At 45.8% G+C, this 56,570-nt stretch carries 43 protein-coding genes; 21 read left to right on the forward strand and 22 right to left on the reverse strand.

The window, feature by feature from the left end; translation table 11 throughout:
- The first annotated feature begins 145 nt into the window (after positions 1–145).
- Positions 146–907, forward strand: a complete 762-nt coding sequence (locus QUB37_RS20000) for a nitrate ABC transporter ATP-binding protein (protein WP_445300044.1) — start codon at positions 146–148, stop codon at positions 905–907.
- A 46-nt stretch (positions 908–953) separates the two neighbouring features.
- Positions 954–1,739 (forward strand): universal stress protein, encoded by a 786-nt coding sequence (locus QUB37_RS20005; protein ID WP_333165320.1) that lies wholly within the window; start codon positions 954–956, stop codon positions 1,737–1,739.
- Between the two features lie 211 nt (positions 1,740–1,950).
- Here the strand turns inward: QUB37_RS20005 and QUB37_RS20010 are convergent, their stop codons facing one another.
- Positions 1,951–2,169 (reverse strand): hypothetical protein, encoded by a 219-nt coding sequence (locus QUB37_RS20010; protein WP_333154753.1) that lies wholly within the window; start codon positions 2,167–2,169, stop codon positions 1,951–1,953.
- Positions 2,170–2,380: 211 nt separating this feature from the next.
- A complete protein-coding gene (locus QUB37_RS20015; RefSeq protein WP_333165321.1) occupies positions 2,381–4,324 on the reverse strand; it encodes a S9 family peptidase in 1,944 nt (647 codons plus the stop codon).
- Positions 4,325–4,403: 79 nt separating this feature from the next.
- Here QUB37_RS20015 and QUB37_RS20020 point away from each other — a divergent pair, with 79 nt between their 5' ends.
- Both QUB37_RS20020 and QUB37_RS20025 read left to right on the forward strand, forming a co-directional pair.
- Positions 4,404–5,327: a nucleoside hydrolase gene (locus QUB37_RS20020; RefSeq protein WP_333165322.1), complete on the forward strand. Its 924-nt coding sequence runs from the start codon at positions 4,404–4,406 to the stop codon at positions 5,325–5,327.
- A gap of 136 nt (positions 5,328–5,463) precedes the next feature.
- Positions 5,464–6,810: a DUF3370 domain-containing protein gene (locus tag QUB37_RS20025; protein WP_333165324.1), complete on the forward strand. Its 1,347-nt coding sequence runs from the start codon at positions 5,464–5,466 to the stop codon at positions 6,808–6,810.
- A gap of 76 nt (positions 6,811–6,886) precedes the next feature.
- On the opposite strand, the gene QUB37_RS20030 is transcribed toward QUB37_RS20025, so the two are convergent.
- From QUB37_RS20030 to QUB37_RS20045, 4 genes are all read right to left on the reverse strand, one after another.
- Positions 6,887–8,461, reverse strand: a complete 1,575-nt coding sequence (locus QUB37_RS20030; protein ID WP_333165326.1) for a DUF4335 domain-containing protein — start codon at positions 8,459–8,461, stop codon at positions 6,887–6,889.
- A 66-nt stretch (positions 8,462–8,527) separates the two neighbouring features.
- A complete protein-coding gene (locus tag QUB37_RS20035) occupies positions 8,528–9,133 on the reverse strand; it encodes a DUF3038 domain-containing protein (protein ID WP_333165329.1) in 606 nt (201 codons plus the stop codon).
- A gap of 17 nt (positions 9,134–9,150) precedes the next feature.
- Positions 9,151–9,381 (reverse strand): hypothetical protein, encoded by a 231-nt coding sequence (locus QUB37_RS20040; RefSeq protein WP_333165331.1) that lies wholly within the window; start codon positions 9,379–9,381, stop codon positions 9,151–9,153.
- 3 nt (positions 9,382–9,384) lie between these two features.
- Positions 9,385–12,087 (reverse strand): endonuclease MutS2, encoded by a 2,703-nt coding sequence (locus tag QUB37_RS20045; RefSeq protein WP_333165410.1) that lies wholly within the window; start codon positions 12,085–12,087, stop codon positions 9,385–9,387.
- Positions 12,088–12,553: 466 nt separating this feature from the next.
- On the opposite strand from QUB37_RS20045, the gene QUB37_RS20050 reads away from it, so the two are divergent.
- On the forward strand, positions 12,554–13,825 hold the full coding sequence (locus QUB37_RS20050) for an ATP-binding protein (protein WP_333165334.1): 1,272 nt from the start codon (positions 12,554–12,556) through the stop codon (positions 13,823–13,825).
- 282 nt (positions 13,826–14,107) lie between these two features.
- On the opposite strand, the gene thrB is transcribed toward QUB37_RS20050, so the two are convergent.
- The 4 genes from thrB to QUB37_RS20070 all read right to left on the reverse strand — a co-directional run bounded on the left by thrB (position 14,108) and on the right by QUB37_RS20070 (position 17,649).
- A complete protein-coding gene (gene thrB, locus QUB37_RS20055) occupies positions 14,108–15,040 on the reverse strand; it encodes a homoserine kinase (RefSeq protein WP_333165336.1) in 933 nt (310 codons plus the stop codon).
- Positions 15,041–15,129: 89 nt separating this feature from the next.
- Entirely contained in the window at positions 15,130–15,621 is a 492-nt protein-coding gene (locus QUB37_RS20060; protein ID WP_333165339.1) for a tetratricopeptide repeat protein, read from the reverse strand.
- Between the two features lie 3 nt (positions 15,622–15,624).
- Positions 15,625–16,191, reverse strand: coding sequence for a Uma2 family endonuclease (locus QUB37_RS20065; RefSeq protein WP_333165341.1), 567 nt, complete (start codon positions 16,189–16,191; stop codon positions 15,625–15,627).
- A 222-nt stretch (positions 16,192–16,413) separates the two neighbouring features.
- The gene (locus tag QUB37_RS20070; RefSeq protein ID WP_333165343.1) at positions 16,414–17,649 is read right to left on the reverse strand and encodes a VWA domain-containing protein; all 1,236 of its coding nucleotides are present in this window, start codon (positions 17,647–17,649) and stop codon (positions 16,414–16,416) included.
- A gap of 405 nt (positions 17,650–18,054) precedes the next feature.
- Between QUB37_RS20070 and QUB37_RS20075 the strand changes: the two genes are divergently transcribed.
- From QUB37_RS20075 to QUB37_RS20085, 3 genes are all read left to right on the forward strand, one after another.
- Complete coding sequence (locus QUB37_RS20075) at positions 18,055–18,714, forward strand: ATP-dependent Clp protease proteolytic subunit (RefSeq protein ID WP_333038231.1); 660 nt, start codon at positions 18,055–18,057, stop codon at positions 18,712–18,714.
- A 262-nt stretch (positions 18,715–18,976) separates the two neighbouring features.
- Positions 18,977–19,570 carry an ATP-dependent Clp protease proteolytic subunit gene (locus tag QUB37_RS20080; RefSeq protein WP_190741966.1) on the forward strand — a complete coding sequence of 198 codons (594 nt, stop codon included), beginning with the start codon at positions 18,977–18,979 and terminating at the stop codon, positions 19,568–19,570.
- A 130-nt stretch (positions 19,571–19,700) separates the two neighbouring features.
- On the forward strand, positions 19,701–20,327 hold the full coding sequence (locus tag QUB37_RS20085; protein ID WP_333165348.1) for a J domain-containing protein: 627 nt from the start codon (positions 19,701–19,703) through the stop codon (positions 20,325–20,327).
- On the opposite strand, the gene QUB37_RS20090 is transcribed toward QUB37_RS20085, so the two are convergent.
- Both QUB37_RS20090 and QUB37_RS20095 read right to left on the reverse strand, forming a co-directional pair.
- Entirely contained in the window at positions 20,321–21,250 is a 930-nt protein-coding gene (locus QUB37_RS20090) for a serine/threonine-protein kinase (protein WP_333165350.1), read from the reverse strand. The genes QUB37_RS20085 and QUB37_RS20090 overlap by 7 nt on opposite strands.
- Before the next feature lie 461 nt (positions 21,251–21,711).
- Positions 21,712–22,443, reverse strand: coding sequence for a DUF7873 family protein (locus tag QUB37_RS20095; protein ID WP_333165352.1), 732 nt, complete (start codon positions 22,441–22,443; stop codon positions 21,712–21,714).
- Positions 22,444–22,917: 474 nt separating this feature from the next.
- Here QUB37_RS20095 and QUB37_RS20100 point away from each other — a divergent pair, with 474 nt between their 5' ends.
- Entirely contained in the window at positions 22,918–23,172 is a 255-nt protein-coding gene (locus tag QUB37_RS20100; protein WP_333165355.1) for a hypothetical protein, read from the forward strand.
- 3 nt (positions 23,173–23,175) lie between these two features.
- Here QUB37_RS20100 and QUB37_RS20105 read toward each other — a convergent pair whose 3' ends face one another.
- Positions 23,176–24,069 carry an EI24 domain-containing protein gene (locus QUB37_RS20105; RefSeq protein WP_333454158.1) on the reverse strand — a complete coding sequence of 298 codons (894 nt, stop codon included), beginning with the start codon at positions 24,067–24,069 and terminating at the stop codon, positions 23,176–23,178.
- Positions 24,070–24,179: 110 nt separating this feature from the next.
- Here QUB37_RS20105 and QUB37_RS20110 point away from each other — a divergent pair, with 110 nt between their 5' ends.
- The gene (locus QUB37_RS20110) at positions 24,180–24,971 is read left to right on the forward strand and encodes a 2-phosphosulfolactate phosphatase family protein (RefSeq protein WP_333165359.1); all 792 of its coding nucleotides are present in this window, start codon (positions 24,180–24,182) and stop codon (positions 24,969–24,971) included.
- 223 nt (positions 24,972–25,194) lie between these two features.
- Here the strand turns inward: QUB37_RS20110 and QUB37_RS20115 are convergent, their stop codons facing one another.
- The gene (locus QUB37_RS20115; protein ID WP_333165361.1) at positions 25,195–26,580 is read right to left on the reverse strand and encodes a lipid-A-disaccharide synthase-related protein; all 1,386 of its coding nucleotides are present in this window, start codon (positions 26,578–26,580) and stop codon (positions 25,195–25,197) included.
- 263 nt (positions 26,581–26,843) lie between these two features.
- On the opposite strand from QUB37_RS20115, the gene QUB37_RS20120 reads away from it, so the two are divergent.
- The gene (locus tag QUB37_RS20120) at positions 26,844–27,407 is read left to right on the forward strand and encodes a Uma2 family endonuclease (protein ID WP_333165364.1); all 564 of its coding nucleotides are present in this window, start codon (positions 26,844–26,846) and stop codon (positions 27,405–27,407) included.
- 152 nt (positions 27,408–27,559) lie between these two features.
- On the opposite strand, the gene QUB37_RS20125 is transcribed toward QUB37_RS20120, so the two are convergent.
- From QUB37_RS20125 to QUB37_RS20135, 3 genes are all read right to left on the reverse strand, one after another.
- Complete coding sequence (locus tag QUB37_RS20125) at positions 27,560–32,755, reverse strand: PAS domain S-box protein (RefSeq protein WP_333165366.1); 5,196 nt, start codon at positions 32,753–32,755, stop codon at positions 27,560–27,562.
- A 402-nt stretch (positions 32,756–33,157) separates the two neighbouring features.
- Positions 33,158–34,450, reverse strand: coding sequence for an ATP-binding protein (locus QUB37_RS20130; RefSeq protein WP_333165368.1), 1,293 nt, complete (start codon positions 34,448–34,450; stop codon positions 33,158–33,160).
- Between the two features lie 180 nt (positions 34,451–34,630).
- The gene (locus tag QUB37_RS20135; protein WP_333165370.1) at positions 34,631–36,949 is read right to left on the reverse strand and encodes a tetratricopeptide repeat protein; all 2,319 of its coding nucleotides are present in this window, start codon (positions 36,947–36,949) and stop codon (positions 34,631–34,633) included.
- Between the two features lie 160 nt (positions 36,950–37,109).
- On the opposite strand from QUB37_RS20135, the gene QUB37_RS20140 reads away from it, so the two are divergent.
- The 3 genes from QUB37_RS20140 to QUB37_RS20150 all read left to right on the forward strand — a co-directional run bounded on the left by QUB37_RS20140 (position 37,110) and on the right by QUB37_RS20150 (position 44,692).
- On the forward strand, positions 37,110–39,656 hold the full coding sequence (locus tag QUB37_RS20140) for a glycosyltransferase (RefSeq protein ID WP_333165372.1): 2,547 nt from the start codon (positions 37,110–37,112) through the stop codon (positions 39,654–39,656).
- A 127-nt stretch (positions 39,657–39,783) separates the two neighbouring features.
- Positions 39,784–43,290, forward strand: a complete 3,507-nt coding sequence (locus tag QUB37_RS20145) for a glycosyltransferase (RefSeq protein WP_333165374.1) — start codon at positions 39,784–39,786, stop codon at positions 43,288–43,290.
- A 112-nt stretch (positions 43,291–43,402) separates the two neighbouring features.
- Positions 43,403–44,692 carry a GH39 family glycosyl hydrolase gene (locus tag QUB37_RS20150; protein WP_333165376.1) on the forward strand — a complete coding sequence of 430 codons (1,290 nt, stop codon included), beginning with the start codon at positions 43,403–43,405 and terminating at the stop codon, positions 44,690–44,692.
- A gap of 95 nt (positions 44,693–44,787) precedes the next feature.
- Here the strand turns inward: QUB37_RS20150 and QUB37_RS20155 are convergent, their stop codons facing one another.
- Both QUB37_RS20155 and QUB37_RS20160 read right to left on the reverse strand, forming a co-directional pair.
- Positions 44,788–45,087: a contact-dependent growth inhibition system immunity protein gene (locus tag QUB37_RS20155; protein WP_333165379.1), complete on the reverse strand. Its 300-nt coding sequence runs from the start codon at positions 45,085–45,087 to the stop codon at positions 44,788–44,790.
- Entirely contained in the window at positions 45,084–45,623 is a 540-nt protein-coding gene (locus tag QUB37_RS20160) for an RNase A-like domain-containing protein (protein ID WP_333165382.1), read from the reverse strand. The genes QUB37_RS20155 and QUB37_RS20160 overlap by 4 nt, the downstream gene beginning before the upstream one ends.
- Before the next feature lie 366 nt (positions 45,624–45,989).
- Here QUB37_RS20160 and rfbF point away from each other — a divergent pair, with 366 nt between their 5' ends.
- From rfbF to QUB37_RS20185, 5 genes are all read left to right on the forward strand, one after another.
- Positions 45,990–46,766: a glucose-1-phosphate cytidylyltransferase gene (gene rfbF, locus QUB37_RS20165; RefSeq protein ID WP_333165384.1), complete on the forward strand. Its 777-nt coding sequence runs from the start codon at positions 45,990–45,992 to the stop codon at positions 46,764–46,766.
- Between the two features lie 202 nt (positions 46,767–46,968).
- Positions 46,969–48,033: an acyl-CoA dehydrogenase family protein gene (locus tag QUB37_RS20170; RefSeq protein ID WP_333165386.1), complete on the forward strand. Its 1,065-nt coding sequence runs from the start codon at positions 46,969–46,971 to the stop codon at positions 48,031–48,033.
- 84 nt (positions 48,034–48,117) lie between these two features.
- Entirely contained in the window at positions 48,118–48,849 is a 732-nt protein-coding gene (locus tag QUB37_RS20175) for a cyclase family protein (protein WP_333165388.1), read from the forward strand.
- A gap of 109 nt (positions 48,850–48,958) precedes the next feature.
- Positions 48,959–49,705: a DUF1995 family protein gene (locus QUB37_RS20180; protein ID WP_333165390.1), complete on the forward strand. Its 747-nt coding sequence runs from the start codon at positions 48,959–48,961 to the stop codon at positions 49,703–49,705.
- Positions 49,706–50,031: 326 nt separating this feature from the next.
- Complete coding sequence (locus QUB37_RS20185; RefSeq protein ID WP_333165392.1) at positions 50,032–50,802, forward strand: metallophosphoesterase family protein; 771 nt, start codon at positions 50,032–50,034, stop codon at positions 50,800–50,802.
- A 316-nt stretch (positions 50,803–51,118) separates the two neighbouring features.
- Here QUB37_RS20185 and QUB37_RS20190 read toward each other — a convergent pair whose 3' ends face one another.
- Positions 51,119–51,970, reverse strand: coding sequence for a M48 family metallopeptidase (locus tag QUB37_RS20190; protein WP_333165395.1), 852 nt, complete (start codon positions 51,968–51,970; stop codon positions 51,119–51,121).
- 372 nt (positions 51,971–52,342) lie between these two features.
- Between QUB37_RS20190 and QUB37_RS20195 the strand changes: the two genes are divergently transcribed.
- Positions 52,343–52,867, forward strand: a complete 525-nt coding sequence (locus tag QUB37_RS20195; RefSeq protein ID WP_333165398.1) for a DUF4330 domain-containing protein — start codon at positions 52,343–52,345, stop codon at positions 52,865–52,867.
- A 160-nt stretch (positions 52,868–53,027) separates the two neighbouring features.
- On the opposite strand, the gene QUB37_RS20200 is transcribed toward QUB37_RS20195, so the two are convergent.
- On the reverse strand, positions 53,028–53,933 hold the full coding sequence (locus QUB37_RS20200; RefSeq protein ID WP_333165400.1) for an alpha/beta hydrolase: 906 nt from the start codon (positions 53,931–53,933) through the stop codon (positions 53,028–53,030).
- A gap of 565 nt (positions 53,934–54,498) precedes the next feature.
- Between QUB37_RS20200 and QUB37_RS20205 the strand changes: the two genes are divergently transcribed.
- Positions 54,499–55,080, forward strand: a complete 582-nt coding sequence (locus tag QUB37_RS20205; RefSeq protein WP_333165402.1) for a hypothetical protein — start codon at positions 54,499–54,501, stop codon at positions 55,078–55,080.
- Here the strand turns inward: QUB37_RS20205 and QUB37_RS20210 are convergent.
- Complete coding sequence (locus QUB37_RS20210) at positions 55,048–56,001, reverse strand: hypothetical protein (RefSeq protein WP_333165405.1); 954 nt, start codon at positions 55,999–56,001, stop codon at positions 55,048–55,050. The genes QUB37_RS20205 and QUB37_RS20210 overlap by 33 nt on opposite strands.
- Positions 56,002–56,570 lie beyond the last annotated feature (569 nt).

Consider the following 56,570-nt stretch of genomic DNA (forward strand, 5'->3'; position numbering starts at 1 on the left):
CAATTATGAGTTAGCTTTAGGGGATTAAATTTAAAACCTCTAATTATAACATATATCTTTTTTGCAAGAGGTCTAATATACTGCTGCTTCAATCAACACCAATAGCCAAAACCCCAACTCCTCTGAATTTCTGGAAATAGACAATTTGTTCAAGTCGTATAAAAATGCTGACGGTACAGAATTTAGCGTCTTGGAAAATATCAATTTAAGTATTGGAGAAAACGAATTTATTTCGGTTATCGGTCACTCTGGATGTGGTAAATCTACGCTGCTAAAAATAGTGGCAGGTTTGGAAAAACAGAGCGGGGGAATGGTGACACTGGAAGGAAAAGAAATTCGCAAACCGGGAGCCGATCGCATGATGGTATTTCAGCACTACGGATTGCTGCCTTGGCTGACGGTGCGGGAAAATATTCGGCTGGCAGTTGATGAAGTTTTGCAAAGTCTTAGCCGTCCTGAGAAGATTAGCCTTGTCAACGAACACCTAGCAATGGTAAACTTAACGGCAGCAGCCGATAAATATCCAGACGAAATTTCAGGAGGCATGAAACAGCGGGTTGGGATTGCACGAGCTTTGGCGATTCGACCGAAAATGTTATTAATGGACGAACCGTTTGGAGCGCTGGATGCTCTGACTCGCGGCAAGTTGCAGAAACAGGTGCTGGATATCTGGGAAAATCATAGACAAGCTGCAATGATGATTACTCACGATGTGGATGAAGCTATCTATATGTCCGATCGCATTGTGCTGATGACAAACGGCCCGGCTGCGACGATAGGTGAAATTTTGTCAGTGCCGTTTGCGCGCCCGCGCGATCGCCAAGAGTTGCGGGAATCCCAGGAGTATTACGAACTCCGCAACTATGCTTTGAATTTTCTCGATCGCTACTTTACCCAAGACGAATAACGCCCGACGGACAGACCAAACAATTCACTTAAGAGAGGTCAAGCCTGTGAATCTCAAAACAATGTTAGCGCGTTTTGAAAGTGCATTGGGATGCCAAAATTTAGCAGAAGAAATGGTGTTGCTGCCGGAGCCACAAGTGCAAGGTTCTAAGAAATCAAAAGTTACAAAACAGGCAAAAAGTATCAATTTTATTGTCGGTTACAACAGTTCTCCCAAAAGTCAAACAGCTCTGGACATTACCCTTTGGATGGCGCATCAAACTCGTTTAGTAACAACTAAAGAAGTCACTGTTCAAGTTGTCTACGTAATCGACGAATCGCAAAAAAGTTATCGCGAAGATACTTGCAAAGTTGCTGTGGGAAATGCCTTGGCTGCACAGCAGAAAGTGTCGGATTTAGAGGAAACATTCGCCCTTAATTGTACAGTACCTGCGCCCGCTTTACCAACCGAAATTCCATCGGTATCCCAGCCAAAAAATTGGATAGAGCCGGATTATTTCCCAGCAATTTATGGTCAAAATAATGAGTACGAGGTAGCAGATAAGTTGCTGTGGCAAGCGCGCTGTTTGGCTGAGGAATGGCGCGGTTTATTCAAAGCTCATTTACGCATCGGGCGGGTTGCTACAGAACTGAGAAATGTGGTTGAATTAGAATCAGCAAATTTACTGTTTTTGGGCTGTTGTTCTGGCAACCATCGGCTGGTTAGGGAACTAGGCAATAATTTTCCGTGCTGCGTACTTGGGATTCCTTCGGCACTCAGCTATCACATGGATGTTCAGCCTGAAGAAAGTTTGAGCAAGTTACAGTTGGCGACAACTATACCTGCCCGTTAAACTTGTTCACTCGTTGGGCCAGAATCTAATTATGTAAGGTGCAGCGCACCCTACGACTATAATTCGCGCGCCCAACTTTTTTTTGCGTAAGTTCTGTATCGATCAAAAATTAAAAATAGTTTCCTCGCTCGAAGTCCTAATGATGAGACAATTAGGACTTTTTTTGATTGTTGATATTTTTAAAATGGTCGTAAAATAAAATTATCGGCACTTACCTGATCATAGACAATTCGTTAACTAATTTAATCTTTCCCCGGCACACAGAGCGCAGCAGGCGATCGATGGAGCGTTTGTCTTCCTCAGTCAAAGTTTCGTCAAAAATAGCAGCCATCAAACCGTACCTATCGGCTAGAGTAATGTAGCCATTTTGATTCACTTCGGCAAACAGCTCGCCCAAAGCAGATGGAATCAGGTGGACAGGAGTTTGCATAGTAATTGACTCTCTACTCGACGATCGCGCGATCGGGCGTTTCTGCATTAAAAAAGGCGATCGCACTATAAAATTTTAAGCTGTATTGCCTTTCAAGATGTGATAGTAAACAGCAAAATTTGTGAACAAAATCACAGTAAAATTTTGTGAATTATGATATAGCTTGCAGGTGCGTTTTAGGGAAAACCGAGCAACTGCAAACTAATGTTTTCTAAAGATTGAAAATCACCACTTCCTCCACAGGTTCAGCTAACTCAAACTTAAACACCCGCGAATAGAAATAGAATTCGCCGTCAAGAGTTCTTTTGATATTTTCAGCGCGGCGAAAACCGTGCTGTTCCCCTTCATAAGCAACATAAGCAACCGGCAAACCTTTAGCTTTCAATATCTCTACCATCATTTCCGCTTGATTAGGCGGAACCACTTTATCTTCTAATCCTTGAAAGAAGATAACGGGACAAGATAAACGTTCGGCGGAATGAATCGGCGAACGAGCTACATACAAATCTTTTCTTTCAGGATAAGGCCCGATTAATCCATCCAGATAGCGCGCTTCAAACTTGTGAGTATCCGTTGCCAAAGCTTCCAAATCGCTAACTCCATAATAGCTCGCACCGGCCTTAAATACATCGCGGAAAGTAAGAGCGCACAGAGTGGTGTACCCCCCTGCACTGCCTCCGGCGATCGCCATTCTTTCGCCATCAACTAAACCTTTTTGAGCTAAATATTTAGCACCGTTAGCGCAGTCATCAACATCGACAATTCCCCAACTATCTTGCAGTCTTTTTCTGTATTCTCGGCCGTAACCAGTGCTCCCGCCGTAATTAACATCGAGCACGGCAAAACCGCGACTCGTCCAATATTGAATTTTCAAATTCATGCTGCTAGAAGTAGCAGCAGTTGGGCCACCGTGACTTTTCACGACAAGCGGCGGTTTTTCACCCGCAGGTGCTGCGAAATCTTGATTTTTCGGGGGATAGAAGAAACCGAAAGCAGTCAAATTGTTTTCCGTGGGAAATTCGATAGGTTCCGGTACAGAAAGATAACCCGGATTGATGCTTAAATTGCTCGATTGACGCAAGATTGAGCGTTGATTTGTTGCTAAATTTAGTTGTACAATAGCAGTAGATTCAGTCGGCGAACCTGCCAGAAAAACAACTGTTTCTCCCCGCGCTTTGACCGACGAAATATCAGTGTAAGGCGTGTCTATTGTTGTCAAATGCTTTGTCGTTAAATCAAGACTCGCTAAATACCACAGGCCTTGCTGAGTGTAGGTGCAAATAATTTTGCTTGCTGAGACAACAGCATAAGTAGACATTCCAAAAACCCACTGGGGAAGCCCGAATTCAGCCGCCATTTCGCACAGAGGTTCAACCTCTTGCTGTTCCCTCGGCAAGCGGGGATTGACGGTTCTATAGAAATTCCACCAGTTCGACTTGTCAGAAACAAAATACAAAACTCCATCGGGCGACCATTCCGGTTGAAAAATCGACTCATCAACCCCGCCAGCAACTAAATATTTTTCACCTAAAGAACCGTCAGAATTAATTTCTGCTACCCACAATTCTGTGCCATCCCACGGCATATTTGGATGGTTCCAACAAATCCAGGAAAGTAGAGAAGCATCAGGACTCAAACGAGGGGAAGCATAAAAATCATTGCCCTGACTTAAGATTTGAATATCTTCGCCGTTATCTAAATTAATGCTAACAATAGTATTGACAGGTTCGCCCTCGCCTGCATAGTCTTCGCGCACGCAAATCAGGCGATTTCTCTGATTGTCAACTATCACATCTGCATAGCGACAATTAGCAGCAGGAGTCAGAGGTTCGGGTTGAGAATCTAATGTTTGAGAATAAATACGTTGGTCGGCAAAATGAGAAAAATAGACAACACCGCCAGCAACTGCAAAAGCAGCGCCGCCGTATTCGTGAACGCGAGTGCGAACATTAAAAGGATGCGGTGTCACGTCGTTGATTGTACCGTCAGGAGTGCGCCGCACGAGGACGCTTCTTCCCGCTTCCGAAGGCCTTCCCTCAACCCAGTAAATATCATCGCCGTCAATAGCAATTTGTCCGAGCCCGACAGTTCCAGAAACAATTAAATCGGAAGAAATAGGTGATTTCCAAGAGCCGTAAGGTGATACTGTATTCATATAGTTGAGGCAGTTGTGTTTCTGGCACAAAAAAATTAATATTTGTACTTTACACTAATTCAGTCACCGGGGAAGCAAAATGTCCAAAAAACTCGTACTAATGGATCACGACGGTGCAGTTGACGACTATCTCTCCGTCGTGTTGCTGATGACAATGGAGGAAGTCGAAACTCTGGGAGTAATTGTAACTCCTGCGGACTGCTACATTCAACCGGCGGTGAGTGCAACGCGCAAAATTCTCGATTTAATGGGGCGTTCAGAAGTTCCGGTAGCGGCGAGTACGGTGCGGGGACTAAATCCATTTCCGGTGTTATTTAGGCGAGATTCCTTTGCAGTCGATCGACTTCCCATTCTAAATGAAAAAGGAACCATTGACACGCCGTTAATATCAGAACCCGGACAAAACTTTATGGTGCGAGTTTTGCAAGACGCAGCCGTACCAGTCACATTAATAGTAACTGGGCCGTTAACAACAGTAGCGCAAGCTTTAGATATCGCGCCAGAAATTGAAAGCAAAATTCAAGAAATTGTGTGGATGGGAGGCGCCCTCAATGTTATCGGCAATGTTAGCAAAGATATGGAACCCGGACAAGATATGTCGGCGGAATGGAATGCTTACTGGGACCCGATAGCAATCGAGAGAATTTGGCAAACCCAAATTCCCGTTGTCATGTGTCCTTTAGACATCACGAATAATGTACCGCTGACTGTAGAATTTTCCAATCTCTTAGCAAGACAGCGCAAATATCCAATTTCCGACTTAGCAGGACAGTGTTATGCCCTAGCAATATCTCAAGATTACTATTTTTGGGACATTTTGGCAACCGCTTATTTAGCGCATCCAGACTTTTACCAACTGCGAGAATGGGAAACCGAAATTATTACCGAAGGCATCAGCCAAGGACGCACAAAAGTTAAAATAGGAGGGCGAAAAATTCAAGCAATGGATAAAGTAGACACCGCCAAATTTTACAATTACATATTAGAACAGTGGGCGAGGTAAAAATCACAATATCTGCTATAAGCGAGCAAAATCTCCGTACAAAACCCGCCCAGACGCCAAGATTTACGGGTTCTTATCTTCCCTCTCTTCCTCTGCGCCCTCTGCGCCCTCTGCGGTTAAAAAACTCCTCTAAAAAATGCTGCCAATTCTATCAATCATCCCCTTGGCCCAAACCCCTCCCGCACCTCAAGAAATCCTCCAAATCCAAGAAGTGCGACCACTCCCCGGACAGTTAGACAACATACCAGTATTTAACAGCAACAGTCCCGAATTAGTGCTGCAAGAAGGAATTTTGCTTTCGACATTTCCCCCAGATGGTAAAAGATTTTCGGCGGCACATTTAAACTTTCCGTTTCAAGGACGTTTCGACATATTTGCCCACCACATAGCCCGCGCATCTTCCCCGGAAGATTTGCGAACATTGTATCAAGGAGTAATTGTTTATAATCCTGGCAATAAACCTGTAACATTAGATATATTGCAAGCTGCGAGTTATCTCAGTCAACCCGATGCACCTTTTATTGAATTGCCGCCGCAAGTCGATAATTCAAATAGTAATATTTACGCAGGGCCGGGAAGTCGCGCTGTGAATGATATTCTCAGAGGAAGGAGACAGTCTGACTTTGAACCGCAGTTAATTATTCCACCGGGAAAAAGCCAACTGTTGATGAATCATGCGATACCGGTGCGGGGATTGGTACCGCCGCTAAACGGTCGATCGACCTTGATGCGGTTACGGAGCGATGGTATAGTCTATGTTGCCAGTCTGGCGATGTTTGCCAGAGTTGATGCACAGGGAAACGAGCGATCGCCCAATTTAGCAGAATGGCAAAACTTATTAGACAATAGTAATATAGCCGGGCCGCGCGATCGAACTCCCACACCGCCCGAAATCACCGAAGGTCAAATAATTTACGGCCGAGTTGCCGGTGTAGCATTAGGTTCAGAATGGCGAGCACTTATCTCAGACAACCCCGCCACATCAAGCCTAGCAATTCCCCAACCCGGAACAGCATTTTCCTACCCATTAAGCAGTCTCCCGCGCGGAATGCTGGGCACAAATCAAGTGCAAAGTGCAAAGATGCTAGTCCGCTACCCAGATACAGCATACCGCGCCCACGGCAATTACGGAATTCAATACAATCTCAGCTTGCCACTGTACAATTCTACCAGCAAAAATCAAACTGTAACTGTCGCAATTCAAACTCCAATTAAGACAGACCAATTAACTTCAGGAGGACTTAGTTTTTTAGTACCTCCGGCACCTCAAACTTTTTTTAGGGGGACTGTCAGAGTGCGCTATACTGACGACAATAAAGTGTCTCAAACTCGCTACGTGCATTTAGTCCAGCGACGGGGACAGCAGGGGGAACCGTTGGTAAAACTAGAGATGAAATCGGGAGAAAAGCGACTTGTAGAAGTGGATTTTATTTATCCGCCCGATGCGTCGCCGCCGCAAGTTTTGACAGTGAAAACAAATTAAATTTGATTTGATTTGAACTTGTTTGAGATTAGCAATTAACCGGGATTTCCCATCTCGACAATGTGTTTGAGAGCGTTTAATCACTCTCTTCCAAAAAGGTTTGCACTCGACCGTTCGGTCTCAAAACAACTCGAATTTTTGGGTTTTTCCCATTAGAAACGGCAGAAACAAACGGCTCGCCGGCTAATGGCATATTAGTTTGCTCGATATAATCTGCTGCTGCTTTTCCCATCGGCATAATACTTTGAACTGATCCAGTTTCATCGATCAGCACGCTGTATTCCAAAGTTTGTTCCATTCCTTCAGGAGGCTTCCAGCGTTCCTCAAAGTAAGTTCTAGCTTCTGAAACTTGAGGAATTGTATCAAATAAAGTGCGGTTTTTTTTGCTGGCCGCCACCTGGTTGTTATCCTCAGACTCCGCTGGCGGTTGAGCGTCCTCAAGAGCTGGGAGTTCGGTACTGGCGGGGGGGACAATCGGCTCGATGGGGCTGGGGAAGGGCTGCGGCGGGGGAACGGGAAATCGGGAAGCAGACAGGGAGGGCGGCAGGGGGGGCGGTACGGCGGGAGCTAGTCTCGGCGGTAGGGGGGGCAGCACGTAGGGTACTGGTGCGGGTGCTTGGGGGGCGGAAATGGGCGCTTCTTCGGGGGCGGGAATAGTGATTGTTGACCCTTGAGGGAATGCTGGGGCACTCTGTGGGGCGCTCTGTGGGGCGCTGGCTGCGCTGCCGTTGGGGGGAAATAGCAGGGGTGGCTGCTGGATAGGGCTGGGTCTGTTGGTGGCTGGAGTTGGGGCGAGGGCGATGGGAGGTAAGCTGGGGCTGGGGGAGGCCGCAGTGTTGATGGGCGGGGGCGGCAGGGGCGGTAAACCGGGTATGGCTGCGGGTGTTGGTGCTGGGGGTGTCGGTAGGGCGGGAACTGGACTGGGGGAGACGCCTGGAGCTAGCTGGGGCTGTCCTAGATCGGGGGCTGTGGCGGTTTGCGGGGAGGTGGCGGTTCGATCAAGCATTTTGATAGTTCCTGTCGTCAGGCCGGCGCTGGCGACCAGCAATGCTGCCACCTTGAGCCAGGGTGAGGACAGCGGTTGTCGGGACTCACGGTTGAGGTTGGGAAGCGCCATCACTTCGGCGGCGCAGTCATCTAGTGCTGTGGCCAAGTCAAACAGTTGCAGGGTGCTCAAGGGAACTACTGGCCCGGATTCTACAGCGCTCAAAGAGCCTAAAAACAAGTTGTGGGCAAGCAAGCCGCGGGGCTCTAAGCGGGGGGGAACCGGAAGGTAGGCTGTGTTCGGGGCGGATGTTGCTAGTTCGGAAGTGTTGACGGCTCGATCGAATATAACGGCATTACGCGCGACTTCTGGCGAGTCTGGGCCAGCAGCGATACTGCCGATTTGAGAGTTGAGGTTGCTTTCCCAATCGCGGGATTCGCCGAGCAAGTTTTGGACGTAATTGCTAACAGCTTCGTGGAGGGTTTCGAGTTGAATTCGATCGCCCCTGAGAGTAACGTGTTCGGTATCTGGCAGCCTGGGGTCATCGAGTCGCAGCTCGAAACTTAAAGATTTAAACACCGGTTGGCCCGCCCAGCGAGATAGAGGCGAACTTTTGGCTGTAATTTCCAGCGTGCAAGTGGGGGGCGTGTACCGTTTGAGAACCATAGCAGAAAGTCTGTTGACGGTTGACTGTTGACTGTTGGCTGTTGACTGTTGACTGTTGGCTGTTGTTTAATTTTTAGCGCGGTCTAGAAGAGCCAGCCAGAGGCGGCGGTGGCCGCCGGGACTGCTGTAAAATAGCAAATCGATCAGGAGTTTGAGGGCCAAATCAGTCAACTCTCGGGCCGATAAATTTTCTGCATCTTCCATGCGCGAGCCATAAGTGTTGCTGAACCTGTCAATATAATCTCCCAGCAAAGCGATTGTGTGAGGTTCGCGGTTTTGCTCTGCCATTTGTTCGAGCAAAGCAACAGCGCGGCGGATTAAAGCTTGGTGCTGTTTTGCCAAATGACAGCTTATCAAAACGAGCGATCGAGCTTCCTCCACATCTAGTTTTTTGCGCCCTCCGTGGCCTTTCCGCAGCGGGTTAGATTGGCGCAGCCGCCACAAAGCTACCCGATCGGCTACCATTGGCTCTAAATTCAGTTCGGCTGCTACCTTGAGCATCGCCTCTGAGCCAATTTCTGCCAGTGCTTCTAGGGCTAACAGGACTAAATCCAGTTGGGCTTTAATGTTGTCCAACTGGGTAGGTTCTGGTGCTTTTTGGGTCAATTCTTCCCAGTTGGGAGATTGGCCCGTTTCGTTTGTGGGAGCGGAGGGCTTTACGGTCGAGCGCATGGCTTCAGCACGGGAAATTAAGACTGGTTGAGGCAGGATATCAAACAGTATGCAGTGATTAAAGCTTTGCGGCCTGTGGGCAACAGCATATCTGTTAATTTGTCTCCATAGCTCGTTGCTTTGATTCCGGCAATCCTAACTGCTGGACGGATTTGCGGGTGAAAAGTTGCGGTTTCAAGTTCGATCGATCGCAATCCGCAAAACCCATATATTTTTACCCCTAACCATCCTACGCCACGGGATGCCACAAATCAATGTAAATAAACCACCGTCACACCTGCACCTCCTTCTTTTTGACTGGCGAGCTCAAAGCGGGAAACCTGCGGGTGAGAAGCGAGAAACTCGTGAACCCCGCGCCGCAACTGTCCCGTACCTTTGCCGTGAATTATCCACAGCACTCCGTATTCCACGGCTTTGGAAAGAGCTCTGTCTATTTCGATTTCCGCGTCTGAGACTCTCGCACCCCGTAGGTCGATCGAATTATTAGCAGTGCGAATGGCAATTTCGGGATTGGGTTTTGCAGGTTCCGACGCTGCTTGCTTAGCTTTAGCCGTAGCGAGTGCTTGTGCTTGGGCTGCTACCTTGGCTAATTGAGCTTTCGTTTCCGGTTTTTGACCGTCGAGGGATTCAATTTCTCCTAGTTTGACAGTCATTTTCATAATCCCAAACCGAACGCTCAACTCTTCGTTAGCGTCGGGGCCGCTAAGGACTTCGGCGGTTTGGCCCAAACTGGGAATGCGGATGCGATCGCCCACTTTCGGCATAAAACTCGGTTTGGGTTTAGCCGGTTGTTGCCGAGAAGGCAGGTGTTTTTGGGAAATTTGATTTAAGGTTTCTGTCGCTTGTTGGGCATTTTGAGCCGTCTGGTTGCCCGACTGCAAGCGACGAATGATTTGAGCAATTTCTGATTTTGCCGAGCCTATCGCCTCATTTACTGCCACTTCCTGAGCTATTTTTAGTTCTCGCTCCCGCTCTTGCAAAGCGGCTGCTTTTTGAGAAACTTCTCTGTGCAGTTTTTCGGTTTGGTGTAGCAGTTGAGTTGCTTCTCTGGCCTTGGTTTCCTGTTTTCGGCGCTGTGCTTCGAGTCCAGCAATCACTTGATTGACATCTTGAGACGCTCCCCCGACATAGGTTTGAGCTTCTTCGACAATTTCTGCTAGCAAACCGAGTCTTTTGGCAATGGTGAGGGCGTTGGAACGTCCGGGAATTCCCCACAGCAAGCGATAGGTTGGCTGCATGGAATTGTCGTCAAATTCTACTGAGGCATTTTCAAAGCGGGAGTCTTGATATTTAAGGGCTTTGAGTTCGCCAAAGTGGGTAGTTGCAACTGTTAATAGGGAATGTTGGGCGAGGTATTGCAACAGGGCGATCGCCAATGCACTGCCTTCTGAGGGGTCTGTACCGGCTCCTACTTCGTCTAACAAAACTAAAGATTTGGGAATTGGTAATTGGGAATTAGTATTTGGGATTTGGGGTTGGGGAATTTGTAATTTAGGTTTGAGAATTGGGAGAGCAGAAACTGTGCTCTGTGTATCTGTGACTTCTTCGTCTTGCTGTTGGGAATTAGTAATTGTTAGGTTTGAATTTTCTTCCCCTTCAGCCTGCGATTTATTGCCTAAAACTTCTAAAATGCGGCTGATGCGGCGGATATGGCCGGAGAAAGTAGACAAACTTTGCTGCAAAGATTGTTCGTCACCAATATCAGCCAAAATATTGTCGAACCAAGGCAATTCTACGGGTTCACGCGCGGCAACAAACATTCCTGCTTTCGCCATTAAAGCTGCCAATCCCAAGGTTTTGAGGGTGACAGTTTTGCCGCCAGTGTTGGGGCCGGTGATGGCGACGACGCGGATGTGCGGCCCGATCGTTAGATCGACCGGCACGACTGGAAAGCCTTGCTCGTGCTGTTGCTGCCAAACTAATAAAGGATGGCGCAACTGGCGCAAGGTAATTTGCGATCGCAGGTTACGAATTAATAATTGACTGTTTTCTGAGTTTTCCTCATCTTCTTTTTCCTCTTTTTCCTCATCTTCTTGTTCAGGATTTTTTGGTGCTAATTCTGGCTCTCCCAATTCGATAAATTTCGGCGGATTTGCTTGCAACCAATAACTATAACGCGCTTTAGCGGCGGCTAAATCTAAAGTTGTAACTACCACCACCAATCTGTCTAAATCGGGTTTTACTGCTGCGACTTGCTCCGTGAGGGCGCGGCGGACTGCTTCTTCTTCCGCTTGTTCTTGCCTGAGCAACTGCCGCATTTGGTTGTTAAGATTGACTGTGCTGTGGGGTTCTACGTAGAGTGTCGCGCCGCTGGCCGAGGAGTCATGAACGATGCCCGGTATGGCATCTTTTTGGGGAGCTTTGACGGGAATGACAAAGCGTCCGCTTCTTTGGGTAATTAGCTGTTCTTGTACGGCGTTGGATTGGCGCTGCAAAATTCCCTGCAATATTTGATAAATGCGATCGCGCAACTGTCGCATTTGAACTCTAATTCCTGCTAATTTAGGAGTGGCTCTGTCTGCTACTTGAGCGCGATCGTCTATACAGCGATGGATTTCTTGCTCTAGTTCGGGATAAGTCCGCAATTGAGCTGCCAGTTCTTTGAGCGTCGGCACATCAGCCTGAGAGTCAATTATCCGGCGCAATTGCCTTGCTCCGGCGAGAGTAGTAGCAATTGCCAGCAATTCTTCGCCGCTGAGCAAACCTTGGAGTTCGGCTCGCTGCAGGGAAGTGCCGATGTCTTGGATTCCTTCAAAACTCAAAGCACCGCCAGCGCGGCTCTCTAACTGATAAGTTTCCTGAGTTTGGGCTAGGAGTTCTGCTGTTTGAGCTTGAGTTGCCGGGATTGCGAGGTCAAGGGCGGCGGCGACGCCGAGTTTGGTGGCCGCGAAGGTAGCCAAGTGCTGACACAGGCGCGGCCATTCTAATAGTTCTAGTGTTTCGGCTTGAATCAAAGTTGAGGTGGTGTTGGTAATTGGCATTCTCAGGCGCTGACCGAGAAGGTGAATTTAACGATACTATTAATTGATTTTAAAGTTTTTTATTGTTTCCTGGCGCAATTTGAGAAAGTATCTGCGATCGCCCTCAGCAGTCTTTCGGCCGAAAGCTCTGATGTAACATTAATTACGAAGGAGAAAATTTGCATTTTTGCATTACCCGTCTAAAATTATACATTCTCGTGATACCAGTCCCCAAAAAATATGCAACTTTAGGTAAGCTCCCAACTATTATTATACAGTAAGTCATTCCCCATTTTTTACTCTAAAATATAAAATCTAAAATGGTATGAGCTATTTTTGGTTTTGAGGAAGCGGGCATCGGTTGTTTTTTGATGGAATTGAACTATTTTGGAATTTTAAATCTGTCAGCGCAATTCTGGCGGTTGTATCCTAAAAAGTAATTTGTAGAGTTGGTAGAAGTATGGCAAAGATTCTGGCGATCATCGGGGATACTGTGACTTTTCAAGTTGTCCAAGAGTTACTCAGCCAAGAGGGACATCAGGTGAGAGTCGTTCCCGACGACAAGGAGGGTTTAGACTTGGCGAGGGAATTTTCCCCCGATGCGATAATTTGCGACGGGACTTCCCCTCAAATCAACTTTTTGGAGGTGTGCCGGCTGGTGAAAGCCGATTCCCTACGGGATAGCTTCGCTTCACGAGAATTGGCGGCAGCCTATTTTATTCTGCTGACAACACCGGAGCAATTTGATGAAATTCAAGAATTGGATGCGCCCTTTGACGATTTTCTGTTTAAACCGATAGTTAAGCAGGAATTATTGGCGCGGGTGCGCGCCTCTAAGCGATCGCACGAGTTGAGGGCGCGGTTCGAGTTAACCCAGCAAGAATTGGATCTGTCGCGCGATCGAATGCTGCAAAATGAAAAAATGTCTAGTTTGGGCGAATTGGTGTCTGGGATAGCCCACGAAATTAACAACCCTATTACTTTTATTTACAGCAATCTAACTCACGTCCAAAGCTACGCGACCGATTTAATTGAACTGCTGCGACTGTATCAAAAAGAGCTAGTCAATCCCGGATCGGAAATTCTGCAAAAGCAGCAAGATATGGATGTGGAATTCGTACTCGACGATTTATTGAAAATTGTGAGTTCCATGCGTACTGGGAGCGATCGCATCCGCCAAATAACCTTGTCGCTACAGGATTTTTCCCGCAGCGATCGATCGGGCTGGCAGTTATTTGATGTTTCCGACGGTTTAGAAAATACTCTGTTGTTGTTGCAGCACCGCTTGCCGGCTCGCGAGGGAAGGCGAGACATCAAGGTGATGAAACAATTCGGCAATTTGCCACAGATTGAGTGCTATGCAGGTCTGCTCAATCAAGCTTTTCTGAATATCATCAATCACGCGATCGATGGTTTGGAAGAGTCGGCTCAAGACTTGGAAGAGTTGGAATCCATCAAATTTAAGCCTGTGATTTTGATTACCACTCAGGTGGTCGATGCTCAGCGAATTTCGATTGAGATTGCTGATAACGACATCGCACATAGCAAAGATATCACAGCCCAAATTTCTGATCCCTTTTTGGGAGCAAAGCCTGCGGAACCACCCATATCATCGGGACTTGCTCTCAGCTATCAGATAATTGTAGAACAGCACAAAGGAGAGTTTAAGTGTTTTTCCGAACCGGGTAAAGGCACTAAAATTCAGATAGAGATTCCGCTGCGTCACAGTTAATTAACAGTATTTACCGTTGGTGGGGGCGGGTTTTGAAATTGTTGGTTTTAGCCTGAGATGATGCTGAATCCGCCCCTACAATGACTGCATTTTTTTTAAGGTAAAATTTTGTAGAGGGAATGGCAGAAGTTATCGACAAGAGACTTGAGTTGATATTCAAGAGATTTGAAGGAGAGAGGAAGAGAATAGAAATATTAATATTTCCATGGAGAGGGGCAACCACGGGAGATTGCCCCTACAAAACATGGTTATGTAGATGTTGGGTATCCAGGAGTGGAATAACTAAAGGGAGACTTGCGCGCCTTGAGTATCAAGACCGATCGCCCTTACCTCAGCCTTTACCCCAAATTCCATCCAAGCAGCCGCCATCGCTTTCTCAACAGCAACGGCGTTAGCCACATCCGTTAAAGCTAAAAGCGTTGGCCCGGCACCGCTAATTACCATTTCATAGGCCCCTGCATTCAGGGCAGCTTGTTGCACCGCTTCATATCCCTTAATCAGAGATTGCCGATAAGGTTGGTGAATTTTGTCTTGGAGGGCACAGCGCAGCCAGTTTTCATTGCCCGTTTCCAAAGCCCGCACTAGCAAACCGAGGTGTGCAGCATTAAAAATCGCGTCAGCCTTACTGTAATCTGCTGGCAAAACTTTGCGGGCTTCGGCTGTAGACAGTTCAAAATCGGGGATGGCTACCACGGGCACAATATTTGGATGCCAGGGAATATCGCAAATTTCCCAGGAACCGCTTGGTGTATTGCTAGCAGCGAGGCGACATCCTCCCAGTAAAGCGGGGACAACGTTGTCGGGATGTCCTTCAAGTTCGATCGCCAATTGCATCACTTCCACCTGACTCAAAGGCTTTCCGGCTAATTCATTTGCACCGACTAACCCACCGATAATAGCTGTGGCGGAACTTCCTAAACCTCTAGCCAGCGGCACTTGCATATCTATATGTATGGCTACAGGTGGTGGCGATTGGTTCAGGCGATCGTATAACTTAAGAAAAGCTTGATAAGCGAGATTGCTGTCATCTGTCTTGACTTTGGCGGCTTCTTGGCCTGTAACAGTAATTTTTAGTTTCTCTGTTGCTGAGGGTTCGAGTCGGGAGAATTGGAAGCGGTTGTAGAGGCTTAAAGCTGCGCCGATGCAGTCGAATCCGGGGCCCAGGTTGGCGGTTGTGGCGGGTACGGTGACGGTGACGGTGGAAGTTTCGGGCATTTTTTGAATGGTGGATTTGGAATGTTTAACCGCAGATGAATGCGGATGAACGCCGATCGCAGGTATTATACTATGTTTTCAAAAGCCATTTATTCTTGCAGCATTTGAAGATGCTTGATGGCATCTTGATAATCGTTGGTATTGCCGTCTTTTTGATATAGTTCGGCTGCTTTTTGATAATCGGCGATCGCCCCCGCTTTGTCTTCTAAGAACTCGCGGACTCTGGCGCGGTTGTAGTAGGCGTCGCCGTAGTTGGGGTTAATTTCAATGGCGCGATCGAAATCTGCTCTAGCTGCTGGATAGTCTTTGAGATTGCGGCCGTGGATGATGCCGCGTTTGTTGTAGGCTTTGGCGTAGTTGGGGTTGAGGCGAATAGCTTCGGTGTAATCGGCGATCGCCCCTTGAATGTCTCCAGCCTCTGATTTGGCTAAAGCGCTATTAAATAAGTCTTCAGCGGTATTTTGAACAATAGTTCTTTGAACTATTAAAGCTGAAAATTCAGCAGAAACAGCAGGGGATACATTACCCAAAATAGTCAAGATTCCTATAGTAGCAATTAAATTGTAAAATGATGATTTCATAATTTAGGCAAAAATTTGAGCGACAGAACAACTAAAACCGGGTAACAAAGGGGAAGTTAGTTCATCATTGCTCAACAACGTAGCAATGAGCCTTAAACTTGCTTGTTCCCTGCGATAAACTTCTATTTGCTGCAACCGCCAATTCACAATCCAGTATTCCTGTACTCCTCGTACCGAATAGAGTCTGAGTTTCAAATCTCGATCGCGTGTCTGATTGTCTGCACCGGGGGATAACACTTCAACAATTAACTCTGGTGCGGCGGTTAAATGTCCCGCTTCGTCTAGCAAGATAGCCAAGCGTTCGTTGCTAATCCAAACCACATCAGGAATAACACAATCTACATCTGTAAAAATCACCCCTGGACTAATTACTGATTCTCCTAATCCTGTTTTTTGTGACCAATTATTTAACTCTATGCAAATGTTACCACAAACTTCTTGATGATTCCAGTGTGCTGCCCAGGTCACAAATAACTCTCCATCAATAATTTCGTAACGATCGCCGTTATCTGGCAATAGTTCTAAATCGGCGGTAGTCCAGCGTACTTTATCAGATATTGTCTGGCTCATACAAGCACTCTTGATAGGTGATACAAACATTCTAAACGATCGAGCTTCTACACGCTCCACGGCTTGACACAATCGGGCTACACTGACTCTCGCTTTTTGCAGGCGTAACTCAGAATATTGAAACCCGCCTGGGCGCGGGTTTCGTTTTTGTAGAGGCGATTTCGCATCACCAAATTGTCTGATCGCCAAATTTAAAATTATTTAAAATTTCAAATCGCGCGATTACTTCAAAATAGTTTTAGAAGCAATCCGAGTTTTCTTGCGATCGGCTTCACTCAATTGTTCACCAGACTGCAAACGAGTAGCAGAGGTTTGCAGCACAGTTGCGGCACTTTTATCGCCCATTTGCAGAGCAGTTTTAGCGGCAGTTTGCAGCATGGTTGCCGCGCCGGCTCGATCGCCCTGTTGCAATCTAGTTTCTGCGAGTTGAGTTTGGCGGTATTTAGCCAAAGCTAAAATGTGCTGCTGCACCATTGGGTTAAGTGCCGGCTGATAAACTTTCAAGACATTAGCAGAAACTGCAACGGGATCGGAAAGCAAACCTTGCCCGACAGTCGGATCGTCGTAGCGAATTTGCAATTGCCCGATCGCCTGTGTACCTTCTGGCAACTGTCCAATATAAATATTAGCCAAAACTACTCGCTCTATATCCTTCATTAAATCTCCCAAGCGCACCATAAAACGATCGCCCTCTTGCTGTACCGGCAATTCGATCGTATCCGGGGCAACTTGGGCGATCGGTTTGAGTTCGGCTAACCGCACTTTTGGCATTAGGGAAAATAGCAAATAAGCATTAGTCAAACCTACACCTTGGACGCGGCTAAACAGTTTACCAAACTCGTCAACCGCATCTTCAGGACGCTGAATATGAGCCAGAGCACCGCCGCCTGCATCAGCAATCTTTTCCAAAATATCCTGGTTCCAGTTATCGCCAAATCCCAGAGAATTTAAAGTCATATTATACTCGGCGGCCAGTTTCGCTAACTTCAAACAGCGGCTGTCGTCGCCATGTTCGTTTTCGCCGTCAGTCAGCAAAAACGCCTGAGATATAGCTTCTTTTTTGCCTTTGCCCAACTCTTCAATACCTAACTTAATGCCCTCATCAATTGCTGTGCCGCCGGCCGGGCGCAATTGCTCAATTTGCCGTTTAATGCTACTGGCGTCTCCCACAATTTGATTGGGGACGAGGACTTTGGCTTTGTGGTCGAAAGCCACCGCGCAAAAGCGATCCCCGGGCTTCAACCTGTCTAGCAACCGTCCGGCGGCTTGTTTGACGGTTTCCAAGGGGCGTCCGCCCATCGAACCGCTGTGGTCGAGAATCAGGCACAGGTTTAAGGGTACGCTGGAGTCGATCGAGCTTGCCATCGCAGACACCGAAATCGCTAGCTGGCGCTGCGTTGAGGGCGCAGCAGCGTCAAGGTTAGGGTCGTTTAAAACCGGGAGCAAACTAACTTTCATGCGGGATACCTAAAGATTGCGTTAGTATTTCTTTAAGAATAGCTCCATCAGTTCAGGCAACATTTCGGTTATGTCAGGAACCTCAGCCTAAGTGCATGAGGCTTGTAAGAGATTCTTGCGAGCCGTCCTGACCAGCCTAAGACTTTCGAGGTCTACGTTTTTTGAGTCATGACACCCTGGGATGCGAAGCTAGTCCCCTGCCCTGTCATTTGCAGTTAAACAGTTTTAAGGTCACTGAAACAGTGCTGCAAGTTTAACAAGCTCTAAAAACATTGGCGAAGCTAACTTTACCCGTAAGGGAGTTTTGGAGAAGACCACATCTCCACGGAGGGGCAACCATACCCCTCCACCCCAATCCAATGTAAAGCCGTCCTAGAAGGACGGGGTTTCAGACTCATTTTTCTGATGAACACACCCATTAAAGCAGTGCAATCGCCATACTACGGGGAAGGGAACTCTCGGACGCCACCTCCCGATTTGCCATCCCTGTTGCTGAAGGAGCGGATCGTTTATCTAGGGATGCCTCTGGTGCCTGCGGTAACAGAACTGATTATCGCTGAACTGTTGTTCTTGCAGTACGAAGACCCGGATAAGCCGATCAAAATCTACATCAACTCGACCGGCACTTCTGGTTACAGTGGCGAACCCGTCGGCTTTGAAACAGAAGCCTTCGCTATCTGCGATACGATCAGGTACATTAAGCCGCCTGTGCACACTATTTGCCTCGGTTCGGCAATGGGGATGTCTGCGATGCTGTTAGCGGCTGGTACAAAAGGCTTTCGGGCGAGTTTGCCGCACGCTTCGATTGTGTTGCACCAACCCAAGGCTTACACGCGGGGTCAAGCAAGCGACATTCAAATTCGGGCTAAGGAAGTGCTGGCAAATAAAGCGACGATGCTTGAGATTTTTGCAAGCTGTACTGGCCAACCGATCGAAAAGATTACTAAAGATATGGATCGGTTGCTGTACATGACGCCCCAGGAAGCTAAAGAATACGGTTTGATCGATCGCGTTCTTGAAAGTTCTGAAGAATTGCCGAAACCGCTGCCGGCTGGAGTCATCTAACTGGGAATTGGAAATGGGGAATGGGGAATGGGGAATGGGGAATGGGTAATAGGAAATGGGGAATGGGCATGAGTAATAATTAAGGGTTAATGGCTAGTAGTTTCTACCCTGGTTAGTTATTCAATAGTCTTTTTATGACTAACAATTCCCAATTACCGATTCCCAATTACCGATTCCCAATCACCAATTACCAATTCCCAATTACCAATTACCAATTACCAATTACCAATTACCAACTACCAACTAAACGGAGTTCCGAATTATGCCTATCGGTGTGCCAAAAGTTCCCTACAAGATGCCGGGGGGTTATGATACTCAGTGGATTAATATCTACGATCGCCTCTACCGGGAACGAATTATTTTCTTGGGCAGGGACGTTGACGATGAAATTGCCAATCAAATCATCGCTGTGATGCTCTACCTCGATTCGGAAGATTCAGGTAAGGACATTATTTTGTACATCAATTCCCCAGGCGGAATGGTGTCGGCAGGCATGGCTATTTTTGATACCATGCAGCACATTAAATCGGACGTGGTGACGATTTGTGTGGGCTTGGCTGCTTCGATGGGTTCTTTCCTGTTAGCTGCCGGTGCGAAAGGAAAACGGTTAGCTTTGCCTCACTCGCGAATCATGATTCACCAGCCTTCTGGGGGCACGCGGGGACAAGCAACGGATATTCAGATTGAGGCGAAAGAGATTCTGCGGCTGCGCCACGAACTCAATAATATCTATGCTAAGAATACTGGCAAGCCGATCGAGAAAATCGAGAAGGACATGGATCGCGACTATTTCATGTCCGCTGAGGAAGCCAAGGAATACGGCTTGATTGACAGAGTGATCGAAGAGCGTCCGTAAGTTGTTTTTTCGCGACCGTAGTGCGGGCAACCCTCGCACTAAAACCTAGTTCGCAGTAAATTTTGGCAGAATCTTTACATTTAAGGATTCTGCCATATTTAATGGAATTATCAACGCTCATTCATGCTAAATGGATATTGCAGATTATTACCGACAGTTAGGATTGAGGTCTGGTGCGAGTTTATCGCAAGTTAAAGCCTCTTATCGGCAGTTAGCCAGACAGTATCACCCCGATGTGAATCCGGGAAACGAACAGGCTAAGAATAAGTTTATTGCTATTACTGAGGCTTATAAGTTCCTGGTGGAGGTTGCCCCTCACCATGTTGCGGAGTCGAAAGGTGCCAATTCAACTGTGCCGCCTAGTTGGACACCGCCGGATCAGGAGGTGAAAGCTCAACCGCAGGCAGTGAAAGTGACTCGAAAAGACCCGCCCGATCAATCTCATGCGGATTTGTCGGCTGCGGAAGAAAAGTTAAAGCAAGATGCTTATGTTGAATTGCAGCAGTTGCTGAAATATCAGAGGTTTCCACGGGCGATCGCCTTGATTGAGGGTTTGGCCCAGCGGGTTCCCGAAGATTTGGAGGTGCGTCAGTGGCAGGCGATCGCCTATCAGCGCTGGGGACGGCATTTGATCGGAGAAAAGCAGGTTGATAAGGCGAGAATTTATTTGAAAAAGGCTGTGAAAACTGACCCTCACAATCGGGCTTTGTGGGCGGAAGTTGAGCGGGATTTTCGCAGGCTGGAACAGATTTATTGAAGCGATGTTGCGTCCCCCTCTTTCAGGGGGTCGGCGTCGTGAATTTTTAATTTTTCTAAAATAACTTGGGTATTTTCAGGTCGGTTTTCTGGTAGCGGTTCGATCAATTCGTCGATCGAGTCTAGGAGTAACGGGTCAATATCTACAGCCTGGTTCCTCCAATTAATTTTACCAGTTTTTCCATTAACGGGAAAGTCGATCGGCTCTATGCCTGTTAATAAATGTACAAAAGTACGCCCTAGGGCAAAAAAGTCCGATCGCACGCCTGCTTTACCTGCAATTTGTTCCGGTGCGGCGTATCCCGCAGAACCTATGGGTGCGGTCTCTATCTCTGCTTCTGTGGCGGCGCCGAAGTCAATTAATCTTAATTTCCCATTGGCTTCAAGCATCAGGTTAGATGGCTTAATATCCCGATGCACTACATGATATTTGTGGATTTCCTGCAAAATATTGGTCATTTGTTGCAGCCAATCAAGAGCGAGCTTTTGAGAAACGTACTGTTTTTTAGTTAAGAATTCTGCCAAGTTTTCTCCGCTAATTTTTTCCATCACCAAACAAGACAATTTCTGGAAATTATTAGGGAGTTTAATTTGGAAATAACCGTCAGGTTCGACTTGGGGAACTGAGCCCTTTCCGGCCAGCCAAATCAAAACTCGCGCTTCTTGCTTGAACACGCGAACTAAATCGGGATTGTGTGTGTGTTTCAAGACTTTTAAAATTTTGACAGTGCCCCATTCGTTTTCCCCGGTTCCCAAATCTTCAACTTCAAAGATGTCTGTGGGGCGTGCGGGATTGGGCGATCGCACTGGTTTAAGGATACGATAGCGATCGCCAATTAACAAATCCGTGCCACAAGCCTGACAATTTTGAGCAGCAGCAGGATTTTCGCGTTGTTCGCATTGAGGGTTGATGCAGTAAATCATCGGCCTTTATACGTCCACGACAGACGAATTTAACAAATTGATTCAATTATTAGCATAAAACCCAGCAGTTCTGACCTTACTACTGGGTTTATATTTACCGCCCATTTGGGCACACTATCACATTTAAGTCAAGGATTTAAGATTAATAGCATCGCGCTCTACCGATTGAGCTACCCCCCTGCGTTTGGTAGAGGGGGCTGGATATGAGCCAGCAACCTCGATGATGTGATTTTCCTGACATTCGTTTTAGCGATCGGCGGTGAATGCTGAGTTTAGAGTAATAGCTTGCTGTTGAATTTGTACGCAATGCTGCCTCTGCCAATTGGGCTACCCCTCTATTTTGGGTAGAAGGAACAGGAGTCGAACCTGTACTATCACATTTGTACGGTTTAAGTTGAAGTTTTAGATTGAGATTGTACTCTGTTTATATCTTAAACCATAACTATCAAAAAAGCAAGCAATTAGCGGAAAATAAACTGAAAAATTCGCTCTCCCACTCTCTGTTCCTCAACTTCAGAATTGTTAGCTTCTTCGCGGGCGAACATAACAGCTTGCTGCAAGATTTCCACCCTTTGCAGCAACTCATTGATCCGGCGCGCCAGCATTGCTCCAGAAAACTTGACAGTCCGCCAATAGCCGATCGTAATATCTTCGTAATAAACATCGACTTGAGCCGGATGGTGTTCGGTAGCTTCAGCTTTAACGTGATTACGCGGAGTTTTAAAAGTCTTGAGAGTTTGCATCGGTTCAGTTGCCCAGCAGTCTGCCGAAGCATCGAAGTTCCAAGTCTCGGAAGCATCTAAGACTGGAAGTTTTTTGATGAATGCTTGCAAATCTGCTAACTGCTTTTCAATGAATAGCAAATAGCTGACGGGAACTTGGCTCAAAAGCACGTTTCCGTCTACTGTTACGTCAGCGCGGGCGCTACAATTTGTCCAATCTTTAGTTGCGGTTACGTCGAAGAGTTTGGTCAAAACTTCAGTCGTTTTGCGGATGATCTCTTCGGCTTTGACTTCAACTTTTTTGGACTCTGGCGGCAGTTGTTCGCCTTCTTCGTCTTTGGGACGGTAAGTGCGGGAGATTCCAGAAAGCACAGCGGGCTTCTGGAGAGCTTTTTGAGCTTCTGCTAGTTCTTGGGCGGAGCGGCTTTTGATGCCTTTTTCGATCGCAATAATCTGATTTAAGCGTGGCATTGTTCGATTTTATTGACGCTGAACTCACATCAAGTCCGGTTGATTTTGATAATCAAATTGTTTGTCCTGTGGCTTTTAGGGCTTTGAGGACTTCAGTCCTCAGTACAAAACTCACGATCGCTCTTTAACCAGACTTGTTTATTTTGTAGTATTACATAATTCAATATAAATTACAAGCTTTTTTTGTAGGCGCGGTGCCAAGAGAACCCGCCGCTATCCGTAGCCAGCAATTTATCTCTCAAAAAATCGGCAAAATCTCTAGCCTCGCTACCAAAGTGTAGCAAATATCACTCTTTGTCAGCGCTCTAACTACTTCGGGAGATAGATGCGGAAATCCCTCTCAGGGCGCGTTGTCATGTCGGGAAATATTTCTTAACATATAGATAACAAAGGGAATCCGAGGAGACACCAAAAATCCTTAAGCCCTTGGGGTGCCCCGGTTAATCAGACTTTTCGCAAACAAGGGCTAAATCAATGAACCAGCAGCAAAACTCCGAAGTTTCAGCATTTTTGCCCATGCTCCAAAAAGGCATTTGGCTGTTTGGGATTCTCTCTTGGATATTCGGGCTGACAGATAGAACTATTGCACTATTATCTGACGGATACTTGTCGGCGATCGATATTGTCCAGCTATTTACAGCATCCTTTTTCTTCATTAGCTGGCTGTTGTTAAGCCCGTTTTTGGGTCTTAACTCCCAGACTCAGCCGAAGGAAGAAGCATCTCCCTAGTTTTTAATTTGTAATGTTAGTTTCTTGAGCGATACTTCTCTCTTCTGGGGCAAAGCGGGCCGGCCAAATGCGATCGCAAAAAAACAAAGTTCCCGCCGTCACGCACAGCGGAATCGCCAACAGGTTCAACAGCGGAATGCTCACCAAACCCAAACAAACCAAACCAAAACTCCCGCTGGCCGGCAAACTAGCCCAAATTATCTCCAACTTCTCCTGAAAAGGTCGCCTCCGCCTCTCTAAAGGTGCATCTAAAAAGTCCAAACAGACAATAGTCGCGCCCAAAGCTACGCCACCCAAAGTGCTAAGAATAGAGCCGACCCCAGGGATAAAATGCAGCAGCAGCAGCGGTATACCGATGCTCAACAAAATTTGTAGTTTTCGCAGTTCAAAGGCGATCGCCCTTTGAATATCCCTAAAACTACTCGCCAAATTCATTGGTGCTTCTGCGGGCAATTGACCGTTCCGCAGGAGTTCCAATTGTTCCGAAAGTTTGCCGTACCAAGGCGAACCTAAAATCACACCAAACTGCACTAACAAAAATCCAATTATCAGCAAAAGTCCTGACACTAGGACTACGCGCAGCAGCCAGCCGAAAGCAACTGTTAACACGCCGAGAAAGCTCAGCCAAGCTGGAAAACTCGCAATTAGAGTATTAAATCGGACTGACAAATCGGCAACCAAAACATCTATCCCTGCCAAACTGGGAAATAGCAAGCTTAAATAAAGACCAATACCAATTATAAAATTTAGCACCACGGGAACTAATACATAAGTCCACAGCTTGGGAGTTTGCAAAATTAGCGTAAAAGCTCGCAAAGGATAGGTGAAACCTGCGAGGAGTCCAATTGGTGCGGTAATGGCGGCGTGGGCGGGGTTTGAATTTAGCTGTTTTGACATATTTTCTGCTTTTTTTGACATATTTTCTGCTTTTGAGGACTCGACTCTATTTTCTATCATCCACTTTCCATTATTATTAATGATGAGGATTTATCGCAGGTTGCCCAAAAGTGAAGCTTTTTATTTACCATACCCCGGAACTTACGCCAGCCGACAAAATGCCGGCTTGCGCGATCGCAGTTGATGTGCTGCGGGCGACTACGACAATGGCAACGGCCCTGAATAATGGGGCGGAAGCTGTCCAAGTTTTCAGCGACTTAGATAAGCTCATGGCCGAGAGCGAAAAATGGCCTGCAGATAAGCGGATTCGCGCTGGAGAGCGCGGCGGCGGCAAAGTTGACGGATTTGACATGGGGAATTCCCCCCTCGACTGCACGCCAGAAAAGGTGGCTGGGAAGCGAATTTTTATCAGCACAACTAACGGTACTCGGGCTCTGCAGCGAGTGCAAGCTGCTGCAACTGTGTTAACGGCGGCTTTGATTAACCGCAAATCTGTGGTGCAGTTTTTGTTAAATAAACAGCCGGAAACTATTTGGATTGTGGGTTCTGGTTGGGAAGGAAGTTATTCGTTGGAAGATACGGTTTGTGCTGGTGCGATCGCCCAAACTCTCCTAGCAGAAAGCGGTATTCCTGCGAGCGATTTTGCTGGTAACGATGAAGTATTTGGGGCTATTGCTCTTTATTTGCACTGGCAAGATAGGTTGCACGAATTGTTGGAAAGAGCCAGCCACGGCCAGCGCCTCCTCGGTTTAGGTGTTATTGAAGATTTAAAATATTGCGCGCAAACGGATACTTTAGATGTGCTGCCGGTGCAGCGAGAACCGGGAGTTTTGGTTAAGTCGGATTTTAAAATTCCTCAAGCTAATTTCTGGGATCAATCTTCGGAAAAAACGGTGAATTAAATTTTTCTGCGAGTGGTGTATTAGTAAGGTGCGCGGCCGAACACACCCTACTCTAACAACCACAATAAAATTGGTTTGCAGGATCGGAACGCAAGTCCTCATGAAAATCAGAGGACTTGCATTCCTCACTACAGACAACGGTAGTTAGTAGTTAGCCAACGAGATTTTTGTTTAAAAAGTAAAAGTAAAGATATTGGGTAGGGGCATAACTAATGTTGTGTCCCTAGTGTATGGTCGGCAATTGAGAATTGCTGTCTTCACCGCCGAACCGCTGAATTAAACACTCGGCAATTCTGGCTGCTGCACCGGGTTCTCCCATGCGTCGCCAGCCATTTTCAGCGATTAGCTGTAACCTGTCGGGGTCGCGGAGCAAAGACTGCACAGCGCCGGCAACTTCAGCGGGATGTTTGACTAAAATTAATGACGGGCCTAACAGGCGACTTTGAGCTTCTGCAAAAGCGAAAGTAAATTGCGGGCCGTTTCCGGGAATGGCGATCGCCGGTTTTCCTAAACCTACAAATTGTTCTGTAGCCGTTCCGGCCATTGCTATTGCTAAATCGGCTTCGTACAAACAATCGTTAAAACTTTGCTGAGTCAAAATCATCGTGGCGTTTCTCTGCACAAATGTCAAGGGCAATAACAAATTAGGAGATTCTTTCCGAATTTCTTGAGCACTAGAAACTGGAGGTCGCAAAATACTTCCTTCACGCCGCTGCGTTCTAATTTCCCCGTCTTGTCGCCAGCCGAAAAAATCTAAACTAGGTCGCAAAGCTTCTAAGTTTAACTCTGGAGAAATGGCTCCGAAAAATAACAATTTGCGATCGGCAAACAGCGATAAAATTCCGGCTACAGCCTCTACTATTAGCAGCCAATTAGCATAGGCTTCCGGCGCTCTAGAACCGGGGAGTAAGGTGATGATGAGCGATCGCTCCATTTCCCGAAACTCTGCGTCAGGGCCGTAAAAACCGGCTGGGTTTTCCGGTTCGAGTCCGTCCATCATCGGATTTCCGAGATTGTAAGCGGGAATTTCCAGCTTTTGTAAAGTCTCGGCCGTCAGCGCGTCCCTGGCAAAAACGGCTCGACAGCGCGATCGAGTCATCAACCAGCGCTCCCAAGGCAAATAAACCGATCGTGGTAAGCCCCACCCACCAAAGACCCTAGATTTGCGAGCCAGAGGCCCATCCTCGTCCCGCAAATAATACTCGGACTTAGCAGTACCGACAAAGGCATAGGGCGCGCCGCTGAGCCAAGCAAACAGCAGCGGTACAATATCCCCGCAGGCTAAAATAACGCCGTCTTGATTCCCAGACTGTTGTTGGGTCCGCACCCAAGCGCGGATGGCTTTAAACTGAGCGATGGTTAACTGAAGCAGGCCGCCTTTGACATCGCGCAAAAATTCCCTCCCGTCCATGTAAATAAAGCCGCCCGAAGGCATCCGCTGCACCGGGCCGATGATGCGGGCGTTTTCTAGTTGAGCGAAAGCTTGCCCTTCACCCACTAGCGGAAACACGGCTAATTCTGGCGGATGCGGGTGCTGTTGTAGTTCCTGCAAGATGCGAAGGGCGATCGCGTCTTCTCCGTGGCCGTTACTGAGGCAAAGTAATTTCAATCCCAACTCTCTCAAAAACTGTCTCTGAATATATAGCCATCCTAAATCATTTGTGAATTTCTTACTCCCTCCCCTTGATAAGGGGAGGGTTGGGGTGGGGTCAAAAATTTACGACTCATTTAGGATTGCTAGATAGAAGCAAGATTAGCCGCAGGATGCAAGGTGGTATAGCCGAAGCAAGAAGTAAGTGGATCGCCGATCGCACGAGTCCGGAACTTTTTGGTAAAATAGCAGATGAAACTCTATTTTATAGGTAAAATCGGATGGTACAAACCCTGCCAAAATCTTTGACTCTCCAAGAGTTTCTGAAGTTGCCAGAAACCAAACCAGCCAGCGAGTACATTGACGGTGCAATCATTCAAAAACCCATGCCTCAAGGAGAACATAGTGTCATTCAAGGCGAGTTGACAAGTGCTGCTAATGCTACTCTCAAACCTCAAAAGGTGGCGCGAGCATTTCCAGAACTACGGTGCATTTTTGGCGGTCGAGCGATCGTTCCAGACGTGAGTGTATTCACTTGGGAGCGCATTCCCCGTAAAGAAAATGGTGGTGTGGCAAATGTGTTTGCGATCGCCCCGGATTGGACAATTGAAATCCTCTCCCCCGACCAAAGCCAAACTAAAGTTACTAAAAATATTTTATATTGTCTCCAACATGGAACTCAAATGGGTTGGTTAATCGATCCAGAGGATCGCTCGGTTTTTGTATATCGGCCGACTCAATCAACGGAGGTGTTTGACGAACCGGAACAGTTATTGCCCATGCCATCTTTTGCCAGGGAATTGCAACTGACAGTAGGAGAATTATTTGGTTGGCTATTAGAGTGATATCATGTCCGAGCGAGCGACCGCACATGATATCACTACTAATACCAATTCACTATGAAGCTGCATTTAATTAACGCTAAAAATATAGTCCCAACAAGAAAGACATCAGCCTCATTTAGTGTATCTTCATAGTGAATTGGTATAACCACTGACTACTGACCATCGATATATTGCTTTAAAGTATTCCGAATTTGTTTGAGCTGAAATCCCTTAGCAAGTTGGCGCAGCTTCGAGACAAACGGCACTAAATTAGGTTCTAAATTCTCCAGCTTAGCACTCTCCTCAAAAATTTCTTCAATGTCGCCCATAGCTGCGAGTTTCAAAAGTTTTGCTACTGACTCAGAAGCCGCAGGTAACAGAGAAGAATAAGCAGGAAAATCAGAGGCTGGTGACAAACTGGGAGTTTTGCGCTTGTTGTTTTCCGAAGATTCCCCATAAATCCATTCTAGTCCCAAATGCACGCGCAACTGTTCCAAAAAGTGATTTGCTTCGATCGGTTTGGGTAGAAAAGCATCGTACCCTGCGAGGATGCTATCTTGCTGCGTAGCCTCGAAAACGCTAGCTGACATAGCGATTAACACAACATCTTTTACTTCCGGCAACTGCCGCAGTTTTCTGGCACTTTCTAAGCCATCCATTACAGGCATCCGCAAGTCCATTAAAATCACATCCGGTTGAAATTCAACTGTTTTCCAGAGGCATTCTTGCCCATTTTGGGCCTCTGCAACCTCAAATCCCAAACGCAGCAGCAGCCTGCACAACAAATCGCGATCCAGTTGATTGTCATCCACGATTAGCACTTTCCGCTTGTTGCCGATAAAACCGACAAGCCAGCGTTTTTCCTGCAAAGGAGACACCTCCAAGTACCGTTTAGCTGCTGGCAATTCTAAATCTACCCAAAAAGTGCTGCCTTTTCCCAAAGTGCTGTGGACGCGAATTTCGGCACCCATTAGTTTCGCTAATTTCTGGCTAATCGAGAGTCCGAGACCTGTACCTTCAACAAACGTATTGCCTCCTACTTGGTGGAAAGGCAAAAATATTTCTTCTAACTTGCTTTGCTCTATTCCTGTGCCGGTATCCTCGACTTGAAAGCGGATTTTTAAAGCGTGTTTGGCTGCGATCGGATTGTGGGCGAAGCGCATATAATTTTGTTTCAGTTCCGAACTCAAAGTCGAGAACTGATAATTTTCTCCTTGCCCTTGACTCCAGGCCCCTGTGCCGACATAGCCGACTTTGAAAGTCACACCGCCGCTGTTAGTAAATTTAACGGCATTGCTGAGTAAATTTATGAGAATTTGGCGCAATCTTTTTGGATCGACACGAACGCAGCTAGGCAGGGGAGAGACTTGTTCGTAATGGAATAAAATTTCTTTTTGAGAGGCCCGCATCTGAAACAGATCAGCAAGATTTTTCGTAAAATTTAGAAAATTCAACTCTTCCGGGTAGAGTTCCATTTTTCTAGCTTCAATTTTGGAAAGATCTAACACATCGTTGATTAACATTAGCAGGTGTTGACCGCACTGTTGAATATTGCTGAGACTTTCTTGGTGATCTGAGTTTAAGTCTTTGTCGGTTTTGAGGATTTGAGCGTAACCTAAAACCCCGTTTAAAGGCGTGCGTAGTTCGTGGCTCATGTTGGCAAGAAATTCGCTTTTGGCGCGGTTGGCGCTTTCTGCGGCTAATGCAGCTTGTTGGAGGGCCGATTCTGCAAGTTTGCGATCGACAATTTCCGTTTGTGCTTGTTGAAATAGCGTCGATTGCTGGATCGCGATCGCCAATTGCACGCACAATTGCCGGAGGGATTCTATTTCTGAGGAATCCCAGGAACGGGGGCCACTGCAATCGTGGGCGATCAGGAGTCCCCAGAGCTGATTTTCTGCCGTCGGTTGGACTTGGGAAATGCTTTCTCGTGTTTGTAAAATCGGCACTATTAAGTTAGCTTTAACTTCCAATTGTTCGAGAAATTTGATGTGACATTCGCTCAAATTGTCCCCGTAAATATCTTCTATAGCTCGAATATGACCTCGCTGGTAAATGTCAACAAATTTATCTCTAAAACACGTATCCAAATTGTCGAAGTTTTGCAGTGAAATTATATCTTTTGCTACGGATTCTACAACTACAATACCGCTCCAGTCGGGATTAAATCGGTAAATAACTGTGCGGTCTGTTTGCAAAAATTGCCGCACTTGTTCGACAGCAGTTGTCAGGACTTCTTCTAAATTTAGGGAGGAGCGAATGCGATCAAGCATGGCAACTACTAGCCGTTCTCGCCTTAATTGCTGCTGCAGAACCATCTCCGCTTGTTTGCGTTCGGTGATGTCGGTAATTACTCCCACTAACCCGATTAAATGACCAGTTTCATCTTTAATGCCGTCGGCGCGAAATAAAGTTGTTACCAGTTCATTGTTTTTAGTGTTGATTTTGAGTTCGCCTTGCCAAGATTTGCCTTTACGGATCGTTTTAAACATTTCTAGCAGCACTTTAGTTTGGGGGTAAATTGCTGTTAATCCGCCTGCTGTGTTTAGTTCTTCTGCGGTGTAACCGTACTGTTGAACAAAGGCTTGATTGTGGTAGAGCGATCGCCCTGTCAAGTCAGCAATGCCGATCGCATCGCTGGTGCTTTCCACCGCTTGAGTAACTCGTAGCAAATCTAATTCTGCTTGTTTGCGATCGCTAATATCAGTAATAGTGCCGATATAGCCTTTAATTTCCTGCTTGTCTCCGATTTCTGCAATTGCCTGACCGATCACCCAAATTACCCGACCGTCTGGACGCTGAAAGCGGTATTCTGATTTAAAGGGAATTTTCTCAATAATTGCTCGATGCCACTCATTTTTTACCCGTTCCACATCATCGGGATGTATGGCATTCATCCAGCCAATTTCTGCTGCTAATTCGGCGTTTAATCCCGTAATTTCGCTCCACCGTTTATTGACATAAAGACAATTTCCCAAGGTGTCGGTGTGAAATATGCAAACTGGCGATGCTTCTGCTAAAGTTTGGTAGCGGCGCTGGCTCGATCGCAGGGCAGATTCTACCTGTTTTCTATTAGTTATATCGCGGACTATAGAAATGATTTCGCCACCGACAAGCATCGTCAGCGACAATTCTTGAGGGAACTTAGTACCGTCACGGCGCTGACCGATTGCTTCTATATTGCAGTACCCTTTTTGCAGGAGCATCGGCATTATTTGTAGTTCAAAAAATAAATTTTCGGCTTTGCTGTAGAGCATTTTCCATTTCTTCCCATACAGTTCGCTAGGGCTGACCAAACCGTACATTTTGAGATAAGCGTCGTTGGAATAAATACATTCTTTATTATTATTAAAAATGGCGATTCCGTCATAAGCAGCGGCCATTGCTACTGCTTGGCGCTGGAGTTGGGACTCTGCTTGTTTACGAGAGGTAATGTCGTGACCGACTGAGTAGATTAAACCTTCTTCGCTAAATGGCGATGCCGTCCACAGGAAGTATTTGTAAGAACCGTCTTTGCAGATGTAGCGGTTTTCAAAGGAGATACTGGACGTACCCGCTATTAGTTTTACTCCTTCGGCTGCGGTAGCTTTTCGATCGTCTGGATGAACAAATTCGATCATTGGCTTGGCAAACAATTCACTAATACTGTAGCCTAAAGCTGTTGACCAAGCTGGGTTTAAACGTTTAAAATTGCCGTCAAAACCTACAATACAAAGCAAGTCTAAGGAGATGGTAAAAAAACGATCACGCTCTGTTTGTGCCTGCTTTAATTCAGTGATATCCATCACTAAACCGTCCCAGAGAATATCGCCTTCGCTGCCAAATTTGCTTTCATTATTGAGCCTTTCTGGTCTCGCAGCTCCTTGCATCCACTTAACTTTTCCAGATGGTAAAGTCTGCCGCCACTGCTGCTGCCAAGGTTCCAGCGTAGTGGCTGAAATTGCGATCGATGCTTTTAAATCTAAGAGGTCGTCTGGGTGAATTCCATTGGAAATCAGTTCCGCATTTTGCTCTATTGCTTCTGCCTCTAATTCGTAGAGTTGCCGACTGCCTGAAGAGATGTAGGGGAAAGACATTTTTCCAGTGGCTGACATTCGTAATTGATAAATTATTCCCGGCAGATTAGCTACCAATTTTTGAAAGCGAGCTTCGCTTTGTTCCAGGGCTTTTTGTTGCTGTCTGTATTGGGTAAAATCTCTAATTGTACCCACTATTACTTTACTGCCGTCTGCTATCTTGAAGACGCTTTTTTTTGTAGAAATTATGTGTTCTTTCCCTGCCGAGTCTGTAAATTTTTCTTCGGTTTCTAAGCAGACACCAGTTGTCAACACTTCTTCATCTTTTGTCCAAAAAACAGCAGATTCTGATTTTGGGAAAAAGTCATAATCTGATTTGCCGATCAGTTCTTGCCGCGATTTGCCGACCAACTGACAAAAAGCATCATTTAATATCATCCAGCGGTGTTGCTCGTCTTTGACAAAAATTGGGTCTGGCGTAGCATTTATGGTGTGGTTTAAAAATTCTTCTGACGCTTTCAGTTTGGCTTCGTAGCGGTAACGATCGCTCACGTCCAACACTACTTCGATTATCCGGTCGATAGACCCGTCCAGGCGACGGATGCAGCGCAGGGAAACTCGCGTATGAACTATTTCGCCGTCTTGTTTGAGCCACCTTTTGTCTGAGATGTAACCGTCGAGCCTACCTGCTAACATCTGAGAAAAATTTTCACAATTAGCCTCCAAATCCTCTGGATGAGTCAACTCTAGCCAATTCTTTTGCACGAGTTCGTAGCGCTCATAGCCCAGCAAATTGCACAGGGCATCGTTAACTTCTATCCAGTGGCAATTTAGAGGAATTTCGCTGTCAATAATTGGAGCGATGATGGCAATGCCGATCAGGGAATTTTCCACCACCGAGCGATATTTTTCTTCACTTTTTCGCAAAGCATCTTGACTGTTCTGGCGTTCTATGGCGTAACGGAGCGATCGAATTAACAGTTCGCTGTCGATTTTTCTTTTTACCAAATAATCCTGTACGCCTACCGAAATCAACCGCAGCGCAAGTTCTTCGTCGTTTTGGGCGGTCAGAACTACGATCGGCACATTTACCCCGTACTCTTGTACCCGAGCCACCGTCTCGATTCCCAGACTATCTGGCAGTGAAAGGTCTAATAAAATTATGTCAAAAGTTTCTTGATTCAATAGCTGCTGCGCTTCGCTGAGGCGCTCTACTTTCGTCAGCACTATACGCTGCGCGCCGCCAATTTCTGACAGCAAATATTCAATCAGCTCAGCTTCCTGAGCGTTGTCTTCTACTAACAAAACTTTAAAGCAGATAGGAGGCAAAGCTAAGTTAAAAACTGCTTTCATAATATCTATAATCAATAAACTGTTAAACTAACTTGAATTTTACCTGGTATTTTTATGGAAGTCCTTCAATTGCACGTACACTTACATCAACTGTCAGATTGGGGGTAAGCAAGCGCTACAAAATTTATGTTTAATAATTAAGATTATATCACGCACTAAGTATAGTGTCAACGGAAAAGAATTTATATTCTAACTTGCCATTTATACCATTTAAAAAATAATCCAACTGTAGCCACTCTCCCCAACCCGATAGTCACAGTTATTCCCAATTATTCAATGCTTTCATCTCAACTATTAAACAGTATTAACTTCTACATTGTAGCTTCTAGGTTAGGAGTGAAAGTTTATAAAATAATACATTTTACCTACTTTGGAGCTTATACCTTTTGAAGTATGTCTCGATTAAGCGAGAGTAAAGTAAAAAGTTGAACCTTGATCCGGTTCCGATTCCACCCAGATACATCCGCCGTGAAGTTCCACAATTTTTTGACAAATTGCTAAACCAATACCTGTCCCAGAATATTCTCTTTGAGTGTGCAAGCGCTGGAAAATTTGAAAGATGCGTGTTTGATGCTGTGGAGCAATACCAATTCCATTATCTGAGACAGAAATTAACCAGTTTTCCTCCTGTTTGCAAGCGGTAATATGAACCACAGGCGGTGCATCGTGGCGATATTTAATCGCATTGCTGACTAAATTTTGAAATAGCTGTACGAGTTGAGAAATATCCCCCATTACCGCGGGTAATTCGCTGTAGGTGACAAGGGCTTTAGTCTCGCGGATTGCCCCTTGCAGGTTCGCGAGTGCTTGCTCGACTGCATGATTGCAATCTGTCAGTTCAAAAGGTTTCCGACTCCGGCCAACGCGCGAATATTCGAGTAAATCGTCAATTAAAGTTTGCATTCTGGTGCAGCCCTGAACGATATTGCCGATAAACTTACTACCTTGGCTGTCGAGTTGGTCTTTGTAGCGTTTTTCTAAAAGTTGAGCGTAACTGGCAATGGTTGCTAAAGGCGCTTGCAAGTCATGAGAAGCCACATAAGCAAATTGTTCTAGTTCTGCATTTGAACGCGCCAATTCTTGGTTAGATTTTAATAGAGCAGATTCGGCGCGCTGGCGGTGGGATATCTCTTGTTGGAGTACCAAATTTTGCTCTTGCAGAGCTTTTTCAACAGCACGACGGCTGCTGATTTCTTGTTGCAAAATTTGGTTTTTTTCCTGAAGAGTTTTCTCGACTGCTAAGCGGCTCGTGATTTCTTCTTGCAGCAGCATATTTTGTTCTTTTAGCTGCTTTTGTAAATTCCGCAGGCTGAGGTGACTTTCGATGCGTGCGAGCACTTCTTCAAACTGAAATGGCTTGCTGATATAGTCAACAGCTCCCACAGCAAATGCGTTTACTTTGTCAAAGACTTCATCTTTAGCGCTGATAAAAATTACCGGGATTTCGCGAGTTTTTGCTTCTATTTTCAAGTGCTGACAGACTTCATAGCCGTTCATTTCCGGCATCATTATGTCGAGCAAAATCAAATCTGGTGGATTAGAATTGCAGGCTCTCAAAGCCATTTTTCCGTTAATCACGCAGCGGGGAGTGTACCCCCTCTGAGTCAACATCGTAGACAACAGACGGAGGTTTTCTGGTGTATCGTCTACTACTAAAATGTTTCCTAATGGCGTCCCTGGTTGGTGATTGTTCATTAATTATTTCCCTGTTGCTCTTTTCTTCACAAAAAATGTTTGTAGCTATTTTATTTATGACTTACAGAAAACACCCGGTTTTTAGTAGAAATATGAGAAAAACAACAAGAAATCAGCTCATAAACCGGGTGTTTAGCTGTTTGTGCACAAGCAAGTCCTGTTATTCTTTGTTACCAATCCTCAAATACCCAGCAGCAGAGTCAAAGCATTATTGTCCCAAGTCAATCCTTTGTCTAAAACTTTAAATCCCGCGACTTCGCACATAGCTTCTAAAGCAGTAGCTGTAGGTAGCCACCAGCACGCCGCAAAATTGTTCATGTCAAAAACTGCTTTCTCAGTTATCCCTATAAGTTGGTTGTTGTTGATGTATGTCCGCCAGTAAGCTGTTAAAATAGCTCGTTCTGCGTCGTCCAAAGCGGGAATAAACATTACTCCAGAAGCGGGAATTTCATAGCGTCCCCACTCATTTTCTATAACTTCTTGGGTGATAGCTGAAGTGAAAATTAAATGCTCGCGAGTTATCTGACGTAAAGCAACTAAAATCTGCAACGGATGGGGGTGATGGTACAAAACTCCTGCACAGTGAACTAAATCGTAAGGCTCGCCAATATCTGCAACCTGAATCTGAGTGATATCTTGATTGATACAGTGATAATTAGCAATATTTAAACTTGTCATGCGATCGTGAAAATCTTGCCACCACTGGAGGGATGCCGGCATGGCATCAATCATTGTCAGAGAAACTGCACCGTATTTGCTAGCTACAGATACTTTTTCACTGACAGTTCCCCACAAGCCGCCGACTTCTGCAAAAGTCTTGCCTTTGGCGACTCGGGCGATATAGCGATCGCGAATATCCTTAGCTTCTAACTCTAATAATAGAGTAGATTCCCCTGTTTGACGCTGTTTTTCTAAAATATCCTCTAATTTTTGGGAAATTTCTGGATCTTTGGGTCTGATTTCTAATGCCATCAAGTACAACATTATGGCTTCGTTAAGCCGATCGCTCTCAGCAAACTTTTGGGCTATTTTGCAGTAAAATTCAGGAGCGTGCAGGGGCTGCATTTGGTGGTGATAGTAGCTAGTTGCTACATCTGAATCTACCGGAGTTCTTTTAATTAGAGCCTCACCTAACTTTATGTAAATTTTCGGTAGAGACGGCTCGATTTGAAGCGCACAAAGGTAGGCGGAAACAGCATCGTTCCATGCGTGACTTCCACTCAAAGCATCGCCTAAATTGTAATAAGACCAAGAAATAGTGGGATTAAGTTCAATAGCACGTTGGTAAGCCGTAGCTGCGGCTTTCCACTGTTGGGTTTTTAACAGTGCTTCTCCTAAATTGTGGTAAGTCCAAGAAAATTCTGGATTGAGTGCGATCGCCCGCCGATAAGCGAGCGTTGCTTCTGCAAATTTTTGAAGTTTAACTAAAGTCAAAGCTAAGTTATAATGAGACCAAAATAAATCCGCATTGAGTGCGATCGCCCGTTCGTATGCAGCCTCAGCTTCTGACCATTTTTCTAGTTGAAAAAGAGCATCTCCTAACTTGTGAAAAGCTGCGAAAAAATTCGGGTCTACTTCAGTAGCGCGCTGGTAAGCGGCGGCGGATTCAGACCATTCTTCTAATCGATCGCAAGCTGTACCGATGCTGTAGTAAGACCAAGAATAATCCGGGTTAATTTCAACAGCCGTGCGGTAGGCGATCGCAGCTTCTTGCCATTTTTCTAAATTGAGCAGCACGCTGCCTAAGTTGTAGTATGACAAAAAAGAATTGGGATTTAAATCAATACTTTTTCGGTAAGCAGCCTCCGCTTCGCGCCAAAGCTCCTTAGCTTGCAAAACATTTCCTAATTTGTAATGAAATTCTGAAATATCCGGCTGGAGTTTAATCGCTTTGCGATAGTTAACAATAGCTTCGTCCCACTGTTTCAAGTCGCTAGCAGCTTCTGCTATTTTGCAATAAGCTTCGCAACAACTCGGGTTTAAAAAAATGGTTCGGTGGTAACAAACTAGCGCTCTTTCTGGCTTATTTTGGACTAGCAAAGTATTACCTAAATCGAGATATTCTTCTGCTATTTCTATTGGTTCCACGATCAGTGCTTGATACCAACAGTCTGCTGCTTCCTCAGCTTGACCGACTTGGGTAAATATCCGGCTCAAATTACGGTAAAATCCTGCAAAGTTTGGTTGCAGGGAGATGGCTTTTTGGTAACAGCCGATCGCCTCTTGCCACTGTTCCAAAGTAGCGCAGAGAGTGCCGAGGTTAGCAAAAGCTTCGGCAAAATCTGGTTGCAGGGCGATCGCAACTTTATACCAATACCTTGCGTCTTCTAGTTTACCCTGAGCTTGCAGCGCTTTCCCCAAGGTCTTGCAAGTCTCTGCAGAGTTGGGTTCAGATTCCAAAACTTGTTGGCAAAGTGCGATCGCTCGATCGAAGTTGCCTGTAGCTAAATAAAGTTCTGCCTGTTGCTGAAAATTCACCTGTGCTGTTTCCGAATTCATTTTTTATTTTCCTTTTGAGTAATCATTCCATGTAAAATTATATGCTACACTTTGCCAAAGTTCAAGTTTTTGTAAGTAGATCTACTGAACACAAAATAATGCTGAATGTCCGCCACATTAATCTAAACTAGATAATCATAGGTTAACAGCGAGCTAAATAATGTCAACAGTCAATCAAACACCGCTAATCAGCGTAATTATACCAGCATATAATGGATCTCGCTACATCGTGCAAGCGGTTGAAAGCGCCCTAGGTCAAACTTTTACTAATTTGGAGATTATTGTTGTAGATGACGGTTCGACAGATAGCACGCAGCAAGTATTACAGCCTTATCTTGACAGAATTCGCTACATATATCAGGAAAACCAAGGAGTAGCAGCCGCCCGAAATATTGCTTGCCAACTAGCGCAAGGCGAGTTTTTGGCATTTCTAGATGCCGATGACTATTTCCTATCATCCAAGCTAGAGAAACAACTAGCTTGCTTTGACGCTGACCCCACCTTAGATATGGTGCAAACAGGTTGGCTGATCGTCGATGAAACCGAGCGAGAGATTTCTGCTGTCAAGCCTTGGCAGCAAGCGTCTAAATTAGATTTAGAAAGCTTTATTCTATATAAATGCGTGCGACCGAGTGCGATGATGCTGCGCCGAAAGTGGTGGGAAAAATTGGGCGGTTTCGATTCTCAGTTGCCACTAGCAGAAGATTTAGACTTTGCCTTGCGTTTGGCTTTAAAGGGGTGCAAAGCAGTTTGGTTAGAAGAAACACTTACCTGTTACCGCCAGCACAATTCTAATCTCATGTCAAGCGGTTTTCGCGTAATGAAGAATATAGAAATTGTGATGAAAAAATTCTTCGCTCGACCCGATTTGCCTCAGTCAATCCGGCAGTTAAAAAACCCGGAACGCTATCAATGCTTAAAATGGCTGGCATGGCGGATGTATCGCGACGGCCATCTAGCAGAGATGGCCCAGTGTTTAGAAAAGTCATTGCAATATACGCCTTTTTCGCCCACAAAAACAGTTTTGAATTGGCTAGAAAGTTTTCAGATGGCTTCTGAAGAATATGGTGAAAATTTTGACGCTTATTCGTTGAGTCAATTAGCCCAATGGCAAGAGATAATTTTGATGGTGATGACTAATCCACTCCCATCTCAACAGAGTCCTATTCTTCCCACACCTTCAAAAGCGCAAGCCCATATTTTACTCTACAACACCGACGATCCGGGCGTGGGAGGATTAGCGCAATACAATCATGCCATTCTTTGTCAGTTAGCCCTATTAGGATATCGAGTCACTTGCGTGCAAACCAAACATTCTAGCCCCTTGCTGGAGCGAGAACGAGAGTTAGGTATAGAGCATTTGTGGCTGGATTTTAGCGGACATAAAAATTTACAGCGGGTGTTAAGAAATACTCAGGATGCACGAGAGCTTTTTGCTAGCAATCAACCGGATATGATTATTTTTAGCGATGGTTGGCCATTTTCCAATTTTGCTGCTAAACAGGTAGTTATTGAAATGGGAATACCATACATGATGGTGATTGGGTTAGTTATGCCAGAACACGCAACTTTTGCCTGCGGGGATGTAGTGCCTTATGCGGAAGGAGTGCTCTACCACTGCCTGCAAGCTAGAGCATTGATTGTTGGCGCTTACGAACATTTGAATTTATTGTGCCAACATTTCAAGTTGCCAAAAGAGCGAGGACAAGTAATTTACTTGGGGCGTTCTCCCAAATATTTTGCACCTCCTAATGCTGCGGCTCGTCAACGCCTGCGACAAGAAATAAAAATTCCTGAAGATGCGATTGTATGTTTCACATCTGCTCGATTGGCATCGATTAAAGGGCATCGATATCAGATTGAAGCAATCAAGCAGTTGCAGCAGTCTCCTGTGTGGTCTAAACTGTATTTTGTGTGGGCAGGAAGTGGTGAGGGAAGCGCTGACAATGTAGAAATAGAATTGAGGGAAACTATTAAAGAGTTAGGGGTGAGCGATCGCGTGAAGTCGATCGGACAGCGCTGGGATATCCTAGATTGGCTGGATGCTAGCGACATATTCATTTTGACTTCTGTGGCAGATGCAGCACCTTCTCTTGCAGTTATGGAAGCGATGGCGAAGGGATTGCCGGTAGTTGCAACGGCTGTGGGCGGCATTCCTGAAGGGCTTGGCGATACGGGGAAATTGTTGCCCGATCCGAATACCGATCCAGAAGGAACCGCGAGGGAATTGGCGAAAACTATAGAAGCTTGGGCGATGAATCCAGAATTACGGCATCAAATCGGTCAAGCTTGCAAGCAGCGGGCCGAGCAAGTGTTTAAAGAGGAACGGATGTTGGCAGAGTCGATGGAGGCGATCGAAAAAGCTTTACTTTGCGATCGCCAAACAGATCCATTTGTTACTCAAAAAGAGGTGCAGAGGTCAATGGCGAAAATAGAAAGCCGGGTGAACTACAGCTCTTTAGTGTGGAATGCTTGGCAGGCTTACTGTCAAGAAGATCTAAGCGGAATGCAGAAGTGGCTTCAAAAATCTTTGAAGTACACACCTTTTTTGACTACAGAAACACTGTTAAACTGGGTGGAATATTTTGGCAATTTTTCCTCAGCAAAAGGGCATCATTTAGATACATATTCTCTAATTAATTCTGCTGAATGGCAACAATTAGTCGAGGAAGTACAGGGTGTTGAATCTGTCTTTTATGCACGCTAAAATACCAGATTTACCTTTCAAACTATAATTTGTGTCAGCAGTATAATTGGATCTTCCTTCTTCCTGACCTCCGTTACATCCGTTTCAGAATCCGTTGCCGAACCCTTCCTTATCACCGATAAAATTCATGTCAATAGCAAATCCGACACCGCGAGTAAGTGTAATTATTCCAGCATATAATGGATCTCGCTACATAGCGCAAGCGGTAGAAAGCGTCATCAGCCAAACCTATAAAAACTGGGAAATTATCGTCATAGACGACGGCTCAACCGACGACACCCGCCAAGCATTGCAGCCTTATTTTGACAAAATTCGCTATGTTTATCAGGAAAACCAAGGAGTAGCTGCTGCTCGCAACCGAGGAATTCAGGAATCCCGAGGTGAATTAATTGCTTTTTTAGATCAAGATGACTTTTTCTTGTCCGATAAGTTAGCTGGACAAGTTGCGTTATTTGACGCTCAGCCATCACTAGGAATTGTTAATAGTGGCTGGCGAATGGTTAAAGAGCAAGGCGAAAGTATTTTCGATGTCACACCCTGGGAATACTTGCCTCAGCTAGACTTAAAAACCTGGATTGTTTATATGCCCCTACTTCCCAGCGCCATGATGTTTTCGCGGCAGTGGCTAGAACGAGTCGGTGGCTTTGATTCTCAGTATGATTCAGTAGACGATGCCGACTTAATTGTGCGTTTATCACTATCTGGGTGCGAAGCTGTTTGGTTGCCTCAAGTGACAGTATGCTACCGCCAGCACGGGCAAAATGTGTCCATCCAGAGAGCGATAAAACAGGCAAACCTTTGTATTAAATTAAAGCAAAATTTCTTCAGTAGAGCCGACTTACCAGAGGACATCCGCCAATTAGAAAAGCAGGCGTTGTATGAAGCTCTGACATGGATGGCGTGGCAACTTTACTACAGCGGCTATCCGGCAGAAATGACTGACTATTTGCAAAAATCTTTAGATTATACCCCGTCCTCGCTGACACTAACTATAATAGATTGGGTAAAGCGCCTTACCGGAATTTCTAACACCTACGGCTGCCCAATTGATGGCATTGCTCTCAGAAAAATACCAGCATGGAAACAGTTAATGGCTAGTATCATCACTCCCAAAAAAGTGCGCGTCAGTGTCATCATCCCGGCTTACAACTGCGATCGCTACATTGTCAAATCCGTAGAGAGTGTTCTGGGCCAGACTTATCAAAACTGGGAAATTATCGTCGTAGACGACGGCTCAACCGACAACACTCGCCAAGTTTTGTCACCTTACCTCGATTTAATTAAGTACGTTTATCAAGATAACCAAGGAGCAGCAATTGCTCGAAATCATGCTTGTAAGTTAGCAAAAGGGGAATTTTTAGCTTTTCTAGATGCTGACGACTTCTTCTTACCAGAAAAACTAGAAAAACAAGTAGCTTGCTTTGACGCTGACCCCACATTAGATATGGTGCAAACAGGTTGGGTTATTGTTGACAAAAACGACGAAGGCATCTATGGAGTAAAGCCTTGGGAAGAAGCACCCAAATTAGATTTAGAAAGTTTTGTTTTGTACAAATCCGTGCGTCCCAGCGCCATGATGCTGCGGCGAGAATGGTGGGAACGGTTGGGCGGTTTCGATCATCGCTTGCCGCCAACCGAAGATTTAGATTTTGTGCTACGTTTAGCTTTAAAAGGCTGCAAGTCAGTTTGGTTAAAAGAGATATTAACCTGCTATCGTCAGCACGACAGCAATATCATGTCTAACGGCTCCAAATTAATGAAAAATACGGAAATTTTGATGGAGCAATTTTTCGCGCGACCAGATTTACCTCAGCACATCCGCGACTTGAAACGCGCGGAACGTTACAAGTGTTGCGTATGGATAGCATGGCGGATGTACCGCGACGGATATTTGCCAGAAATGGTCGAAAGTCTGGAAAAATCTCTGCATTACACTCCTTTTACAGGTACTGAAACTGTTTTTAATTGGTTGGAAACTTTTAAGGGGGTTTCGGAACAGTACGGCTACAACTTTGATGCCTATGCCTTAACCAATTTACAGGAATGGCAAGACATAGTGGCGATCGCAGCGAACAATCCTTATCAGTTTCAATCGGCTCCCCGTTCGACTTCTCGGCAGCTAAGACAGCACGTACTCCTGTACACAGAAGACTCAGGAGTCGGCGGATTGGCTCAGTTTAACCACTCGCTGATGTGTAAATTAGCTGCCGATGGCTACCGAGTAACCAGCGTTCAAAGTCAAGCTTCTAACCCTTTAATTACCGAACAAAAACAGCTAGGTATCGAACATATTTGGCTAGAGTTCGACACGATGAAAGAGTTTTTGCGAATAGCTTACAATTTGGATGATGCTAAAAAAATTTACGCCCAGGCTCAACCGGATTTAATTATATTTAGTGACGGCTGGCCGATGGCTAACTTTGCAGCGAAACAAGTTGCGATCGAGCAAAGTATACCGTACATAATCAGTCTGGGTTATATCAATCGCAATTATGCAACCTTCGATCGCGGCGATCAAATTCCCTATTTCGATGCAGTTGCCTACCAGTACATGGTAGCCAAAGCAGCAGTAGCAGTTTCCCACGAGAATTTAAACTTGTTCCAAAGTTTATTTAAAGCGCGTCTAGAACGGGGGAAAGTAATCTATTATGGCAGACCAAATAGTTATTTTGAGCCGCCGAATCTTTCCACTCGCCAACGCCTGCGTCAAGAACAAGGAATCCCCGAAAATGCTATCGTTTGTTTTACGGCGGCGAGATTGACTCCAATTAAAGGATATCAGTATCAATTGCAGGCGATCGCCCAATTGAAAAATCGTCTAGTTTGGCCCCAAATTTACTTTGTTTGGGCCGGGCCTGGGTCTACTACTCACGACAATCTGGAACCTGAACTAAGAGCAACTGTGAGCAAATTGGGAGTAGAAGAACAGGTTAAATTCTTAGGACAGCGCTGGGATATTGCCGATTGGCTAGACGCCAGCGACATCTTTATTTTATCTTCCCAAGCAGAAGGAATGCCGCTAGCAATTATGGAAGCAATGGCGAAAGGATTGCCGATAATTGCCACAGCAGTCAGCGGGATTCCTGAAGAATTGGGAGATACGGGAAAGTTGCTCCCCGATCCTACAATCGACCCAGAAGGAACAGTAAAAGAGTTGCTAGAAACCGTGGAAATATGGGCAGAAAATCCCGAATCGCGTAGACTTGCAGGACAAGCGTGCAAAGCGCGAGCTCAAGAACTCTTCAAAGAAGAACGGATGCTTCGGGAATATGGAGAAATAATTGAACAGGCATTTGTAAGTGAGGATGAGAGCGACAGTTTCTCTATTAGTCCGAAACTAAAAAAGCAGGTACAAGAAGTGGATAGCCTGGTGAAATACTATTATTTAGTGTGGAAAGCTTGGGAGGCTTACGATCGGGGACATATGTCCGAGATGGCGAGTAATTTGCAATCAGCTTGGGCTTGCACGCCTTATTTTACCACAGAAACTATCTTTGATTGGGTGAAAAACTTTGGTATTTTTGCTGTCGAAAAAGGAGTTAATTTCGATACCAACGAGCTGATCAACTCCCGATCGTGGCAACAAGTGATAGAATCCATACAGGGTTTTGAAGTGTTTTCATCGGTTCGTTAAAACTGAGTTCTTGCAGCATTCTTAGGAACGGGATCTCCGGCCCATTCCACAAAACATCAACCAAACAAAAGATATGCAATTTACATTCAAATTCCCACGTATTAATAAACTGATGACAATTTGTTTAGCTATTGTCACTGTTCTGTTAATAGCCTATTGGGGACAGCCAAGAGCGATCGCCCAACTGCGATCGAACGTTACAGTAGATTTTGGACAGCCAGCCACCGGTACAATTTCCATGAGCGGCATCCTGCACGGAATCGACACCACAAAACCGCCGGATATTTCTATCAAACCCTTGCAGCCCAAACTTTGGCGGGCGGGGAGACTCGATATTTACGATCGCATAATCGCCAGCGGAGCCGAGTTTCAGTTAGTAGTTAGCGACTTGTGGGGCTACGGTACTAATCCCAATGGCTGGCCCTATCAAAACTACCCTGCGTGGGAAGCATTCATCCGACAGTTAGCGCAGCAAAATAAAGGCAAGAAAATTATTTGGGATGTATGGAATGAACCCGATTTAAAAAATCCGTTTTGGAATGGAAGCAGAGAACAATTCTTTGAAACCTACAAAAGAGCTTACAAAATTTTGCGAGAAGAATTGGGGCCGTCAGCAATGATTGGCGGACCGAGCATTACCAACTACAACAAAGGATATCTCGCCGCTTTTTTGGATTACTGCAAAGCGAACAAACTCGAAGTAAATTTCCTCTCATGGCACGAACTCAACGATACCATGATCTTATTTGTTGACGACCATGTAATTGATGCTAAACGCAATTTTCAGCAAAGTCCCTCTTACAAGGAACTGAAATTGCAAAAAATTTACGTCAACGAAATTGTCGGGAACTTAGCGCAGTACCAGCCGGGAGAAATCTTAGGTTATTTGTATAACTTAGAGTATGCAAAAGCTGACGGTGCTTGCAGAGCTTGTTGGGATGCTAAAGGGCCAAATAAAGTTAGCAATTGCTTCAACAATACGCTGAGTGGGATGGTCACGCCTAATACTTTTGAACCAAGAGCAGCTTGGTGGGCTTACAAAGCTTATGCTGACGGAGTTAATTCGCGGGTGCGGAGTTGGTCAAATAACAATCGCCTTGTCGCTTTAGCCAGCAAGTCAAATCCTGAAGGTAAAGCACAGATACTTTTAGGTTATTTCGACCCCAATTTTTCCTCAGCAACAACGGTAACATTAACCCTCGGCAATTTGGAGCAGCTAGGTATTCAAAGAGGTCAGAAAATCACTCTAAAATTAGAAAAAATTCCCAACAATCAAGAAGGAGCCGTGCCACAGCTTGTCACAGTTAAAGAAGAAAGTTTTTCGGTGGGTAGCGGCAGCTTGGCTTATGTTATCCCTAATTTCAACGTCCACGAAGGCTACTTATTGACTGTTAGCAAGTGAGCTAGCTACCCTATTAAATTGTGAACAAATTGTAGGGACACGGCAGTGCCGTGTCCTTACAAATATATAGCCGTTTTCTTACAAATATATAAACTTTAGCTGAGATTTTTTAAAGATTTTTGCACAGATTCCAACCATTCTCTGACTGTTTGATTTTCGGATTGTGGGTCGTAGTAACACCCTAATTCATCAATGATGAATGCTTCTAAATCGGCTGGGGCGATCGGCATTTCGAGCAGTTTGCTGAGCTCTTGCGATGCAGCTTCAACACTTGCTGCAGGTTCGCTGCTGCGGTAGTTGTTCACTACATCGCTGGGAGTGTCAGCTTCTAACGGCCAGTCTTGGTGAAAGTAGGAACTGAAAAATTGGGTTAAATGAGGAAATTGATTGATCATTGGGGATAGGCTGTGAGAATAAAGTATCCGGGAGGTAATTTGGCGCTGCGCTGAAGGATGATTCTCAGGCGAGATGTTGAAGTTGCTTTGGATGCGCGGCGACGCAGAGTAATGCCAATTATTCTGTTGGCATTGTAGTCGATCGTATAACGATTGCCTCGACTTTTCACCCAGGAGTCGATCGCACTTTGATTTCTGTTCATTGCTTCTGCAATAGCCACTTCGGCGACGGAACGGTCAGTAAAAGAAGATGCGGCAGAAATTCTCGTTTCGCTTGCGAGTCGCTGTGCTAGTTGTGCTTCTGTTTTACCAACGTGTCTCTCTAAAGTGTGTCCTCCTGCGGCTTCGTGAAAGTCTAATCCGCCGCCCGGTATTTTGGGTACAAAAGCTACGGTGGTTTGTGGTATCGTTGAGATTTTCGGTGCAACAACCGTGGCGTAAACACCAGGTATTGCCGATTGGAATAATATAATTATTGAGGCGATCGCGCATAGGATACCTAAAAACTTTTTTATGCTATCGAGTTGATTTTTCATTGCTGTTGAATGTCTTTATTATATTTAATAGGGGTGTTGGCTTTTTTTGTCTATTTCCTAATCTACCATTCGTAAGTTAGAAATTACGCGCAGCATTTAAATAGATGGTGTGCAGTGCGCCCCCTACTGTTAGTTAGAAATTGCGCGCAATATTTAAATACATGGTTCTGGGCGCCCAGCCTACGATTATTCATAAATAGACGTAAATATAGGGTGCTGGGCCCCCAGCCTACGATTATTGAGAATAGTTCGTGATTTCTGTGGTTTACAAAGCTTCACTCACTATGAGAAAAAGTTAATAATTCTTTGACTAAATCACTGATGATTGATGATAAATTAATTGATCATCTTTAAAAAATTGAACAAATGCAAGTAGTTATCCTAGCAGGTGGTCTCGGTACCCGTCTCAGAGAAGAAACAGAATTTCGTCCCAAACCCTTAGTTGAGGTGGGGGGGCATCCGATTATTTGGCACATCATGAAAATCTATGCACACTACGGTTTCCAAAAATTTATTGTGTGCTTGGGCTATCGCGGCAACATGATTAAAGAATATTTCCTCAATTATGAAGCCATGAACAATGACTTTACTATCTGTCTGGGACGCCAAAATACCATCACTTATCATGAGGAACATCTCGAACAAGATTTTAATGTTACCCTGGCTGAAACTGGCGCGGCAAGCATGACGGGAGGGCGGGTAAAACGGATAGAAAAATATATCGATCACGATAATTTCATGGTGACATACGGCGATGGAGTTGCTGATGTCGATATTGACGCCTTGATGGATTTTCACAAGTCTCACGGTAAGCTGGCAACTGTCACTACATTTCGCCCGATTTCTCGCTTTGGGATTTTGGATGTAGACAGCGATAGCCGCGTAGTACAATTTTCGGAGAAACCTCAAATAGATGGCTGGATCAGTGTTGGATATATGATATTTAACCGCCGGGTATTTGAGTATTTGGGGGGAGATGATTGTATTTTAGAACAAGAGCCGATGCAGCGTTTGGCGGCAGACGGACAGTTGATGGCTTACCGTCATGAGGGCTTCTTCTTTGCGATGGATACTTTTCGAGAATACAAGTATTTAAACGAGCTTTGGGATGAAGGGAAGGCTCCTTGGAAAGTTTGGGAATGAGTTAGTTTAGGGGCGGATTTTTCTGCCCCCCATAGAACTTTGAATAAAAATAACTATAAAATTATCTCAGAAACCCGGTGTTTTCGTAGATGTCTCGTGATTCGCCACAAAAATCGTAATAACTGGGTTTCTCGCTACCTATGCGTGGGTAATGAAACTTTCCAAAGTAATGGTAAAAACAACTAGAAAATTATCATAAAAAATGGAATTTCAAGATATTCTTTACTACACAGAAACTTACCTGCAAAAGTGCGTTTCACCCTACGCGGAAATTATCGACAGCGACTCGGAAGCGCTGAAAACAGCAGTTGCGGGATTGGAAGATCGATCGCTCTTAGCGTTGCGAGTTCCCAAAAAATGGGGCGGTGTCGAAGTTGCACCGGAGATTTTTTACAAATATCAGGAATTGACGGCTCGATATTCCGGCGCTTTGTCTTTCCTGCAAACTCAGCACCACAGCGCAACTGCGATGATTGCCAACAGCGACAATGAAATGTTAAAAAGCAGATACTTGCCCGCGATCGCCCAAAAAGAGTTACGCTTGGGTATTGGGTTTTCGCATTTGAGGCGATCGGGCAATCCGGCCGTCACCGCAACTCCCACAAAAGCGGGTTATTTATTGTCAGGAAAAGTTCCTTGGGTAACAGGTTTTGGCTTGTTTCAAAAGTTTATTGTAGCGGCGGTACTTCCTGACGAACGCGCTGTTTTCGGTTTAGTGCCTTTTGCCAATATTGAACGCGAATCTGGTAAAATAGCTTGTAGCGAAATCATGCAGTTAATCGCCATGAACTCGACTAATACTGTGACAGTAACTCTCGATAATTGGTTGCTGCATGAATCGAAAATAATTTCAGTTAAACCTGTCGGCTGGATTTCGGAAAACGACACCAAAAATATACTGAATTTTGTTCCGGGTAATTTTGGTTGTATTCGAGCGGGATTGGATGTAATTGCAGCAGCGGCGGCTGCTAAGAATTCACCTTTTATAACGGCGGCTTGTCAAAAACTGGAGCAAAAGCTCGATCGGCTAAAACAGAATTTCCCACAATCTCAACATAGCTCGAAAGCAGAACAATTAGCGCTGCGAGCTCAAGCCATTGATTTAGCGGTGCGTTGCGGGCACGCTGCGGTTGCAGTTTCTAGCGGTGCTGCTAACGGTACGCTACACCCGGCCGGGAGAGTTTATCGAGAAGCTTTGGTGTATACTGTTTCCGGGCAAACCAAGGATGTGATGGAAGCAACGCTCGATCGACTAATCGAATTTTAGATTTTAGATTTTAGATTTTAGATTTACATCGCAGAAGGTCAAAAACTCAACTGTGTTTAATAAATAATAGATATATTTAACCTGATGACAAACAACTTTAAGTCCAATAACTTAAAAACGATCGCCTATAGCACAATTGTAGACTTAACCCATGCAATTCACCCGAATATTCCCATTTGGCCAGGAGATCCAGCGACAGAAATTACCACAGTCGCTCAAATAGAAAAAAACGGCTATTTCCTGCGGAAATTCTCAATGGGAGAACACAGTGGCACTCACATCAACGCACCCAACAGCTTTTATGTAGGAGGCGCCAGCATTGATAATTATTCCCCGCAGTCGCTCGTTGTGCCGGCAATTGCGATCGACATCCGAGAGCAAAGTCTTGCCAATCCCGACTACACTTTAACAATTGATGATATATTGACTTGGGAACGGCAGCACAAACTTATAGAACCGGGAAATCTAGTTTTATTGTATACTGGGTGGCAAGAAAAATGGGATGACGAGAAAGCATTTTTCAACGAAGATGATCGCGGGATTTGCCACTTTCCCGGATTTGGCAAAGCAGCAACTCAATTTTTGCTAGAAGAACGCTCTATCGCGGGAATTGGAACCGACACCCACGGAGTCGATACCGGGCAAGATGAAAGTTTTGCGGTTAACAGATTGGTATTGGAAAAGCAGCGAATAGTGCTGGAAAATCTGGCAAATCTCGACTTGTTACCTACGGCTGAAATCACTTTAGTTATCGGAATATTACGCCTTTTGGGAGGTTCCGGTTCGCCCGTGTCGGTGTTAGCTTTTGTTGCTTGAGACGGTAAAACTTACATCTTGTACCATGCTCAAGAATAGGTAATTGAGAATGGTGCAATATCTCAGGTAAAATTACATTGAGAGAAGTCGAGTAAAAATAATTAGATTAATGACAGAACTGCCCAAGGATCTCAACGAGGCGATCGGCCAATCCCGCATTGCCACCGCCGCTGCCCTCTCGGACGGCAAAAATCTACTGCAAGTCGAATTAGTATTTCCAGAAATCGCCCTGCAAGCACAGTCTATCACCCTACAATTCCTCCCAGAATTTGAGGAAATCTACCCCGGAGTAAAAGTCTTTTTTCCCGACACCGGTGCGGCTGCCCTCGCGCGCCGCGACTGGGGAGAAACACCGTTTAAAGTCACTGATTTGGGTAGCAGTCGCACCCCTGTTGAAGATAAAATATCACCGGAAGATCAACTTTTCCTTTTGATCAATCCAGCAGCCGTAGAAGTGGCCCAAGTCGAAAAAATTTATATAGCTGCGGCCGGTCGCCCAGTAATTCTACTCAACCCGCGCCTCGAAGACGTTGCCACTATAGGTATAGGCTATGCGGGTCGCCAATTGCGCGATCGATTCCTCAGCAAAATTGAATCCTGCTACTATATCAGACCCTTAGACACTGCTGCTTTATTCCGCTGCTACCCCCAATCCTGGCAAGTGTGGCTGGAAACAAACGACGAATACGAACTAATTTCTGAAACCGCCCACAAACCAGTCGGAGACGATTTAGAGCGGATTTTAGCCGCTTCTCTCCCAAGCGCCGATCCTGACTCCACCACACCTGCAAAAGCTCTAAAAAAGAAAGGTTTTTTGGCAGAACTCCAGACATTCCTCAAAGCTTTGACTCAGTAACAATCGTTAAGGCTCGATCGTATTTTAGGGTGTGTCAAGGATTATTTTCGACTTAATCCGTCGGCTAATCGCTGATGCACCCTAAAGCGTGAAATAACTCAAAGCTTTGCCTCAGTAACAGCAGTGGCAGAACCACAATTAACAGCTTGCCTGTGTTTCTATCAGTAGCTACGCAAACAGGTACTGGCGAGCTTTACAGAATCTTTATACAAAGCACTATAATGGGTGACACCCCTCCACGGTAAAAGAGGGGAGGCAAATAGCAGCAAAATCAGATGCTATAAGCTAGATATGGGGCTTTTGAGTCAGGGAAGCGGATAAACACAATGGAGCATCGGCGCATTGTTATCGGGGACGTACACGGGCATTACGACGGCTTAATGACCCTGCTAGAGGCACTTGCCCCCAGCTCGAACGATCGCGTCTATTTTTTAGGAGACTTAATCGATCGTGGCCCCAAAAGCGCTCAGGTCTTAGATTTTGTGCAGCAAAGCCCCTACCAAACTCTGTTGGGCAACCACGAACAACTGATGCTGGAGGCTTTGTCGGGGACGCCGATGGATATGCGAGCGTGGCAATCTTGGCTCTACAGTGGCGGCGATGCGACAGTAGCGAGCTACAGAGATACAGGGATGATGCCGTACAAACACTTAGAGTGGCTGCGATCGCTCCCCACGCACCTGGACTTAGGGGACATCTGGCTGGTTCACGCCGGCGTTGACCCCCATCTGTCGATCGATGAACAGTCGATCGAACAACTGTGTTGGATTCGCAGGGAATTTCACACCATGTCGAAACCCTATTTTCCCAATAAATTAATTATCACCGGTCACACGATCACCTTTACCTTTCATGGGGTCAGACCGGGCGAATTAGTCAGGGGCGAAGGGTGGTTGGATATTGACACGGGTGCTTATCATCCCAAAAGCGGCTGGCTGACAGGATTTGACCTCAGCTACCGCAGAGTTTATCAAGTAAATGTATTTAACAATCAAGTCCGAATTTTGCCCTTTGACGAAGTTGTCCGGCAATTGAAGCCGCAGCCGATTCCACCCCCCCAAGCTGCGATCGATTCTGTTGTTCAACAGCAGTGTTAAATCAATTTGTAGTTTTAGGGTATGTCCGCTTAAGTCCGATCTCTTAAATCGAAATTAACCTGCTTCTGACGTACCCTAGTAATATCATGTCCGGTGGAGGAACCGCGATTTTTGTAGGGCGGGTTCACCAACAATACGTGCCAATAATTGACAATCTCAAAAACCCGCCCCGACCGGGCTATTATGGTTAATCCATGGGACATGATATAACTGGATTTATTTTTTAACGAACCGCGAAGACGCGAGGAGCGCGAAGTAATAAAAGAGAAGAAAATAGAAGAGAAAACAATAGAGTCCCCTGACAGATTGAGAATTTCTACGAGCCCAAAAGCCTGCGGATTTCTAGCCTGTAATCCTCATTATTCAAACCTTCACCGCTAGCAAGATCCGGATCTATAGCCTGTGAAATAGCAGCAATACGATCGGCAGTAGCCGGGTGAGTGCTCAAAATGCTAGGAGGAGAAGGCTTGTTGAGCAACTTTTTCATAAAATCTACCATCCCAGATTGAGCGTAGCCCGCTCGCCCCATAGTTTGCAATCCCAACTGATCTGCTTCATACTCAGCTTGGCGACTGTGGGGGCGCCGCAAAGCCAATTCCACTCCAATCTGAACCGCCTGAGATCGATCGAGCCCTGTCGCCGAAGCTACACCTGAAGCGATGGCCATTTGACGCATTTGTTTAATCGCGTGGCGAGCATTAATGTGAGCTATTTCGTGGGCGATCACACTTGCCAATTCTGCCTCATTGTCCGCCGCCGCCATCAAACCTTTATTCACATAAACAAAACCGCCCATAGTTGCAAAAGCATTAATATTGTCGTCGTCAATCACTTGAAAAGTATAAGGAATATCGGGGCGAGTGCTTTCTTGAGCGAGCCGCTGACCGATGCGGTTGATATATTCTGTAGTGTCCCGATCACGGTCAATCTTAAACTCGCTGTTCGTTAACTGCTGATTAATTTGTTGGCCAATAGTCACCTCTTGGCGATCGGACATATTCGACAATTGAATAACTTGGATGCCCCGAAAAATCAGTTCAGGCAAAGAAAATGCTTGAGTCGGTTCCGGGGAAACCAGCCCGATACCTGCAGCCACAATCAGGGATAGAAACAGATAAATCCCCCGGCCACAAGTACGCCGGCAAGTCAACCAAAAACTTTTTAACATGATTGATACGTGGGAGAAGTTAGATAAAATTTGAGGAAATACTCGAAAAGTCACTAAATAGGCAGACGTAATTTGAGGCTGCTTAGTTGCTATTCTAGCTTTTTGTCAATTTTTAACGGCGCCACCAGCTTATGGGCGATCGGCCTGTCGGCCAACCAACCGCCGTCAACTGCCTTCTGGGTTAAGTGCCCCAGTCATGCGGATTTTGGGCGATCGTTGTGGTAATATCTTTTAGCTTCATGACTTACGAATCAATAAAGTATGTCATTGCCAGCGGTAGCTCAGCAATAGCAGCATCTGTTTTTCATTGATGTCTGCGTAAGTCCTGAGCTTGTAAACATACTCCTGTCGCTATCAGTATAATAGGCGATTATGAAAATTTTAGATTCTCAAGGCCGACTGTTCGGCAAACTCAGCATTCTAGACGTAGCTGCCGCTCTGATCGTACTGCTAGTTGCAGTCGGAATCTTCTTCTTTCCCGGCACTTCTGGCGGTTCCGTAGCCCAAGTCGGCACCAGTATCAAACCTGTAGAGATTGATGCAATTGCGATCGGTCTCAAAGGAACAAACGTTCAAGATTTGTTCAAACCAGGTGATAAAATCAATGTGGTGATCCGCAATCAACCCTCCGGTCAGATTACCATCAAATCTGTCAAAACTCTCACCAGAACCCTAGCAGTTCCTCAGCCCAACGGCACTCTGAAAGCTCTCCCCGATCCCCGAGAAGAAGAAGCGTTCAGCAAAAATATGATGTTTACCTTAGAGGGAAAAGGTCAACTTACTGAAAATGGCCCGGTTTTAGGTAATACGAAAGTCAAAATTGGCACTACGCTAGAGCTTGAAGGCAACAAGTACATTTTCAACGCCAGCGTTATCGACGTGCGAGTGAAAGAATAATTAGTAGTCATTAGTCAGTAGTCAGTAGTCATTAGTCATTGCTAATGGGGAAGGGGGAAGAGGGAATTCATATTCCTTCTTCCTTCTTCCTTACATCCGTTAAATCCGTTAAATCCGTTACATCCGTTACATTCGTTACAGAACCCGTTGCCGAACTTCTTCACCCTTCCGAAAGCAATTTTAAGTATTGCCTAATTAAGCCAATCGTGACAGCGGGAATTTCTAACTGCGGAGTCAAACCTACGTTTTCCAGAGGTTGAAAAACTTTGATTGCTTCGGGGTTGAGATTTGCCAACCGCTGGCCGATATCGGGCCCGGTAAACTGCGATTTTTCTCCCCAAATAATCGCTGTCGGCGTTGTTAGCTGAGTGATGTACAGCGACAAATCAAAGCACAAATCTCCCCGCACAAAAGACAGGGCGGCATATTCTGCATTTGGTTCCAAAGCAGATTCGAGGTAAGCATCAACAATTTCTTGGTAAACGCGACGCGAATCGGCAAATTGGCGTTGTTCTAGGAAGCTACGGATGCCGCCGTCTGTGGCGATTCCGGTACTGTAGAGCAAGCGATCTAAAATCGGCGTGTTGACTAGCTTAGCGAAGAAACTGCTGCCATAATCTTGTCCGAAATCTGACAAACCGCTGGGTATGGTCAAAATCAGGGATTTGAAGAGATCCGGCCGTGCGATCGCAGCTCGAATCGCGATCGCCCCTGTTAGCGAAGAAGCAATCACCTCTGTCGGACTGCCGCAAGTTTTTTCGATAAATTCGATCAAAGTTGTGATATAATCTTCCACCTGATAATTTCTTGCCGGATGTTCCGATCGCCCCCAACCGATTAAATCCGGTGCTAAAATTCGATATTCTGCAGCAAAAGCCGGATAAACTTTCGACCATTCGTAGGCACTCGACCCGCCTCCAAAACCGTGAAAAAATACTAAGTTCGGCTTATTTTCCGAAGTTGAGGTCGGCAACCCCATCCAAGGCATTTTTTCAGCAGTGTAGTAAACCATTCTGCCGAGAGAAGTAACTATTGATCGCTGACCGAAGCCGAGGGGTACAAGCATAAACTAACCTTAATCGCTGTTATATTTTAGATTCTTTTCCGTCGCCCCGTCTTTGTTTAAAAAACTTGCAAAGCTGGTGGCGTTTTTGTAAAGATTGAGTAATGATTTAAATCTATTTTAGTACAGGTGAAGCGTGAAACTACAGACAGCAAGTAAGTTTTGCGATTTGGGCAATTCGGCTGTGTAGTTATCCTTACCCTTGCAAACTAGCGCCGATCGGAGATAATAGCAAAATGATGGGTAAGACCCCTCAACAAAATAGAGTCTGTTCGCCAACCCCGAAAGCAGGCGCTCGGAAAGGAGGACTATTAGAACTCGCTTTCAGGCAGGTGGCAGGTTTGCCGACGCTCGCCAATCACAAATCATTAATCACGATATTTTGCGGAGCAGTGGCTTTTGAGGTCGAAAGTCTTTGTTGGAGGGCGGGCAATGGGGTTTCGATTCCTAATTGCAGGTTTGGCAATCACGGGCCTCACCGTTATCAATTCCAAAACACAAGAAACAACTAATCTCAGGGAGGTCTACTAAAATGCAACTGCTCAGAAAAAGGGATCGCGAGGGTTTTATGGTTGATGCGACAAGTCTTCAATCTGACGGGTTGGCAGAGTTTGACACAGCCTGTCGAAGCATGGATTTAAACGGCAAAAAGTCTTTTGTCGCCACTCCAGAACGCTCAGGCGTGGCTTCAGATGTGCGATCGCGCGCCACGACGGTACCTGCGATCGTCCGCGTAGCTTTAGAAGAGTTGAAATGCTTTGAAGTAGTAGAACACCAGTTTGGACATTGGGGGGTGACTTTTAGCAATGCCGTCGCCATCCAACCTTCAAACCCAGCATTTTTCACGGGTTCTGGGGCAACAGTGTTAATGGGAGCCCCCAAAAGCGGACTGATAGAAGTAACTTTTAAGTATCCAGTTCGCTGGGTGTCAGGACTTGTCACCAGTTCGCGACGAACAGTTTTATCTGCTTGTGACATTGACGGCAACCCAATTGTTCAGGATGAAATGCCGGCGCCCAATCTGGTGGGGTCTAATTCTCCGATCGCCCCTAGGACTCCCCTGCGCGTAAAAGCTCCGAATATTCATCGAATTAGTTTTTACGCTTTTGATGGTCAGCTAATAGTCGATGACTTGATGTTTGGATTTTAAAGCAAAGCCATAAGTAGCATCCCAAGTCTGCAAACCTTCGAGAAGGGCATTGCGGACTAAAGCTTCTGGTTCCCGACTCAGCATCAGGCGAAAGCACTCGGCAGCGCGGGAACGGGCGATCCTCTGCGAGGGCTTCGCTAACGAACTTTTGACGGAACTCACAGGACCAAACCCACCCTTATTCACCAAATCGGTCATTTGCCGCACAGCAATCAAACGCTTCACGGGGTCAGCATCAGTCAAATCCGCCAAGATGCGATCGAGCGCCACTTCATCTTTTGCCGCCCCCAGACTCAACCCTTGCCGCAGCAACAGCCCTGCAATTGCGATCGTCCCCAAATTCTGCAAAATCAGGCTCAAAGCCATCCAGTGGCTGCTTGAGTCCGCCCAAATCGCCAAACTCATGTAAGCGCCCAAGGTAGCAATGCCGCCCGTACCCACCGCTAAAACGAATCGGCGGTTCGGGCCCTCCCAAAATTGCTCGCCTTGGGCTCGCAGCAATTGCCAATCCCACGACTGCCCTCGGTAAACCAGCATCATTGCTGCTATCCCCAGGCCTGTGGAAAACAGTAACTGACTGTTCCACCACCCCCAAACTGCTGCCAGGGTGACAATTCCCAGCCAACCTTTTGAGCGAGTCAAACTCTCTAGCAGCCATTTGAGAAACGCAGTAGAAACCACAGGCGATCGGGCCCGATCGCTGTTGCCATCTACCCTCCGGCGTCTTGTTGCGGCAGTCCGGCCTGTGGCTGTTGGGGTTCCCGGCGGGCGATCGTCCGAACTCAAATCCCTCAAAGCTTGACCATCAGTTATTTCTAAAGACAGGTCGCTCAAGGGAAGATTACCGAGTTCCAAAGTGCGATCGGACACTTTCACAGGCGATCTATTCAGCTTAGTTGTAGTTTTTTCAACTTGATTCATACTGACTTTTTTGAAAAATAACTTAAAGTTATCCAGGCTTGTTTAGCACTGATTTAGATTCTCGGTAAACAAGAGTCTAAGACTCTATGATACCCGAAATTCAAACCCGTGGCGAGTACCGCAACTGCGCTGAATTCCGAGAAATCCTTACCAAAAATAGAGCGATTGAAGATGGTTGAGAAAAGCACCACAGGTTAACAGGGAATATTTCTGAATCACTGTTGAGGCCAAAGGGGGATCAGAGTTGGCAGGATGGCAAAAAATCGAATTTTTTTAACTTCAGAAAATAGGGGAATTTTGAGTGAGTCAATTCGTCCGCCAAGAAATGCACGACGAAAATTTAGCCTTTTGCCCCCAGGTCCGGGCTCTCGCTGCTACCCCGATGTCAGATGAGGGTGGGTTCAGCTTGACCGCTAGCGGGACGAACGGCAGCCTCTGGGCGGACCCAGAATCCAGACAGTATTGGTTGATAATTAATAGCAGAAGCATTCTTAAGCTGTTCGACATCTAAACTGCATTAACTAAGTTACCTTTATTTTTTATTTTTCGGTTCCATTTTATAATTAGTC

Source organism: Microcoleus sp. AT3-A2 (assembly GCF_036705685.1).
Classification (GTDB): Bacteria; Cyanobacteriota; Cyanobacteriia; order Cyanobacteriales; family Microcoleaceae; genus Microcoleus.

Coding starts and splice junctions, on each gene's coding strand:
- QUB37_RS20175 (WP_333165388.1), top strand. CDS start 48,118: ATGACAAACAACTTTAAGTCCAATAACTTAAAAACGATCGCCTATAGC.
- QUB37_RS20100 (WP_333165355.1), top strand. CDS start 22,918: ATGAACCAGCAGCAAAACTCCGAAGTTTCAGCATTTTTGCCCATGCTC.
- thrB (WP_333165336.1), bottom strand. CDS start 15,040: ATGCCCGAAACTTCCACCGTCACCGTCACCGTACCCGCCACAACCGCC.
- QUB37_RS20080 (WP_190741966.1), top strand. CDS start 18,977: ATGCCTATCGGTGTGCCAAAAGTTCCCTACAAGATGCCGGGGGGTTAT.
- QUB37_RS20135 (WP_333165370.1), bottom strand. CDS start 36,949: ATGAATTCGGAAACAGCACAGGTGAATTTTCAGCAACAGGCAGAACTT.
- QUB37_RS20020 (WP_333165322.1), top strand. CDS start 4,404: ATGTCCAAAAAACTCGTACTAATGGATCACGACGGTGCAGTTGACGAC.
- QUB37_RS20155 (WP_333165379.1), bottom strand. CDS start 45,087: ATGATCAATCAATTTCCTCATTTAACCCAATTTTTCAGTTCCTACTTT.
- QUB37_RS20145 (WP_333165374.1), top strand. CDS start 39,784: ATGTCAATAGCAAATCCGACACCGCGAGTAAGTGTAATTATTCCAGCA.
- QUB37_RS20195 (WP_333165398.1), top strand. CDS start 52,343: ATGAAAATTTTAGATTCTCAAGGCCGACTGTTCGGCAAACTCAGCATT.
- QUB37_RS20185 (WP_333165392.1), top strand. CDS start 50,032: ATGGAGCATCGGCGCATTGTTATCGGGGACGTACACGGGCATTACGAC.
- QUB37_RS20180 (WP_333165390.1), top strand. CDS start 48,959: ATGACAGAACTGCCCAAGGATCTCAACGAGGCGATCGGCCAATCCCGC.
- QUB37_RS20030 (WP_333165326.1), bottom strand. CDS start 8,461: ATGGTTCTCAAACGGTACACGCCCCCCACTTGCACGCTGGAAATTACA.
- QUB37_RS20170 (WP_333165386.1), top strand. CDS start 46,969: ATGGAATTTCAAGATATTCTTTACTACACAGAAACTTACCTGCAAAAG.
- QUB37_RS20085 (WP_333165348.1), top strand. CDS start 19,701: ATGGATATTGCAGATTATTACCGACAGTTAGGATTGAGGTCTGGTGCG.
- QUB37_RS20010 (WP_333154753.1), bottom strand. CDS start 2,169: ATGCAAACTCCTGTCCACCTGATTCCATCTGCTTTGGGCGAGCTGTTT.
- QUB37_RS20015 (WP_333165321.1), bottom strand. CDS start 4,324: ATGAATACAGTATCACCTTACGGCTCTTGGAAATCACCTATTTCTTCC.
- rfbF (WP_333165384.1), top strand. CDS start 45,990: ATGCAAGTAGTTATCCTAGCAGGTGGTCTCGGTACCCGTCTCAGAGAA.
- QUB37_RS20160 (WP_333165382.1), bottom strand. CDS start 45,623: ATGAAAAATCAACTCGATAGCATAAAAAAGTTTTTAGGTATCCTATGC.
- QUB37_RS20060 (WP_333165339.1), bottom strand. CDS start 15,621: ATGAAATCATCATTTTACAATTTAATTGCTACTATAGGAATCTTGACT.
- QUB37_RS20095 (WP_333165352.1), bottom strand. CDS start 22,443: ATGCCACGCTTAAATCAGATTATTGCGATCGAAAAAGGCATCAAAAGC.
- QUB37_RS20050 (WP_333165334.1), top strand. CDS start 12,554: ATGGCAAAGATTCTGGCGATCATCGGGGATACTGTGACTTTTCAAGTT.
- QUB37_RS20025 (WP_333165324.1), top strand. CDS start 5,464: ATGCTGCCAATTCTATCAATCATCCCCTTGGCCCAAACCCCTCCCGCA.
- QUB37_RS20065 (WP_333165341.1), bottom strand. CDS start 16,191: ATGAGCCAGACAATATCTGATAAAGTACGCTGGACTACCGCCGATTTA.
- QUB37_RS20105 (WP_333454158.1), bottom strand. CDS start 24,069: ATGTCAAAACAGCTAAATTCAAACCCCGCCCACGCCGCCATTACCGCA.
- QUB37_RS20210 (WP_333165405.1), bottom strand. CDS start 56,001: ATGAATCAAGTTGAAAAAACTACAACTAAGCTGAATAGATCGCCTGTG.
- QUB37_RS20070 (WP_333165343.1), bottom strand. CDS start 17,649: ATGAAAGTTAGTTTGCTCCCGGTTTTAAACGACCCTAACCTTGACGCT.
- QUB37_RS20190 (WP_333165395.1), bottom strand. CDS start 51,970: ATGTTAAAAAGTTTTTGGTTGACTTGCCGGCGTACTTGTGGCCGGGGG.
- QUB37_RS20090 (WP_333165350.1), bottom strand. CDS start 21,250: ATGATTTACTGCATCAACCCTCAATGCGAACAACGCGAAAATCCTGCT.
- QUB37_RS20120 (WP_333165364.1), top strand. CDS start 26,844: ATGGTACAAACCCTGCCAAAATCTTTGACTCTCCAAGAGTTTCTGAAG.
- QUB37_RS20150 (WP_333165376.1), top strand. CDS start 43,403: ATGACAATTTGTTTAGCTATTGTCACTGTTCTGTTAATAGCCTATTGG.
- QUB37_RS20035 (WP_333165329.1), bottom strand. CDS start 9,133: ATGCGCTCGACCGTAAAGCCCTCCGCTCCCACAAACGAAACGGGCCAA.
- QUB37_RS20200 (WP_333165400.1), bottom strand. CDS start 53,933: ATGCTTGTACCCCTCGGCTTCGGTCAGCGATCAATAGTTACTTCTCTC.
- QUB37_RS20140 (WP_333165372.1), top strand. CDS start 37,110: ATGTCAACAGTCAATCAAACACCGCTAATCAGCGTAATTATACCAGCA.
- QUB37_RS20205 (WP_333165402.1), top strand. CDS start 54,499: ATGGTTGATGCGACAAGTCTTCAATCTGACGGGTTGGCAGAGTTTGAC.
- QUB37_RS20130 (WP_333165368.1), bottom strand. CDS start 34,450: ATGAACAATCACCAACCAGGGACGCCATTAGGAAACATTTTAGTAGTA.
- QUB37_RS20125 (WP_333165366.1), bottom strand. CDS start 32,755: ATGAAAGCAGTTTTTAACTTAGCTTTGCCTCCTATCTGCTTTAAAGTT.
- QUB37_RS20075 (WP_333038231.1), top strand. CDS start 18,055: ATGAACACACCCATTAAAGCAGTGCAATCGCCATACTACGGGGAAGGG.